This is a genomic window from Azospirillum endophyticum (genome assembly GCF_016595245.1).
Taxonomy (GTDB): Bacteria; Pseudomonadota; Alphaproteobacteria; order Azospirillales; family Azospirillaceae; genus Azospirillum; species Azospirillum endophyticum.
The window spans coordinates 1-57,458 of the sequence record NZ_JAENHM010000057.1 but is presented as its reverse complement, the minus strand read 5'-3'; the positions used below and the strand labels follow the sequence as shown (position 1 = coordinate 57,458).

Annotated in this window: 46 protein-coding genes and 1 tRNA gene (1 of these 47 running past the window's edge); 25 read left to right on the top strand and 22 right to left on the bottom strand. The window is 70.0% G+C overall.

The annotated features are described in order from the left end of the window. Positions 1-1,439: the 5' portion of a hypothetical protein gene (locus JHL17_RS18180; protein WP_200195158.1), read on the bottom strand. It extends 334 nt beyond the left edge of the window; only the first 1,439 of its 1,773 coding nucleotides appear in the window; the start codon lies at positions 1,437-1,439; its stop codon lies beyond the left edge, outside the window. Between the two features lie 167 nt (positions 1,440-1,606). Beyond that, positions 1,607-2,482 (bottom strand): SDR family oxidoreductase, encoded by an 876-nt coding sequence (locus JHL17_RS18175; protein ID WP_200195156.1) that lies wholly within the window; start codon positions 2,480-2,482, stop codon positions 1,607-1,609. Between the two features lie 98 nt (positions 2,483-2,580). Here JHL17_RS18175 and JHL17_RS18170 point away from each other — a divergent pair, with 98 nt between their 5' ends. Continuing rightward, the gene (locus JHL17_RS18170; RefSeq protein WP_247893633.1) at positions 2,581-3,414 is read left to right on the top strand and encodes a tetratricopeptide repeat protein; all 834 of its coding nucleotides are present in this window, start codon (positions 2,581-2,583) and stop codon (positions 3,412-3,414) included. Between the two features lie 195 nt (positions 3,415-3,609). After that, entirely contained in the window at positions 3,610-4,479 is an 870-nt protein-coding gene (locus JHL17_RS18165; protein ID WP_200195152.1) for an alpha/beta fold hydrolase, read from the top strand. 65 nt (positions 4,480-4,544) lie between these two features. On the opposite strand, the gene trxA is transcribed toward JHL17_RS18165, so the two are convergent. From trxA to JHL17_RS18130, 7 genes are all read right to left on the bottom strand, one after another. Further along, positions 4,545-4,868, bottom strand: a complete 324-nt coding sequence (gene trxA, locus JHL17_RS18160; RefSeq protein ID WP_149234618.1) for a thioredoxin TrxA — start codon at positions 4,866-4,868, stop codon at positions 4,545-4,547. Between the two features lie 149 nt (positions 4,869-5,017). Beyond that, on the bottom strand, positions 5,018-8,539 hold the full coding sequence (addA, locus tag JHL17_RS18155) for a double-strand break repair helicase AddA (RefSeq protein ID WP_200195150.1): 3,522 nt from the start codon (positions 8,537-8,539) through the stop codon (positions 5,018-5,020). A 157-nt stretch (positions 8,540-8,696) separates the two neighbouring features. Continuing rightward, positions 8,697-11,675, bottom strand: a complete 2,979-nt coding sequence (addB, locus tag JHL17_RS18150) for a double-strand break repair protein AddB (RefSeq protein ID WP_200195148.1) — start codon at positions 11,673-11,675, stop codon at positions 8,697-8,699. A 188-nt stretch (positions 11,676-11,863) separates the two neighbouring features. Then, positions 11,864-12,604 carry a nucleotidyltransferase family protein gene (locus tag JHL17_RS18145; RefSeq protein ID WP_200195146.1) on the bottom strand — a complete coding sequence of 247 codons (741 nt, stop codon included), beginning with the start codon at positions 12,602-12,604 and terminating at the stop codon, positions 11,864-11,866. Between the two features lies 1 nt (position 12,605). Beyond that, positions 12,606-13,634: an aminoglycoside phosphotransferase family protein gene (locus tag JHL17_RS18140; protein WP_200195144.1), complete on the bottom strand. Its 1,029-nt coding sequence runs from the start codon at positions 13,632-13,634 to the stop codon at positions 12,606-12,608. After that, positions 13,634-14,116 carry a tRNA (adenosine(37)-N6)-threonylcarbamoyltransferase complex ATPase subunit type 1 TsaE gene (gene tsaE, locus JHL17_RS18135; RefSeq protein WP_200195142.1) on the bottom strand — a complete coding sequence of 161 codons (483 nt, stop codon included), beginning with the start codon at positions 14,114-14,116 and terminating at the stop codon, positions 13,634-13,636. Before tsaE ends, JHL17_RS18140 begins: the two co-directional genes overlap by 1 nt. Positions 14,117-14,210: 94 nt before the next feature. Further along, entirely contained in the window at positions 14,211-14,633 is a 423-nt protein-coding gene (locus JHL17_RS18130; protein ID WP_200195140.1) for a hypothetical protein, read from the bottom strand. Positions 14,634-14,932: 299 nt separating this feature from the next. Between JHL17_RS18130 and JHL17_RS18125 the strand changes: the two genes are divergently transcribed. Further along, entirely contained in the window at positions 14,933-15,970 is a 1,038-nt protein-coding gene (locus JHL17_RS18125) for an NAD(P)/FAD-dependent oxidoreductase (protein WP_200195138.1), read from the top strand. Between the two features lie 222 nt (positions 15,971-16,192). Here JHL17_RS18125 and JHL17_RS18120 read toward each other — a convergent pair whose 3' ends face one another. The 4 genes from JHL17_RS18120 to coaBC all read right to left on the bottom strand — a co-directional run bounded on the left by JHL17_RS18120 (position 16,193) and on the right by coaBC (position 24,265). Beyond that, positions 16,193-18,415 carry a sensor histidine kinase gene (locus tag JHL17_RS18120; RefSeq protein ID WP_247893632.1) on the bottom strand — a complete coding sequence of 741 codons (2,223 nt, stop codon included), beginning with the start codon at positions 18,413-18,415 and terminating at the stop codon, positions 16,193-16,195. A 257-nt stretch (positions 18,416-18,672) separates the two neighbouring features. Continuing rightward, positions 18,673-22,407: a hybrid sensor histidine kinase/response regulator gene (locus tag JHL17_RS18115; protein ID WP_200195134.1), complete on the bottom strand. Its 3,735-nt coding sequence runs from the start codon at positions 22,405-22,407 to the stop codon at positions 18,673-18,675. A gap of 136 nt (positions 22,408-22,543) precedes the next feature. After that, positions 22,544-22,999, bottom strand: a complete 456-nt coding sequence (gene dut, locus JHL17_RS18110; RefSeq protein WP_200195132.1) for a dUTP diphosphatase — start codon at positions 22,997-22,999, stop codon at positions 22,544-22,546. 42 nt (positions 23,000-23,041) lie between these two features. Continuing rightward, a complete protein-coding gene (gene coaBC, locus JHL17_RS18105) occupies positions 23,042-24,265 on the bottom strand; it encodes a bifunctional phosphopantothenoylcysteine decarboxylase/phosphopantothenate--cysteine ligase CoaBC (protein ID WP_200195130.1) in 1,224 nt (407 codons plus the stop codon). Between the two features lie 212 nt (positions 24,266-24,477). Between coaBC and JHL17_RS18100 the strand changes: the two genes are divergently transcribed. Both JHL17_RS18100 and JHL17_RS18095 read left to right on the top strand, forming a co-directional pair. After that, on the top strand, positions 24,478-25,899 hold the full coding sequence (locus JHL17_RS18100; RefSeq protein ID WP_200195128.1) for a sigma-54-dependent transcriptional regulator: 1,422 nt from the start codon (positions 24,478-24,480) through the stop codon (positions 25,897-25,899). Positions 25,900-26,343: 444 nt separating this feature from the next. Further along, the gene (locus tag JHL17_RS18095) at positions 26,344-26,553 is read left to right on the top strand and encodes a cold-shock protein (RefSeq protein WP_200195126.1); all 210 of its coding nucleotides are present in this window, start codon (positions 26,344-26,346) and stop codon (positions 26,551-26,553) included. Positions 26,554-26,597: 44 nt separating this feature from the next. On the opposite strand, the gene JHL17_RS18090 is transcribed toward JHL17_RS18095, so the two are convergent. Next, the gene (locus JHL17_RS18090; protein ID WP_200195124.1) at positions 26,598-27,470 is read right to left on the bottom strand and encodes a response regulator; all 873 of its coding nucleotides are present in this window, start codon (positions 27,468-27,470) and stop codon (positions 26,598-26,600) included. Between the two features lie 253 nt (positions 27,471-27,723). Here JHL17_RS18090 and trpB point away from each other — a divergent pair, with 253 nt between their 5' ends. The 9 genes from trpB (at position 27,724) to JHL17_RS18045 (ending at position 37,464) form a co-directional block, all read left to right on the top strand. Further along, complete coding sequence (trpB, locus tag JHL17_RS18085; protein ID WP_200195122.1) at positions 27,724-28,941, top strand: tryptophan synthase subunit beta; 1,218 nt, start codon at positions 27,724-27,726, stop codon at positions 28,939-28,941. A 20-nt stretch (positions 28,942-28,961) separates the two neighbouring features. Beyond that, a complete protein-coding gene (gene trpA / locus JHL17_RS18080; protein WP_200195120.1) occupies positions 28,962-29,810 on the top strand; it encodes a tryptophan synthase subunit alpha in 849 nt (282 codons plus the stop codon). 38 nt (positions 29,811-29,848) lie between these two features. Beyond that, positions 29,849-30,346 carry a hypothetical protein gene (locus tag JHL17_RS18075; RefSeq protein WP_200195118.1) on the top strand — a complete coding sequence of 166 codons (498 nt, stop codon included), beginning with the start codon at positions 29,849-29,851 and terminating at the stop codon, positions 30,344-30,346. Then, a complete protein-coding gene (locus JHL17_RS18070) occupies positions 30,343-30,813 on the top strand; it encodes a hypothetical protein (RefSeq protein WP_200195116.1) in 471 nt (156 codons plus the stop codon). Before JHL17_RS18075 ends, JHL17_RS18070 begins: the two co-directional genes overlap by 4 nt. Beyond that, positions 30,810-31,847, top strand: a complete 1,038-nt coding sequence (gene accD / locus JHL17_RS18065) for an acetyl-CoA carboxylase, carboxyltransferase subunit beta (protein WP_200195114.1) — start codon at positions 30,810-30,812, stop codon at positions 31,845-31,847. The genes JHL17_RS18070 and accD overlap by 4 nt, the downstream gene beginning before the upstream one ends. Before the next feature lie 34 nt (positions 31,848-31,881). After that, positions 31,882-33,252: a bifunctional folylpolyglutamate synthase/dihydrofolate synthase gene (locus JHL17_RS18060; RefSeq protein ID WP_200195112.1), complete on the top strand. Its 1,371-nt coding sequence runs from the start codon at positions 31,882-31,884 to the stop codon at positions 33,250-33,252. Between the two features lie 134 nt (positions 33,253-33,386). After that, on the top strand, positions 33,387-33,824 hold the full coding sequence (locus tag JHL17_RS18055; RefSeq protein WP_200195110.1) for an IS1096 element passenger TnpR family protein: 438 nt from the start codon (positions 33,387-33,389) through the stop codon (positions 33,822-33,824). A 51-nt stretch (positions 33,825-33,875) separates the two neighbouring features. After that, a complete protein-coding gene (locus JHL17_RS18050) occupies positions 33,876-36,284 on the top strand; it encodes a tetratricopeptide repeat protein (protein ID WP_200195108.1) in 2,409 nt (802 codons plus the stop codon). Positions 36,285-36,564: 280 nt separating this feature from the next. Next, positions 36,565-37,464, top strand: coding sequence for a hypothetical protein (locus JHL17_RS18045; protein WP_200195105.1), 900 nt, complete (start codon positions 36,565-36,567; stop codon positions 37,462-37,464). A gap of 251 nt (positions 37,465-37,715) precedes the next feature. Here JHL17_RS18045 and JHL17_RS18040 read toward each other — a convergent pair. After that, positions 37,716-37,791: transfer RNA gene (locus JHL17_RS18040), tRNA-Ala, on the bottom strand. A 283-nt stretch (positions 37,792-38,074) separates the two neighbouring features. Here JHL17_RS18040 and JHL17_RS18035 point away from each other — a divergent pair. Genes JHL17_RS18035 through modD form a run of 5 tightly spaced genes read left to right on the top strand, consistent with a single transcriptional unit; the run spans position 38,075 to position 41,500 of the window. Then, entirely contained in the window at positions 38,075-38,359 is a 285-nt protein-coding gene (locus tag JHL17_RS18035) for a YggT family protein (RefSeq protein ID WP_200195103.1), read from the top strand. 2 nt (positions 38,360-38,361) lie between these two features. Then, positions 38,362-38,721 (top strand): DUF167 domain-containing protein, encoded by a 360-nt coding sequence (locus JHL17_RS18030; protein ID WP_200195101.1) that lies wholly within the window; start codon positions 38,362-38,364, stop codon positions 38,719-38,721. A 1-nt stretch (position 38,722) separates the two neighbouring features. Then, the gene (gene folD / locus JHL17_RS18025; protein WP_200195099.1) at positions 38,723-39,652 is read left to right on the top strand and encodes a bifunctional methylenetetrahydrofolate dehydrogenase/methenyltetrahydrofolate cyclohydrolase FolD; all 930 of its coding nucleotides are present in this window, start codon (positions 38,723-38,725) and stop codon (positions 39,650-39,652) included. Beyond that, positions 39,649-40,644, top strand: coding sequence for a magnesium transporter CorA family protein (locus tag JHL17_RS18020; protein ID WP_200195097.1), 996 nt, complete (start codon positions 39,649-39,651; stop codon positions 40,642-40,644). Before folD ends, JHL17_RS18020 begins: the two co-directional genes overlap by 4 nt. Positions 40,645-40,669: 25 nt before the next feature. Beyond that, positions 40,670-41,500 (top strand): ModD protein, encoded by an 831-nt coding sequence (gene modD / locus JHL17_RS18015; RefSeq protein ID WP_200195095.1) that lies wholly within the window; start codon positions 40,670-40,672, stop codon positions 41,498-41,500. 332 nt (positions 41,501-41,832) lie between these two features. Here modD and JHL17_RS18010 read toward each other — a convergent pair whose 3' ends face one another. Beyond that, positions 41,833-44,529, bottom strand: coding sequence for a bifunctional acetate--CoA ligase family protein/GNAT family N-acetyltransferase (locus tag JHL17_RS18010; RefSeq protein ID WP_200195093.1), 2,697 nt, complete (start codon positions 44,527-44,529; stop codon positions 41,833-41,835). Positions 44,530-44,719: 190 nt separating this feature from the next. Continuing rightward, on the bottom strand, positions 44,720-45,190 hold the full coding sequence (locus JHL17_RS18005) for a DoxX family protein (protein ID WP_200195091.1): 471 nt from the start codon (positions 45,188-45,190) through the stop codon (positions 44,720-44,722). A gap of 183 nt (positions 45,191-45,373) precedes the next feature. On the opposite strand from JHL17_RS18005, the gene JHL17_RS18000 reads away from it, so the two are divergent. Then, entirely contained in the window at positions 45,374-46,324 is a 951-nt protein-coding gene (locus tag JHL17_RS18000) for an L-lactate dehydrogenase (protein ID WP_200195089.1), read from the top strand. 26 nt (positions 46,325-46,350) lie between these two features. Here the strand turns inward: JHL17_RS18000 and JHL17_RS17995 are convergent, their stop codons facing one another. Continuing rightward, positions 46,351-47,241 (bottom strand): LysR family transcriptional regulator, encoded by an 891-nt coding sequence (locus JHL17_RS17995; RefSeq protein WP_200195087.1) that lies wholly within the window; start codon positions 47,239-47,241, stop codon positions 46,351-46,353. 100 nt (positions 47,242-47,341) lie between these two features. Between JHL17_RS17995 and JHL17_RS17990 the strand changes: the two genes are divergently transcribed. Then, a complete protein-coding gene (locus JHL17_RS17990) occupies positions 47,342-48,427 on the top strand; it encodes an NAD(P)H-binding protein (protein WP_200195085.1) in 1,086 nt (361 codons plus the stop codon). Here the strand turns inward: JHL17_RS17990 and JHL17_RS17985 are convergent. Together JHL17_RS17985 and ppa are read right to left on the bottom strand one after the other, a co-directional pair. Beyond that, the gene (locus JHL17_RS17985) at positions 48,371-48,577 is read right to left on the bottom strand and encodes a DUF2283 domain-containing protein (RefSeq protein WP_200195083.1); all 207 of its coding nucleotides are present in this window, start codon (positions 48,575-48,577) and stop codon (positions 48,371-48,373) included. The genes JHL17_RS17990 and JHL17_RS17985 overlap by 57 nt on opposite strands. A 337-nt stretch (positions 48,578-48,914) precedes the next feature. Beyond that, positions 48,915-49,472: an inorganic diphosphatase gene (ppa, locus tag JHL17_RS17980; RefSeq protein ID WP_200195081.1), complete on the bottom strand. Its 558-nt coding sequence runs from the start codon at positions 49,470-49,472 to the stop codon at positions 48,915-48,917. 164 nt (positions 49,473-49,636) lie between these two features. Here ppa and JHL17_RS17975 point away from each other — a divergent pair, with 164 nt between their 5' ends. The 4 genes from JHL17_RS17975 (at position 49,637) to JHL17_RS17960 (ending at position 54,824) form a co-directional block, all read left to right on the top strand. Further along, entirely contained in the window at positions 49,637-51,436 is a 1,800-nt protein-coding gene (locus JHL17_RS17975; protein WP_200195079.1) for an extracellular solute-binding protein, read from the top strand. Between the two features lie 92 nt (positions 51,437-51,528). Further along, entirely contained in the window at positions 51,529-53,022 is a 1,494-nt protein-coding gene (locus JHL17_RS17970; protein ID WP_200195077.1) for an ABC transporter substrate-binding protein, read from the top strand. 27 nt (positions 53,023-53,049) lie between these two features. Continuing rightward, on the top strand, positions 53,050-54,000 hold the full coding sequence (locus tag JHL17_RS17965; protein WP_200195075.1) for an ABC transporter permease subunit: 951 nt from the start codon (positions 53,050-53,052) through the stop codon (positions 53,998-54,000). After that, entirely contained in the window at positions 53,997-54,824 is an 828-nt protein-coding gene (locus JHL17_RS17960; protein WP_200195073.1) for an ABC transporter permease subunit, read from the top strand. Before JHL17_RS17965 ends, JHL17_RS17960 begins: the two co-directional genes overlap by 4 nt. A gap of 151 nt (positions 54,825-54,975) precedes the next feature. Here the strand turns inward: JHL17_RS17960 and JHL17_RS17955 are convergent, their stop codons facing one another. Together JHL17_RS17955 and gpt are read right to left on the bottom strand one after the other, a co-directional pair. Beyond that, positions 54,976-56,661 (bottom strand): hypothetical protein, encoded by a 1,686-nt coding sequence (locus tag JHL17_RS17955; RefSeq protein WP_200195071.1) that lies wholly within the window; start codon positions 56,659-56,661, stop codon positions 54,976-54,978. A 165-nt stretch (positions 56,662-56,826) separates the two neighbouring features. Beyond that, positions 56,827-57,321 (bottom strand): xanthine phosphoribosyltransferase, encoded by a 495-nt coding sequence (gpt, locus tag JHL17_RS17950; protein ID WP_158282014.1) that lies wholly within the window; start codon positions 57,319-57,321, stop codon positions 56,827-56,829. Between the last annotated feature and the right edge of the window lie 137 nt (positions 57,322-57,458).

The following is a 57,458-nucleotide window of genomic DNA, read 5'->3' as shown; positions in this document are numbered from 1 at the left end:
TGGAGGAAGGCGAGGCGGCCGGTCTCCACCGCATAGAGGCGCAGCGACTTCAGCTCCGGGTTGGCGTAGCCGGCGGTGCCGAGATGGCGGCCCCAGCGCCAGACCAGTTCCAGCAGCCAGACGATGTCCTCATGGTCGGGCACCGGGGCGTGGCGGGCGTTCATCGCCGCCTGCAGCCGGGCGGCCAGCGCCGGCATCACCGTGCCGGTCAGCTCGCGGCTGACGGCGCTCAGCTCCGCCCGCAGGGCCGGGCCGGTCGACCGGCTGGCGAGGAAGCCGGTGCCCGCCAGCGCCGTCAGCCCGCGGTCGAACCGCTCCACCGCCTCGCCCAGCAGGGCGCGGGCCGGGGCAGGGGTCGACAGGACCCCGCCATCCCCCATCTCCCTGTTCTGGATGTCCATGTCGCCGAACATCCCGTCCACCGCCTCGCGGATGGTGGCGCAGGCGGCGTGGAAATGGCAGAGCAGGGCGCGCAGCAGGGGATGCGACTCGCGCACCGCCGGGCCGCCATGCTCGCGCACATGGCGCAGCACCACGTCGTAGCGCCGCTTGACGTTCAGGCCGTAGAGCGGGGCGAACCAGGCCAGCACCTGCGACTGGTCGCGGAAGGGCAGGCCGAGATCGCGCACCCGGCGGACGAAGCCGACCATCAGCGCCGACTGGCAGTCCACCTCGGCGGAGCGCGGGTCGGAGGCGTCCTGCATCCCCTCCCGCCGCATCTCCTCGATGTCGCGGCGCATGCGCAGGGTCAGCGGCACCAGCACATCGTTGTGCTCCAGCAGCGCGCGGACGAAGCCCAGCAGGTCGGCGTCGATCGGCGCCTTGCGGCCGAGATACTGGGTGCGCAGCCGGGCGTCGTGGTGCGCCTCGTCGTTCGCCAGCGCCAGGAAACGGTCGGTCAGCTTGCGGTCGCCGGCCATGGCATAGAGGAAGTCCAGGGCTTCCTTGCGCATCAGTTCGCGCATCACCATCGCGTCGGGGCCGGCAAGCACGGCGTCCAGCATCGCCTCGCGCGCCAGCTCGTCCAGCCGGCCCTGCACCTCCGCCGCCAGCCCGGGGAAGGCGTACCGGGCCAGCGCCGCCCAGATGCCGCCCATGTCGACCCGCTGGAGCAGTGCCGGCACCGACTCCGGCGCGCGGTAGAGGATCGGGTCGTCGACCAGGAAGGGTTCGAACAGGCTGGTGAACAGGCGCCGCGCCTTCATCGGCCGCAGCCGGTTGAAATGGTCGACCAGCGCGTCGCGGAGATGCCGTGCCCGCTCGCCGTTCGGACTGGACGCCCCCTCGACCGCATCCAGCACCGAGCGGATGGCGTGCATCGGGATGCGGGCGACGACCTCGTCCATCTGGCGGCGGAAGGTGGCGGAGCCCATGCCGTCCCCGCCGGCCGCAGCGGTGGCGGAGGGGAGGGAGGCCGTGGCCGTCGGCGTGCTGTTCATGCGCCCAACACCTCGCGGGATGATCGTCGCCCGACGCTCATGATCGCGGGAGATTATTAAATATCCTTTGCTATTTCCATGCGTGTATTCGGCCGATCATTAGGACTACCGGCATATGCCGGGCGAATGCTTTGTGATCTTAGGTTTACCTTTTTCGGACTCTTCGGCTACAGGCCCGCCGCCAACTGGGCGTCCAGCCCGGCGCGATAGTCGGGATAAGCCAGGGTGACGCCGAGTTGGCGTTTGATGCGGTCGTTCTTCACCCGGCGGCAATCGGCGTAGAAGCTGGCGGCCATCGGCGACATCTCGGCCTGGTCGAAGGGCACCAGCGGCGGCGGCTCCACCCCCAGCAGGCGGCAGGCATAGTCCACCACCTCGTGCGACGGGCTGGGCAGGTCGTCGGCCACATTGTAGACCGCCCCCAGCGTCGGCCGGGCCATCGACGCGCGCAGCGTGTTGGCGATGTCGTCGACATGGATGCGGCAGAAGACCTGACCCGGCTTGTCCACCCGCTTGGCGATGCCGTCGCGCACGGAATCGATGGCGCTGCGGCCGGGGCCGTAGATTCCGGCCAGCCGGAACAGGTGCATCGGCACGCCATACTGGCGGTACAGGTTCAGCCAGCCGCGTTCCGCCTCCACCCTTCGCTTCTGGCGCTCGCCGGTCGGCCTCAGCCACGCCGCTTCGCTCACCCACGCGCCCGCGGTGTCGCCATAGACGCCGGTGGTGGAGAGATAGCCGGCCCACTCCAGCGTGCGCAGGTCGGCCAGATCGCCGGCATGCTGGTCCAGCACCGGATCGCCCTTGCCGTCCGGCGGGATGCTGACCAGCAGATGGGTGGTGCCGGCCAGCGCCGCTTGCGCATCGGCCAGCGGCCTGCCGCGCTCGAACAGGAAGGCCTCGATGCCCTGGGCTTCCAGCTCCGCCTTCTTCTCCGCGCTGCGGCAGGTGGCGGCGATGCGCCATCCCTCGGCGCGCAGCCCGTCGGCGAAGACGCGGGCGCTGTAGCCGGGGCCGAAGACGAACAGGCGGGGATCGGTCATCAGGAGGCGGTTCCGGTTGAGGACGGGGAGCGGTGTAGCAGCGGGGACGGGCTTGCGGGCTTGCGCCCTGCCCGGCGATGGCGGAGTGTAAAGCCACCATGACCCGACGCAATCCCTACCTTTCCGCTGCCCTCGCACTGGGGCTTTTCGCCAGCTTGCCGGCCACGCCCGCGGCATCCGCCACCGGTCCGTCCTCCGGCCTCGACCGCAACCGCGAACTCCAGGCCTGTGCCGCCAAGGCGGAGGCCAATCCCGACGGGGCCAAGGCCGACGCGATGCGCTGGCAGGAGCAGGGCGGCGGCGACTTCGCCAAGCTCTGCTACGCGCTGGCGCAGTTCCATGCCGGGGAGTTCAAGGCGGCCGGCACCCAGATGGAGGCGCTGGTACCGACGCTGGGCAAGGACGATCCCAAGGCCGCCGCCTCGCTGCTCGGCCGGGCCGGCTGGGCGTGGCTGCGGGCCGGCGACCAGGGCCGGGCGGAGCGGCTCTACGGCGCCGCTCTCGACAAGACGCCGGGCGACACCGACCTGCTGATCGACCGCGCCTTCGCCCGCGCCGAGGGGGAGCGCTTCTGGGACGCCATCGCCGACCTGGACGCCGCGCTGTCGCGCGACCCGCGGCGGGCCGACGCCTATCTCTACCGCGCCACCGCCAACAAGGCGCTGTCCAACTACCGGCAGGCGCTGGCCGACATCGACCATGCCCTGGAACTGAAGCCCGGCGACCCGGAGGCGATCCTGCTGCGCGGCAACGTCAAGGCGCTGGGCGGCAACCTGCCGGCCGCGCGCGACGACTGGGCGCTGACCCGCCGCGTTTCCCCCGACAGCGACTGGGGCCGCGCCGCCGCCGACAATCTCGCCCGGACGGCGGAGGTCGCGGGGGCCAAGGGCAAGGAAGCGGGTAAGGATACGGCAAAGCCGAAATCTCCCTGATATCCGTCGGCGTCCGGGGTAAAAAACGCCTGACCTCAAGACTTTCCCGATGCAGGTACGGGCCGCCGACGTCCCTCCGCGGTCCGTTTTGCCGTCCGGCCTTACTGCCGTCTTCCCCGGATCGGTGGAGGAACCTCGCCGCCCGTGCCGCCGTTTTCCTGTTCAATGTCGGAAAGGCAAGGCGGGGAGAGCACGGTGTTCGAAGGATTCACGCTGGAGACCGTCGAACTGCCGGACGCGACTCTGCGGGTCCGGCATGGTGGGCAGGGCAGTCCGGTCCTGCTGCTCCACGGCCATCCGCGCACCCATGCGACCTGGCACCGGGTGGCGCCGCTGCTGGCGGCCTCCCACAGTGTGGTCTGTCCAGACCTGCGAGGGTTCGGCCAATCGTCGAAGCCGGCAGACCGGCCGGATCACGCCAATTCCTCCAAACGGGCCAAGGCGCTGGATTGCCTCGCCCTGATGCGGCACCTCGGCTTTGAGCGCTTCGCCGTCGTCGGCCACGACCGCGGATCCTATACCGCGTTCCGTCTGGCGATGGACCATCCCGTCGCCGTCACCCGCCTCGCGCTGCTCGACGGCGTACCGATCTGGGAGGCTCTGGAGCGGTGCGATGCCCGCTTTGCCCGCGCTTGGTGGCACTGGTTCTTCTACGCCCAGCCGGATAAGCCGGAGCGCGCCATCCTGGCCGATCCCGATGCCTGGTATGGCGGCTCGGCAGACGCAATGGGGGAGGAGGCCTACCGGGATTTCCACGCCGCCATCCATGATCCTGGCACCGTGCACGGCATGCTGGAGGATTACCGCGCCGGGCTGGGCATCGACCGAGACCATGACGCGACCGATCGAGCCGCCGGACGACGGCTGACCTGTCCGGTGTTGGCCTTGTGGTCATTGCGGGACGATCTGGAGGAGCTTTACGGCGATGTTCTGGCGGTCTGGCGACCTTGGGCACCGGATCTGCGTGGGCGCGGTCTGGATTGCGGCCACCATATGGCGGAGGAATTGCCGGAAGAGCTGGCGCGCGAGCTTCTGGAATTCCTCGGCACCCAGCCGGAAGAATGAAAAAGCCCCGCCGCGGTGACCGCGGGCGGGGCTTCTCCTTACCTGAACTCTGCCCAGGTGCCGGCTTACAGCGCCGAGTCGACCCACTGGAACAGCGCACCCTTGGGCAGGGCGCCGATCTTGGTGGCGGCGACGCTGCCGTCCTTGAACAGCATCAGGGTCGGGATGCCGCGCACGCCGTACTTTCCGGGGGTGCCCGGGTTCTCGTCGATGTTCAGCTTGGCGACGGTGACCTTGCCTTCATACTCGCCGGCCAGCTCGTCGAGCGCCGGGGCGATCATCTTGCAGGGGCCGCACCATTCCGCCCAGAAATCGACCAGGACCGGGCCGCTGGCCTTCAGGACGTCCTGCTCGAAACTGTCGTCGGTAACCTTGATGGTGGTGCTCATGTGACCTCTTGCCTTGAGTCGGAAGCGCCGCGGACCGGTTGTGAAAGCCCGGCGGGCATCGCCCCGTCAGTGGAATTGAGCAAAATGTAGGGCGGAGGCGCCCGGCCGGTCAAGTCACCCCATCTTTCGGGGGACCCGCCGGCCGCTCTTCACCCCGCCCGCGGGACCAGTCCGGCCGCCGCCGCGTCCATCACCGAGGGCGGCAGCTCCATGGTGTAGGGACCGTCGGTCCACAGCAGCACGCACCGCACCCGCCGCCCCGGATAGACCGCTCGCAACGCCTCGCGGTAGGCCGCCATCTGGCGCCGGTAAACCATTGGCACGTCTTCCAGATCCCGCGGCGGCGGCCGGTTGGTCTTGTAATCGACGATCCACACCGTATCCCCGGTCAGCGCCAGACGGTCGATGCGGCCGGCCAGGGCCCGGCTGCCGTCGCCGAGCGCCACCACGCCGACCAGCGGCACCTCCGCCCGCGAGCCGGGGCCGAACAGATGCGCGAACTCCGCATGGCTCAGCACCGCCAGCGTCTCCCGCGCGATGGCGTCCTGCTGGTCCGGCGTCAGCTTGTGCGCCGGCCGCGCCAGGAAGCGGCGGCAGGCGGCGTCCCGCGCCGCCTCGGCGAGATTGGGCAGGGTCTGCAGCAGCCGGTGGACCAGCAGGCCGCGGCGGAAGCGCTGGCCGTCGTCGTTGCCCAACGGCGAGCGCACCGCCGGCTCCTCGCCGTCCGGCCGCGACGGGGTCAGCGGCCGCGACGGCTCCGGCTCGCCCGGTGCCGGTTCGCCGATCCACGGCGGCGGCGGCTCGGCGGCGGTGCTCTCCTCCGTCTCGACATGGCGCGGCACCACGGCGGTCTGGGCGCCGACCAGCCGCCAGCCCTCTCCGGCCCAGCCGTCGGGGCAGAGGCCGGTGAAGTCGAAGGGGTGCTGCACGCCGTTGTCGCGCATCGCCTCCTCGACCAGCCGGTACCAGCAGTCGTCGGACGGCTCGCGCTTGCCCTGGTGGCCGCAGATGTAGAGCCGGTCCTCCGCCCGCGTCAGCGCGACATAGAGCAGCCGGCGGTATTCCTGGTCGCGCCGCCGGTTGGCCCGCGCCCGCGCCTCGGCGCACAGCCCGTCCTCCTGCGACCGCCGGGCGGCGAACAGCGGCACCGGGCAGTCGTCGTCCGGCCATAGGATCGGCGGGCTCTGGGTCGGGCTGCCCAGCGTGTCGGGCAGGAAGACGATCGGCGCCTGCAAGCCCTTGGAGCCGTGGACGGTCATGATCCGCACGGTGCCGCCGCCCTGCTCCAGCTCGCGCTTGATCTCGGCGTCGCTGGCCGCCAGCCAGGCCAGGAAATTCTGCAGGGACGGCGGCTCGGTCTTCTCGAAGGCGAGGCAGACGGCGAGGAACTCCTCCAGCGGATCCTGGGCGTCGGGGCCGAGCCGCTTCAGGATCGCCCGGCGCCCCGAGCGGCCGTCGGCCGGGCAGGGCCGGTTCAACAGCCCGGCGAACAGCTCGTAGGGGGCGGAGAAGTCGGTGCGCGCCAGCAGGTCGCCGAGATAGCGCCGGGCCGGGCGGAACTCCGCCTCCGTCTCGGCCAGCGCCACCAGCGAGCGCCACAGCGTGCCGCGCCGGCCATGGGCGACGCGGAACAGCGCCTCCTCGTCCAGCCCGACCAGCGGCCCCTTCAGCACGGTGGCGAGCGTCAGGTCGTCGTCGGGCAGCAACAGGAAGTCGGACAGCGCCACCAGATCCATGACGGCGAGCTGTTCGGTCAGCACCATGCGGTCGACGCCGGCCACCGGCACGCCGCGGTCCTTCAGCGCGCGGACCAGTTCGGTGACGAAGGCGGTGCGGCGGCGGACCAGCACCATGACGTCGCCGGGCTGCACCGGCCGGCCCTTGGCCTCCAGCCTCTCGCCGCCGTCGATCCAGCGATGCACCGTCGCCGCGATGACCGCGGCGAGGCGGGCCGACGGCGAATCGGCGGATTCGCGCGCCACCGGCGGCGCCCAGGCCGGCGTCTCGACGGCTTCGGCCGGCTTCACCGGCGGCCACAGCTCGACCAGACCGGCCTGCCCACGGCGGAAGGCGCGGTGGCGGATGACCGGGTTGGCGTCGGACGCCACGCCGTCGCGGGCGCGGTCCAGCGTGAAGACGGCGTCCACCGTCTCCAGCACCGCCGCTGTCGAGCGGAAGGAGATGTCGAGGTCGACCCCCGCCCACAGCCGCTCGGCCGACTCCGCCTTGTCCTGGAAATGCCGGCGCATGCGGGCGAACTCGGCGGGATCGGCGCGCTGGAAGCTGAAGATCGATTGCTTCTCGTCGCCCACCGCGAAGACGGTGCGGATCTTGCCGTCCGGGGCGGCGGCCTCCAGTTCGGCGAAGAACTCGCCGGCCAGCGCCGCGACGATGGCCCACTGGTCGGGGTTGGTGTCCTGCGCCTCGTCGATCAGGATATGGTCCAGGCCGCCGTCCAGCTTGTACAGCACCCAGGGCACCCGCGGCGCCTTGCCGTCGCCGCTCAGCAGCCGGTTGGCCGCCAGGATCAGGTCGTCGTAGTCCAGCAAGGCGCGCGCCGCCTTGCGGTCGCGATAGGCGTCCAGCATCGCCTGCGCCAGGGTCAGCAGGGCGGTGGTCGAGGCGGCGACGCCGGCGGCCTTCACCCGGTCCGAAATCTCCACCAGCCGCTCCGCCTCCTTCTGCAGGGAGAGCAGAGCCTGCGGGTAGGCGGTGGCCGGCTTCTTGGTCATCAGCGTCTTGCGCGGACTGCCCTCGGCGGTCAGGAACAGGCGCTTGTAGGCTTCGAAGGCACGGACCCGGCGGTCGGCGGCGTCGAGCCAATGCTGGATGGCGATGCCGCGTTCCTGGTCGCCGGCGCTGCCGCCCGACAGCGCCCGGCAGGCCTCGCGCAGGGCCGGCGGGTCGCACTGGTCGTCGTGGCAGGCGTGGGTGAGGATCGACTCCTCGGTCACGCCGGCCGGAACCTGCAGCGTGCCGTGGATGGCGTCGATCAGCCCGTCCAGCCCGTGGAAACGCTCGAACAGCTTTTCCACCTGCCCGCGCTGGCTCGCCAGTTCGGCCAGCAGCCCGGCGAAATCCTCCGGATTCAGGTCACCGGTCAGCCGGCCCATGGCGCGGCCGAGCGGGCTGTCCGGCTCGGTCCGGCCGGCATGCAGCACGGCGTCGCGCGCCTCGGTCAGCAGCCCGTCGGCGGTGCGGTCGTCCATCACGTCGAAATGCGGCGCCAGCTCGGCTTCCAGCGGGAAGCGGCGCAGCAGCGACTGGCAGAAGGCGTGGATGGTCTGGATCTTCATGCCGCCGGGGCAGTCCACCACCTGGGCGAACAAGCGCCGCGCGTTCAGCCGGGCTTCCATCGACGGCCGCTCGCCGCAGAGGTCGGCCAGCCGGTCCTCCAGCGCCTCGTCGGGCAGGGTGGCCCACAGGCCGAGCGTCCGGTTGATGCGGATCGCCATCTCCGCCGCGGCGGCCTTGGTGAAGGTCAGGCAGAGGATGCGCGCCGGCGGCGTGCCCGACAGCATCAGCCGCAGCACCCGGTCGGTCAGCACCTTGGTCTTGCCGGACCCGGCCGAGGCGCCGACCCAGACCGACGCCGTCGGATCGGACGCCCGCCGCTGCGCCACGTTGGGGTCGAGCGGCAAGGTACGGGGGGACAGGTCGGTCATGGTCATGGGCGATGCTTCCACAGATCCCCTCTCCCCCCCGGGGAGAGGGTTAGGGTGAGGGGGATGCACCGCAGGACCTTTGGGGCAGGCACGCAATGCGCCCCCCTCACCCCGACCCTCTCCCCGGGGGGGAGAGGGGGAATCACGCCGACACCACTCCCCATCACTCCCCCTCCCCGCCGCCCGACGACCATTCCTGGACGCGGGCCAAATGCGCATAGTCGGTGTAGCGCGGCGCCATCGCCGGGCGTGGACGCGAACGGTAGGGCGTCGCCGGGTCGTCGAACCGTGCGATCAGCGCCTCCAGCCCGGCCCGCGCCTGCTCGCCCAACGCCGCCGGGTCGCCCTTCACCGGCTTCTCCTCGCCGGCCGGGTCGCCGCCGGACAGGCGCCAGAAGGTCAGCTCGGCCACCTCGCCCTTGTCGATGCCGCTGAACCCGCCGGCCGCCGCAATCGCGGCCTCCAGCGGCAACTGCGGGGCGAAGCCGAGCTCGATCTCGCGCGGGCTCGGCGGGGTGCCGGTCTTGTAGTCGATCACCACCAGCCCGTCGGGGCCGCGGTCGATGCGGTCGGCCTTGGCGGTCAGGGCGAAGGGTCCGCCGGGGCCGGACAGCTCCAGCCGGCCCGGCACTTCCGTTCCCAGCGGGCGCAGGCGGGGGCGGCGCTCGCGCTCCAGGTCGACGAACCAGCCGGCCACCCGCTCGAAACGCGCCCACCAGAAGGCCCAGACGTCGGGATGGCTGCGCAGCAGCGGTCCGAAGCGCTCCCGCCCCAGCGCGATCAGCCGGTCGAGCGCGTCGTGGGGCAGCAGGGCGGGATGCTCGCGGACGAAGGCGTCGAGCGTGTCGTGGATGATCTGACCGCGGTCCGACGCCCCCGGATCGGCGGCGATGGGGTCGAGCGCCCGCAGCCGCAAGGCGTGCCGGGCGTAGATGGCGTAGGGATCGCGCATCCAGGTCTCGATCTCCGTCACCGACAGCTTGCGCGGCCGGGCGGACAGCGGCGGACGCGGCTCCGGCGCCGCCACCGGCTGTACCCGCTCGGGCTCGTCCAGCCCGCGTGCCCAGCCGAGCCAGCAGGCCCCGCGCGCTTCGATCACGCCGTCCAGATCCAGCGCCCTCAGCACGGTTTCCAGCCGCAGCAGCCAGCGCGACGGCACGGTCGGCGTGCCCTCCACCCGCGCGGCTCGGGTCAGCACCACCTCCGGCGCGCCGCAGGCATGGGCGAAGTCGTGGGCCGACATGCCGACCAGCCGTTCCGGGCTGGGCAGGCCGAAATCGCGCCGCATCGGCCGCGACATCCAGGGATCGGCGGCGGCCGCCGGCGGCCAGGTCCCCTCGTTCAGCCCGCCGAGGATGGTCAGGTCGAGATGCTGGAGGCGGGCCTCCATCGGACCCAGGATGAACAGGCGCGGATGCAGGCCGTAGCGGGGACGCACCGCCCGCGCGCTCATCAGCGCGTCGAGCAGCGCCGGGTAGTCCTTGGCCGGGATCGCCGGGAAACCCTCGGCCGCGTCGAGCAGGTCGTGGACGAAGCGCGCCGCCTCCTCGCCGTCGTCCTGCCGCCACAGCCGCTCCGCCCCGGTCAGCGCATCGTCGGCGGCGAGCGACTCGCAGAAGGCGACATGGGCGCGCACGAGATCGGCCAGCGGCGTCTCGCTGGTCAGCGCCTCCAGGAAGGGCGCGGCGCGCTGGCCGAGATCGACCAGCCAGCCGCGCAGGAATTCCTGCTGCTCCTCATGGTCGAAGCGGTCGGCCTGCTCCAGCGCCGCCAGCACGCCGTCGAACCCTTCCGCCGGGCGGGGGCCGCGCAGCACCACCCGCTCCAGCGCGCGGGCGGCGGCGCGGAAATCCGCCGAGCCGCGGCCGCCCGCCGCCATCGGATGCTTGGCCAGCGCCAGCAGGGCCAGCGGATGGACGCGGCTCGCCACCAGCTCCGCCGTCAGCCGCAGATAGGTGCCGACCGCGGTGTGGGCGAGCGGCTGGCCGCCCGAATCGTTGACCAGGATGCCCCAGCGCGCCAGCGCCATGGCGACCCGGCGGCCGAGGTTGCGGTCGGGAGTGATGAGGGCCGCGGTCTTGTTCGGCGTTTCCAGCGCATGGCGCATCAGCAGGGCGATGACCTGCGCCTCCTCTTCCGAGGTGGCGGCGTCGATGCGGGTCAGCCCGTCCAGCGCCGCCGCCTCCACCCCCGACAATTCGCGCCAGCCCTCGGTGGTCGCCGCCGGGCGCATCGCCTCGGCGATCAGACGGGCGCGGGCGCCGCGCGGCTCCGTCGCGTCGCTCCAGGGCCGGACCTCGGCGCGGGTGACGCCCAGCCGGTCGATCAGCTGCGACAGGCCATGCTGCGGATGGGACTCATCCCCGGCGATGGCGTCCCAGATCACGTCGTCGGCACCGGTGTCGAGGCCGGGCAGCACCACCGCCCCCAGCGGCAGCCGGGCGATGACCGACAGCAGTTCCGTCGTCGCGACGATGGAGCCGGTCGAGCCGGCGGCGATCACCATGCCCGGCGGCGGGGCCGCCTGCCACAGCGCCGCCTGCGTCTCCAGCGCCAGGTTGCGGCGCTTGGCCGGGTCGGTCTCGCCGCCCGACTCGAGGATGGCCGGCCAGACCTCGGTGATGATGCGCAGGAATTTCAGCGTGACCTGCCAGTGCTCGGCATAATCCTCCGGCACCAGCGACTCGAGCTTCTCGAATCCGGCGCGTTCGATCCACACCGCATCGATCAGCCGGCCCAAATCGGCGCCCAGCCGCACCGCCTGCGCCGTCGTCGCCGACAGCCCCTCGGCCCCCAGGATCAGCCGGGCCAGCGTCATCTGCCGGTTCAGCGGCGAGATCGCCTCCGGCAGGTCGAGCGGGAGGTCGGGCAGCTCCTCCTCGGTCAGGCTGAGGTCGCCGGCATCCAGCTCGCCCAGCGGCGCCATCCGCGGCAGCAGCGTCGGCTGCCCGCCCGACCGCCGCAGGAAGGCCGCCTGCAACGACCGGCAGGCGCGCCGTGTCGGCAGCAGGACGGTGACCCCGGCCAGCGCCATCGGGTCGCCGCCGACCCGTTCCATGATCCCCGCCGCCAGCATGTCGACGAAGGGCGCGCCTGCGGGGATGCTGTAGACTTTGGGGAGAGTGGAGCTGTCGGGAAACATGGAAGGTCCGTGTATCGCTTGCCCCCACCCCAACCCTCCCCCGCCCTCGGTCGGCGGAAGGCCGATCCGATCGCGGGGGAGGGGGAAAGTGCTTGGGCGGGAGAGTGGCGGTAGTTTCCTCCCCCGCCCAGCGGGGGAGGATTAAGGTGGGGGCGAAACGTCTCGTCCAGTATAGCTCGGCCCGGCCCTCAATGCGCCACCGCCCGCACGCCGCCGATGGACAGCAGATCCTCCGCCTCCCGAAGCCCGGCCGGCGTGCCGATGTGGAACCACAGCCCGTCATGGGCGAGGCCGAACAGCCGTCCCGCCGCCTGCGCGCGGTCCCAGATCAGGTTGGTGGAGAAGGCGCCGTCGGGCGTGCCGGCCGCGAACAGCTCCGGCTTGACGATCTGCACCCCGGCATAGACGAAGGGCGCCAGTTCGCGCTCGGCCCGGCGGGTCAGGCCGCCCAGCGGGTCCATGTGATAGTCGCCGGGCCCGTCATAGCCGACCGACTTGGTCGTCGCCATCAGCAGGAGCAGCGCGTCCATCTCCGCCGGGTTCCAGTGCGATGCCAGACGGCGCAGGGCCGGCACCGGCCCGTCCAGCCAGAAGATGTCGGCGTTCACGGTGTAGACCGGCGCGGTGCCGAGATGGGGCAGCGCCTTCTTCACCCCGCCGCCGGTCTCCAGCAGCGTGTCCTCCGGCGACAGGGTGATGGCCGGCGCCGTCCGCTCCTGCAGATGCTCGCCGATCATCGCGCCCAGATAATGGCTGTTGACCACCGCCCGGCCGACGCCGGCCTCGGCCAGCCGGTCGAGCGCATGGTCCAGCATCGGCTTACCCAGCACCGGGATCAGCGGCTTCGGCCGATCGTTGGTCAGCGGGCGCATGCGCAGGCCCTGGCCGGCGGCCAACACCATCGCAGTTTCTGGAATGGTCACGGTCATCTCAGGGCGTCTCCGGAACGACGAAGGCGGCACGGGCGGCGGGTGGCAGGTGGCGGTCGAACCAGCCGGCGACCGGCGCCAGTTCCGGCTTCGCCAGCTGCGCTTCCAGCAGGCGCCAGACCCGCGGCAGATGGACGAGGTAGGACCGCCGTCCCTGGCTCAGCGCCAGGCGGACGAAGATGGCGACGATCCGCGCGTGGCGGACCGCCCCCAGCACCGCCATGGCGCGGCGGAAGGCGGCGGCATCGGTCTCGGGGAAGGCGGCGAGATAGCGTGCGACCATCGCCCCGGCCAGATCGGGCGCCACGTCGCGCCGCGCGTCCTCCAGCAGCGACACCAGATCGTAGGCCCGCGGCCCCCAGCCGGCGCTCTGGAAGTCGATCAGTCCGGCGGCCTTCACCCCCGGCCGCGGCAGCCGCATCAGGTTGTCGACATGATAGTCGCGCAGCAGAAGCGACGGCGCCCCGGTGCAGACCGGCTCCAGCACCATCCGCCAAGCCGTATCGAAATCGGACCGATCCCCGTCGTTCAGGGACCGCCCCAGCGCCGCCGGCACATAGGCGTCGAGGAACAGCCGGGTCTGCTCCACGAACAGCGCCGGATCGTAGACCGGCAGGGCCAGCCGCCTTGCCGCCCCCTCCGGCCAGCCGCGGTGGATGGTGATCAGCGCGTCGGTCGCCATCCCGTAGAGCGGCCAGGAATCGGCACCGTCCGCCAGCAGGCGGGAGAATGTCTCGCTTCCGAAATCCTCCTGAAGCGCCAGTCCCCGCTCCACGTCCGACGCGAGGATGGTGGGAACCGACAGCCCGATCGCCGCCAGTTCGGCGCCGATGGCGATGAACGGCCCGAGGTCTTCGGCCGGGGCCGGCGTGTCGACCAGGATCAGCGTGCTTCCATCGGCTTTGCAGAGGCGCTCGTAACGCCGGGCGGACGCGTCGCCGGCCAGCGGCTCCCGCGCCGCGCCGGCCAATCCGTTGGCGTCCAGGAAGGCGGCGATCTCCACCTCCCGCGCAGACGGTATGGCCGCCATCACAGCGTCCAGTCGGCGGCGGCCACCCGAGCCGCCAGCGCGCCGTGGCCGGTCAGCGTGGCGCGGCGGGCATCCGCTCCGTCATGTTCCATCGTCACCTCCACCCGGTCGGGCGGCAGCAGCGGGCCCAGCCGGTCCGGCCATTCCACCAGCGCCACCGCTTCGGCCCGCGCATCGTCCCAGCCCAGCTCATATACCTCGTCGGGGCCGGACAGGCGGTAGAGGTCGAAATGCCAGACCGGCCCGATGGCGGTGTCGTAGGTCTGCACCAGGGTGAAGGTGGGGGAGGGCACCTCGGCGTCCTCATGGGTGACGCTGCGGATCAAGGACCGCGACAGCGCCGACTTGCCGGCGCCGAGGTCGCCGCGCAGGGCCACGAGGTCGCCCGGCCGCAGGACGATGGCCAGCCGGCGGCCCAGCGCCGCGGTGGCCGCCTCGTCAGGCAGCGGGAGGACGAGGGTATGGAGGGACGTGTCCGACATGGCGCGGATACTGTGCGAAGCCGCCGCCCGCCCGCAAGTCGTATAAGGTGGGGCCGTAAAGAAGGATGGGTCGGCGGCCGACCCAGCGGCCGATTTAACGGCCGACCCGGCGCTTGGAGGACAGCCGGTCGCCTGCCCCGGATCCGTCCGCGCCGCCGGCCACCACCAGCCGCGGCGCCTTGTTGAAGTTCATGGTGATCATCAGCGTCAGCGCGCCGTTGATCAGGTGCAGGATCTTGTCCGACGCCACCGGCAGGGGGATGCGCCGGCCCATGCAATAGCCGACCAGCGCCGCCGTCACCTCGGTGTCGCCCAGCGCCAGCTCGGTCACCACGCCGTCGTCGTCGGTGACGGACAGGCGGATCTCGATGCCTTCCGGCTCCGGTCCCTCGTTGCGGTGGTAGACGATGTTCGACACTGTGCCGACCGGCAACGGATCCTTCACCCGGCGCCGGCGGTCCAGCACCGCCCGCACGACCTCCTGGTCGGTGAAGACCAGACACCGAAGTTCCTTCATTCCGGGCCTCCACCTGGCAGGCAGTCGGGCTGGGGATGGCCGGGCCGAGGAGCATCCGGGCCGACCATCCGCCGCGTTCCCGTACTGTCCGCCCTGCAGCCGCCGCGTGCAATAAACAAATTTAGACGAATTTACGCGAAATTGTTAAAACGCATTCCTCGCGCCACTCCCCTGCGCGGCATGGCGGCGCCTTCCCCTTGCTGGGGGTTGACCCGGCCGGCAAATGCGGACAATGGAGGGGCGGTTCAGCTCCTCCATCACCCCGTCGTCCGGCACCCCGTCCCAAGGAATTGGCTTCCATGTCGCAGACCGCCTCCAGCAACGATGTCCTCACCACCGATGTCGTCATCGTCGGCGCCGGCCCCGTCGGGCTGTTCGCCGTGTTCGAATGCGGCATGTTGAAGATGCGCTGCCATGTGGTGGACGCGCTGGACATGGTCGGCGGCCAATGCACGGCGCTCTATCCGGAAAAGCCGATCTACGACATCCCGGCCCACCCCTCGATCGAGGCGGCCGACCTGATCGACCGGCTGGCGGAGCAGGCGGCTCCCTTCGCGCCCACCTACCATCTGGGCCAGCAGGTGGAAAAGCTGACCCGCCAGGACGGCGGGCGCTGGCTGGTGGAGACCAGCATCGGCACGAAGATCGACGCCCGGGCGGTGGTCATCGCCGCCGGCAGCGGCGCCTTCGGCCCCAACCGCCCGCCGCTCGACGGGCTGGAGGCCTATGAGGGCAAGTCGGTCTTCTACATGGTGCGCCGCCGCCAGGACTTCGCCGGCAGGAAGGTGGTGATCGCCGGGGGCGGCGACAGCGCCGTCGACTGGGCCATCTCCCTGGCCGACGTCGCCGAGCGCGTCTATGTCGTCCACCGCCGCCCGAAGTTCCGCGCCGCCCCCGAAAGCGTCGCCCGCATGGAGGCGCTGGTGCGCGAGGGGCGGATCGAGATGGTGGTGCCCTACCAGCTCTCCGGCCTGGACGGCGCGGACGGCCGGCTGACCGCGGTGCGCGTCGCCACGCTGGACGGCGAGGAAAAGGCGCTGCCGGCCGACGCGCTGCTCGCCTTCTTCGGCCTGTCGATGAATCTCGGCCCCATCGCCGATTGGGGCCTGGATCTGGAGCGCAGCCACATCGCCGTCGCCCAGCCCGGCTGTGCCACCAACGTGCCGGGCGTCTTCGCCATCGGCGACATCGCGACCTATCCCGGCAAGCTGAAGCTGATCCTCTGCGGCTTCGCCGAGGCGGCCCAGGCGGCCCACGCCATCCGCCCGCTGGTCTATCCGGGCGAGGCGCTGCATTTCGAATACTCCACCTCGAAGGGCGTGCCGGGCGGAGCGTGAATGACTGCCCTCTCCCGCCTTTCGCACAAACTTCGTTTGTGCTGACGGCGTCAGGCGGATCGAAGATCCGCTGAGAGCCCCGGGAGAGGGAGGGGACCCACGAAGTGGGGAGGGTGAGGGGTACACCAAGGATCAGGCATCTGGTTCCTTGCACCACCCCTCACCCTTCCCATGCTGCGCATGGGCCCCTTCCCTCTCCCGGGGCGGGAGAGGGAGTTAATCCTACCCCGCCTTCACCCCGTTCACCGGGGCCTGCACCGGCATGATGCAGCGGACATGGGCGCTGCGGTAGACGCCGGCGCCGGTGGTCTCGTCCAGTTCCAGCCGGCCGCCGTGCAGTTCCACCACGTTGCGGGCCAGCGAGACGCCCAACGCGGCGGCGCCCTGCGGGTCGGCCTCCGGCGCCGCCGCACCGCTGACCGACAGGGTGATGCTGCCGTTCAGCCTTTCGCCCGCAAGCCGGATGCGGCGGTCGGCGGGCGGGTGGCGGATGGCGCCCACCACCAGGGTGAACAGCGCCTGCTTCAGCCGCTTGCCGTCCCCCTCCATCTCGCCCAACGCCTCGGGCGCCACCACCTCCAGCCGCAGCCCCTCGCGCCGCGCCCAGTCGCGGGTCAGGCCGGCGACCGAGTCGAGCAGGTCGGGCAGGTTGATCGCGCCGCGGTCCAGCGTGGTGACGCCGGCCCCCAGGCTGGTCAGGTCGACCACGTCGTCGATCAGTTCCAGCAGGCGCTGGCCGGCCGCCAGCATGCTGCGCACATACTCCATCTGGCGGGTGTTCAGCTCGCCGAAATACTGGTTCGCCAGCACTTCGGCGAAGCCGATGATGCCGTTCAGCGGCGTGCGCAGATGGTGGGAGACGTTGGCGATGAACTCGCTCTTCAACTGGTCGGCGGCTTCCAGCGCGGCGTTGGAGGCGCGCAGCGCCGTCTCCAGCCGGGCGCCGTCGGTGACGTCGAGATAGCTGTTCAGCACCGCCCCGTCCGGCAGCGGCAGGGTGGAGAATTCCACCACCGACCCGTCGCTGCGCTCCACCCGGCCGGAGCGGACGCTGCGCTCCAGCGTGGCGCCGACCAGCTCTTCCTTCAGCGCCTCCCAGGTGGCGGCCTCTGCCGGCCGGTCCGGCGCCTTCTCCGCCGGCACGATCTCCAGCAGCGGGCGCATGCGTTCGATGACGTCGGCGATGTGGGGTTCGCCGTGCAGGTCGCGGTCCTCCAGATCCCAGATGCGGGCGAAGGCCGGGTTGGACAGCTTCAGCCGGCCGTCGCCGCCGAACACGGCGATGCCTTCGGCCAGATTGTCCAAAGTCTCCTGCTGCACCGCCATCAGCGTGTTGTAGGAGGATTCCAAAGCCAGCGTGTTGGTCACGTCCTCCAGGATGGTGATCAGCCCGCCCTGCGGATGCGGGGCTGCCAGATGGCGCAGCGTGGTGCCGTCCGGCAGGTGCAGCATCTCCTCCAGCGGTTCCACCAGGTGGGTGTAGCGGGTCAGCCTTTCCCGCTTGAAGGTCTGGTAGTCGGCATATTCCGGCAGCCGGCGGCGGGCGCGCAGCTCCTCCAGCAGCTCGGCGTTGGTCGGCTCGCTGCGCAGCCACGCCTCGTCCAGGTCCCAAAGGCGGGCATAGGCCTGGTTGAAGAAGGTCAGCCGGGTATCGGGGCCGAAGATGGCGATGGCGGTGCCCAGCCGTTCCAGCACCTCCGCATGCGCGGTCAGGTGGCGGTCCAGCTCGCCGCGCAACTCCTCCAGCGGGGTCAGGTCCAGGGCATAGCCGACCACCAGCGTGCCGCCGCCGTCGGTCAGCGGCAGCGGCGCCTCGGTGACCTCCAGCAGTCGGCGTTCGGTGCCGATCACCACGGGGGCGCGGTCGGACTGGGCGAAGCCGCCGCTGCGCGCCCGCTCGGCCAGCGCCGGGCCGGCGGCGGTCAGCTCCCGCCCCTCCGCCACCACCGTCCCGGGATCGCCGTCGACGGCGCGGGCATAGGCGCGGTTGCACCAGGACAGCCGTAACGATCGGTCGCGCATCCACACCGGAACCGGCAGCGCGTCCGCCATCGCCTGCAACTCGGCAAGGCGGGAACGGGCGGCTCCCGCCTCCTCCTCCTGGCGCAGCGTGGCGTCCCGTGCGGCGCCGCGGGCGATGGTGACATCCTCGATCCACACCACGTCGCAGTGCGTCCCGCCCGCCCGTCCGCGCCGGCCGGTCAGCACCAGACGCCGTCCGCCGGGTGCCGCCGCCTCGCAGCGGAAGGGGGTGCCGTCGCAGCGCAGGCGGGACAGTGCGGGCGCGAGATCGGGTGCGGTCAGGCCATTGGCCGTCGAGCCGGCGGGCGAGCCGGTGAGCGCGTCGGCGGAGGAAATGCCCAGCAGGGCCGCCGCCTCGTCCGATAGGGCGCTCTCGCCCTGGTCGGTCCAGGCGCACCAGGGGTGCGGCGCGGCGGCCAGCATGGCCCGCCAGCGATCCGCGGCGGCATGATCGGCTTGGCGCCGGGGTTCCTTGTTCCAAAAGAAGCCAGCGAGACCGACCACGCTTTTCACCCCCGGGACCGCCGGGGCTTGGCAAGGGCCCGGCTGAGTCTGTCGAAATGAATCAAGATGCGCAGAGTAGTTCAGCCATTTCCCACCGACAAGCGCACACCCATGCGGCTTGCTGCCTTTTCGAAATTCCTCTCCCGCCCAGGTAGATTTCGCTCCGACACGTCCGGTTACGCCATGCTCTCTTCCGGGCTGGGTACCGTCTCTTTCGTGTGGCGCAGGTCGTGGATCGCTTTTTCGACCTTCGGGAAGGCCGCTGCCATCGCATCGGCATGCCGCGCGGCATCCGATGCGCGCGCCTCCAGGACGGCGCGTTCGAGCGCGGTGCAGGCGGCGGCCAGCGCCCGCGCCCCCGCGGTGCGCGCCGCTCCGGCGACCGCATGGGCGGCGGCCCGCGCCTCTTCCATGTCGCCGGAGTCCAGCGCCTGCCGCACCCGCTCCAGCGTTGGCCGCGTCGTCTCGATGAAGAAGTCCATCATGTCGAGTGTCCCGGCATCCAGGCCGCCCTTCCCGGTGTCGCCGAAGGTCTCCCGCACATGGTCGAGGTCGAGGACCGGAAGCGTTTCTTCGATCGCAGGCTCGGCGGCGGCAGGCGCCGCCGGCAGGGGCATATCGGCCATGGGGACGTCAGGCGGGGCGTCCGCCCAGCGGGCCAGGACGCGGGAGAGCTGGGCCAGGGTCACCGGCTTGGCGAGGTAATCGTCCATGCCGGCGGCCAGGCAGCGCTCCATCTCGCCGGACAGAGCGTTGGCGGTCATGGCGACGATGGGGTTGCGCCGCCGTCCGTCCTCTTCCGCCCGGATGCGGCGGGCCAGCTCGTAGCCGTCCATCGCCGGCATGTGGCAGTCGGTGATGACCAGCCGGTGCCGGCCGCCGCGCCAGGCCGCCAGCGCCTGTTCGCCGTCGGCCGCCAGTTCCGCCCGGTAGCCCAGCCGGCGCAGCTGGCGCAGGATGACCTGCTGGTTGGTGGGATGGTCCTCCGCCACCAGGATGGGATCCGGGGCAGGGGGCTCCGGCTGCCCGTCCGCCTCCCCCGCCCCCTCCAGGCCGCCGGCCGGGGTCGGCGCCGGCAGGGGCGCGCCCCGAACGGCTTCTGCCGCATCCGGCGCGATGCGGCCGGTCAGGATGGCGGCGGCACGGACCAGCGCGGCGCGATGGACCGGCTGCATCAGCCCCGCCACCGGCCCCGTCGGCACTCCCGCCGGCGTGTGGGGCGAGGCGACCGCGGCGGCGCCCGCCCGTCCGTCGGCCAGCAGAAGCCGGGGCAGGGCGGGGTCGCAGGCGCCGGCCGCCGCTTCCAGTCCTCCGGCCAGCGCCGTGGCGGTCACCAGCAGTCCGACGCCGCCGTGCCCCAGCTTCGATGCGGCATCGGCCACCGTGGCGGCGGTCGCCACCGTCGCCCCGGCCTGCTCCAGATAGCGGGCCAGCACGGCGCTCTGCGCCTCGTCCCCGTCGGCGACCAGGACCGACAGGCCGGCCAGCGGCGCCGGGGAAGCGGACGCGGGCGCGGTTCCGGCCATGCGCGGCAACTCCACCGTGAACCAGAAGATCGACCCCCGGCCGGGTACGGAAGAGACGCCGATGCGCCCGCCCATCCGCTCGATCAGCCGGGTGCAGATCGCCAGGCCCAGCCCGGTGCCGCCGAAGCGGCGGGTGGTGGAACTGTCGGCCTGGCTGAAGGGCTGGAACAGCCGGGCCTGCCCTTCCGGTCCGATGCCGATGCCGCTGTCCTCGACCGATACGTGCAGGCCGACATGGTCGGAGAGGACCGCCCGATCGGCACGGACGCGCAGCACCACCCGGCCCCGGTCGGTGAACTTGATGGCGTTGCCGGCCAGGTTGAACAGGATCTGGCGCAGCCGCCCGGGATCGCCGCCCAGCCGCTCCGGCACCGACCGGTCGATGTCGCAGATCAGCGCCAGCCCCTTCTGGTGGGCCTGGGGGGCCAGCAGATCCGCCACCCCTTCCACCAGTTCGGCCGGGCACAGATCGATCTCTTCCAGCTCCAGCTTTCCGGCCTCGATCTTCGACAGATCCAGAATGTCGTCGATGATCCGCAGCAGCGCCGCCCCGCTGTCCCGCATGGTGGAGACCAGGGTCCGCTGCTCCTCGTCCAGCGCGGTCAGCGCCGTCAGCTCCAGCATGCCCAGCACGCCGTTCATCGGCGTGCGGATCTCGTGGCTCATCGTCGCCAGGAACTCCGCCTTCGACCGGGCGGCGACCTCCGCCTGCTCCTTGGCGGCGCGCAGCGCCTCCTCCGCCTGCTTGCGCGCGGTGATGTCGTAGCTCCAGGCCAGCACCGCCGGCTCGCCCTCGAAGCTGGTGCGCTGGAGCGTCTGCAGGGCCCAGACCCGGCTGCCGTCGGGGCGGTCGACGGCCACCTCGGCATCGCGCACCAGGACGCCGCCGTTCCCGGCATCCCATTGCTGGCCGGTTCCGCCCCGGCTGATGCTGGCACCGGGCAGGGCCAGCGCGTGGCGGCTGCCGACGAAGTCCTCCGGCGGACGGCCGGCCAGCTCGGCGGCACGGGCGTTGGCGAAGGCGACGGTGCCGTCGGCGCGGCCGATGGAGACGCCGACCGGGCTCTGTTCCAGGATGGTGCGCAGCCGGCGTTCGCTTTCGGCCAGCGCGCATTCGCGGGCGCGGATGGTGTCGACGAAATAGGCCAGCGCACGGGCCATCTCGCCGATCTCGTCCCGGCTGCCGGCCGGGGTGGCGGCGGGCAGGTCCAGATGGGGCATCGCCGCCGGATCCGCCGTCACCACCGCCTGCATCGCGCTGCGCAGCCGGCGCAGCCGCGCCACCACGTTGCGGTGGATGTAGGCGAAGATGGCGGCGGCCCCCAGGATCGACAGCACGGCCATGGCGACCACCGCCCGTTCGCCGTCGCGGATCACCCGCTCGAACTCGGCCGACCGCCGGGCGACGTCCTGCTCCACCGCCAGGAAATAGGCGGACACGATGCCGACCAGCTGGTCCGAAACCGCCTGGTTGCGCGCGGCCGACCGCTTGATCGCCCGCTGCAGCGACAGCTCCGCCTCGCGCAACGCGAACAGGGGGGAGCGGCCGAAGGCCTGCTCGACCAGTTCGCGCTGCAGCGGCTCCAGCCGGGCGGCCTGGTCGGCCGGCAAGAGGGCCAGCGCCTCGGCGGCATTGTCCAGCGCAATGCGGGCGTCGGCCTGGAAGCGGTCCAGCTGACCGTCGCGCTCGGCCCGCGCCGCCGCCAGCAGCGTGGTCGCCGCCCCGGCCAGCTCGCGGCGCCAGCGGTCCAGCGCCTCGCGGCCGCGTTCGGTCGCCTCGGCGTCCGGCAGGCCGGACCGCAGCTCCATGTGCCAGGGGGCATCGGCCTCCTGCGACTCGGCGGCACCCAGCCGTCCGGCCAGGGTGGCCAGCGCCTGGGCGCGGGCGTTGGTCTCGGCGATCAGGGACAGCTGCTGCCGGACCTGGGCGTTCAGGGTCAGCAGCGTGCCGACCAGCTCGTTCTTGCGGCGGTCCAGTTCGGCCAGATCGGCCCAGCCGGTTTCGGTCTCGGTCTTGCCGTTCCCCATTCCGTCGCCGGCAGCCGGGCCGGCGTGGCGCACGGCGCCGCCATGGGCGATCAGCCGCGCCATCAGCTCTTCCAGCCGGACGATCCGATCGCCCATCCGCGCCATCACCGCCTCGCGCGCGGTCTGGTCCTGGGCGGCGATCAGGGCAGGGGCGATGGCGGCGACGGCGCCGCTCTGCTGCACCAGCTGGGCGGCGGCGACCAGCCCCGGCACCTTGGCGGTGGCGATCTGCTCGTAGCCCTGGTGGAAGCGCGAGAACAGCGAGACGGCGACGCCGCCGGTCGCCGCGGCCAGCCCGCCGATGACCGTCAATCCCGCCAGGATGCGGAACGCCACGCTCCGCCGGGGACTCGACATGCCCACCCCCTCGTCCGCCGCAGCCGATGGCGCTGGGCCGATCATGCTGGATCGGGACTCCGCCGGCCGCGTCATACCCGCATCGGTGCGCCGATCATGACATAGAAAGTCGCACAGAGGGTGGGATCTCGGGGTGTCAGGCCACGCCGGTGGAGCCGAAACCGCCCGTCCCGCGCGCCGTGTCGTCCAGCGCCTCGACCTCGACCAGCGCCGCCTGGGGGGCCGGAGCGATCACCGCCTGGGCGATGCGGTCGCCGCGGGCGATGGCGAAGGGCTCGTCCCCCAGATTGATCAGGCAGACGCCGACCGGCCCGCGATAGTCGCAATCGACGGTGCCCGGCGTGTTCAGCACCGTGACGCCGTTCTTCACCGCCAGCCCGGAGCGCGGCCGGATCTGCATCTCCCATCCCGCCGGCAGCCCGACGGCGAAGCCGGTCGGCACCAGCAGCCGCCGGCCCGGCGCCAGCAGGACGGGCTCGTCCGCCGGCACCGCCGCACGCAGGTCGAACCCCGCGGCTCCCTCCGTGGCGTAGGACGGCAGCGGCAGGTCGTCGTTGCCGGGCAGGCGGAGGAAGGCGACGGTGGGGGGCATGCAGTGACTCCTGTGTGAGACGGCGGATGGGGGAGGTAGACGCTACTTCCCTGCGAAATGCTCCGCCACCGCCTCGGCCAGCCGGGCGGCGACGGCGTCCTTGGCCATGGTCGGCCAGGATTCGACGCCGTCGGCGCGGATCAGGTGGACGGTGTTGTCGCTGCCGCCGAAGGTGCCGGTGCCGGGAGAGACGTCGTTGGCGACGATCCAGTCGCAGCCCTTGCGGGCGCGCTTGGCGGTGGCATAGGCCAGCACGTCGCCGGTCTCCGCCGCGAAGCCGACCACCAGCGCCGGGCGGCCTTCGCCGGGCCGCGACAGGGTGGCGAGGATGTCCGGGTTCTCGGTCAGGGCGAGGGACGGCGGGCGGCCGCCGTCCTTCTTCAGCTTGCGGTCCGACGCGCCGTCGACCCGCCAGTCCGCCACCGCCGCCGCGCACACCGCGATGTCGGCGGGCAGCGCCGCCGCGCAGGCCGCCAGCATCTCGCGTGCCGTCTCGATGGCGACGACCGTGCAGCCGGGCGGGTCGGGCAGGCGGGTCGGGCCGCTGACCAGCGTCACGTCGGCGCCCAGCGTCGCCAGCGCCGCGGCGATGGCGTGCCCCTGCTTGCCCGACGAGCGGTTGGCGATGTAGCGCACCGGGTCGATCGGCTCGTGCGTCGGGCCGCTGGTGACGATGGCGCGCCGCCCGGCGAGGGGACGGTGCGCCTCCTCCGCGAAGAAGCCGGCGATGGCGTCGACGATCTCCATCGGCTCGGCCATGCGGCCGGGGCCGTACTCGTTGCAGGCCATCACCCCGTCGTTGGGGCCGACCCGCCGCATGCCGCGGCTTTCCAGCAGGGCCATGTTGGCCTGCGTCGCTTCGTTCCGCCACATGCGCACATTCATCGCCGGGGCGACCAGCACCGGCTTGTCGGTGGCCAGCAGCACGGTGGCGGCCAGATCGTCGGCCATGCCGGCGGCCATGCGCGCCAGCAAATTGGCGGTGGCCGGCGCCACCACCAGCAGGTCGGCCTCGCGCGACAGGCGGATGTGGCCCATCTCCGACTCGTCGGTCAGCGACCACAGGTCGCGGTAGACGGTATCCTCGGTCAGCGCCTGTACCGACAACGGCGTGACGAAGCGGGCGCCGGCCTCGGTCAGCACCGCGCGGACCGTCGCCCCGCGCTCGCGCAGGCGGCGGATCAGGTCCAGGCTCTTGTAGGCGGCGATGCCGCCGGCGATGACCAGCAGCACGCGCTTGCCGGCCAGAATGGCGTGATCGGCCATGCGAACCCCCTCTTCCCGACCCCGGTGTCGTCTTCGCTGCTGATAGTTCATCGCGCCGTCCCCGGCAAGCGGCGGGGCGGCGCCGGTTGCGCTCCGGAAGCGATTTCGACGCGCCGGCCGGCGCGGGCATGCGCGTAGGAGTAGGATTTTCAGAATTATCTGTTAGACAATAAGAGCCGTCCCGCCACCATCTCTCGCGTGTTGCCGATAGCATGCCGTCCGGTTCCATCCCCGTCCTGCTGATCGAAGACACGCCCTCGCTGGCCCGTGTCTATGCGGAATACCTGAAAAAGGAAGCGCACGCCGTCATCTCGGTGGAGACCGGGGCCGACGCGCTGGCGCAGCTGAACGGCGGCGCGCCGATGGTGGTGCTGCTGGACTTGCAGCTGCCGGACATGAACGGGATGGAGGTGCTGAAACGCATCGACGCCCAGGCGCTGCCCTGCGCCGTCATCGTCATCACCGCCCACGGCTCGGTGAAGGCGGCGGTGGAGGCGATGCGCTACGGCGCCTATGATTTCCTGGTGAAGCCCTTCTCGGCCGACCGGCTGGTGGTGACCGTCCGCAACGCGATGGAGCGGCTGCGGCTGGCCCAGCTGGTCGATACCTTCGAGAAGGACCTGAACCGCGCCCGCTACCACGGCTTCATCGGCTCGTCGCTGGCGATGCAGGCGGTCTACCGCATCGTCGACAGCGCCGCCTCGTCGCGCGCCACCGTCTTCATCACCGGCGAATCCGGTACCGGTAAGGAGGTCTGCGCCGAGGCGATCCACCGCCAGAGCCAGCGGGCCTCGAAGCCCTTCATCGCGATCAACTGCGGCGCCATCCCGAAGGATCTCATGGAAAGCGAGATCTTCGGCCACATGAAGGGCAGCTTCACCGGGGCGGTGGCCGACCGCGAGGGCGCGGCGGCGCGCGCCGACGGCGGCACCCTGTTCCTGGACGAGATCTGCGAGCTGGCGCCCGACCTCCAGACCAAGCTGCTCCGCTTCATCCAGACCGGCACCTTCACCCCCGTCGGCGGGTCGAAGCTGGAGAAGGTCGACCTGCGCATCGTCTGCGCCACCAACCGCGACCCCCTGCGCGAGGTGGAGGAGGGGCGGTTCCGCGAGGATCTCTATTACCGTCTGCACGTCATCCCCATCCACCTGCCGCCGCTGCGCGAGCGCGAGGACGACGTGCTGGAGATCGCCCGCCATTACATGGCGGAATTCGCCAAGGAGGAGAAGAAGGGCTTCACCCGCTTCTCCCCCGAAACCGAACAGGCGCTGCGCCATTACCACTGGCCGGGCAACGTCCGCCAGCTGCAGAACGTCGTGCGCATCGTCACCGTCCTGCATGACGGCGACACGGTGACGCCGGAAATGCTGCCGCCGCCGCTCGGCACGCCGCAGCCGGTGCCGGTCGCCGCCGCGGCCGGCGCCGCGCCGGCCGGCGCCCTCCCGGTCCCGCGCCCGCATGTCCCGCTCACGCCGGACTCGATCAAGCCGCTGTGGGAGGTCGAGAAGGACGCCATCGAGGACGCCATCACCGCCTGCGACGGCAACATCCCGCGCGCCGCCGCCCTGCTGCAGATCAGCGCCTCGACGATCTACCGCAAACGCCTCGCCTGGCAGGCCGAGGGAAAGCTTTAGATCGGATCGCGTAAAATCGGAATCGATTTGGAGCGTGAATCCGATCGCCAAACATAGAGCTACAGCTTCGTGCATTTCATATTAAACGCACGAAGCTGTAGCCTCGTCCGGCGATCGGGTTCGCGCTTCGGATCCTTTCCGTTCGACGCGCTCTAACCCTTTATTTCGGCAAGGAGCCTGCCCCGGCTCCCGGAACACGGCAAGAAACGGGCTAATACTCTTCGATAAAACGCCGTCGCCTTGGTCGTAATTCCACTCCCGGCTTGGCCGTCGTTGGTCCTATGCCGTGAGATGGAATTGCCCGCAACCACAGCATGCGGCTAGCCTCGCCCCACATTGTCTTGGTTCCGCTTGCCCGGCAGGCTTTATGGCGCAGCCGATGTCGGCGATCCCGGACCCATCTTGTTGCAAAGACCAGTCTTGCAGTGACTAAGGGGGAGGCTCATGACCAACGGCACCGTGAAATGGTTCAATACCACCAAGGGTTACGGCTTCATCGCGCCGGAAGCCGGTTCGAAGGACATCTTCGTGCACATCACCGCGGTCCAGCGCTCCGGCCTGCATGCGCTGTCGGAAGGCCAGCGCGTCCAGTTCGAGGTGGAGCGCGGCGACAACGGCAAGGATTCGGCGGTGAACATCAGCGTCGTCGAGTGACGGATCCGCGCTGACTTGATGAACCGGCCCCTCGGGCCGGACGCTCATACCGGATACCCGGCGGCGCGGTAGGCCGCGACGACCTCCCCGGCCAGCCGGGGAATCTCGCCGCGCAGCCCCTCCACCGCGTCCGCCGCCCCGTCTCCCTCCGCTTCCGTTCGGTCCCCATCCGCCGCGGAGGTCCGGCACGCCATCTCCAGCGCGCGGGCGGCGCCGCACAGGGCGAGGGCACCGAAGGTCCCGGCGGTGCTTTTCAGCGTGTGCGCCTCGCGCGCCAGGACGGCGCGGTCGGTCTCCTCCGCGATGCGCGCCACCCGTTCCCGCGTCTCCTCGACGAATTGCCGCAGCACGTCGGCCAGCAGCTCGGCATCCAGATCCTGGGCCAGCTGGGCCAGCACCTCCAGGTCCAGAACCTCCCCCGCCGCCGCCGGGGCCGCCTGGGAGCAGGGGCCGAAGCCGGCCGACGCTTCGGGCGATGGCGACGGCGCGCGCAGCCACGTCTCCACCGTCTCCAGCAGCAGCAGCCGGTCGACCGGCTTGGCGACATGGTCGTTCATGCCGGCGTGCCGGCAGCGGACGCGGTCGGCGTCGTCGGTATCGGCGGTCATGGCGATCACCGGCACCCGGCCGGCCGGACCCGGCAGGTCGCGCAGCAGGCGGGTGGCGGTCAGCCCGTCCATCTCCGGCATCGACAGGTCCATCAGGATCAGGTCATAGCCGCCGGCCTGCGCCGCCATCACCGCCTCCAGCCCGTTGGCGGCGGTGTCGGCACGGTATCCGGCCTGGGCCAGGATGGCGGTGACCAGCATCTGGTTCAGCGGGCTGTCCTCCACCACCAGAATCCGGCAGGGCGCCTGTTGGCGGTCCGTGGGCCGGGGGGCCGTGGGGAGAAGCGACGGCGGCGTCCGCTGCGTCATCGGAAGGAGGCTCCGCAATGAAGGAGGCGCCAGTGTAAGGGCTCGGTCTTGTCCCTGCAAAGCCCCGCTCCATCTTTGCGGAATGGATGCGGACGGGCCGATTTCGTGGAGTTCGGCGGCCCGGCGCTTCAAATCGGCGCGTCCCGCCGGTATGGTGACGCGCTTGGCCGGTGCCGGCACCGGAAAATGCCGCCCGCAGGACCGAGCCTTCACGATCCCAGCTTCCCTTCGACTTCAGGCAGTGCCGCAGACGATGACCAAACTGAACACCTACCGCTCCGGTCCCGACGAGCGCGGGCATTTCGGCATTTTCGGCGGCCGCTTCGTCGCCGAGACGCTGATGCCCCTGATCCTGGAGGTCGAGAAGGCCTATCGCGACGCGCGCGCCGATCCCGCCTTCGAAGGCGAGATGCGCCAGCAGCTCAAGCAGTATGTCGGCCGCCCCAACCCGCTCTACTATGCCGAACGCCTGACCGAACGGCTGGGCGGGGCCAAGGTCTACTTCAAGCGCGAGGAGCTGAACCACACCGGCGCGCACAAGATCAACAACTGCATCGGCCAGATCCTGCTGGCCCGGCGCATGGGCAAGACCCGCATCATCGCCGAGACGGGCGCCGGCCAGCATGGCGTGGCGACCGCGACGGTCTGCGCGCTCTACGACATGCCCTGCGTCATCTACATGGGCGAGACCGACATCGCCCGCCAGCAGCCCAACGTCTTCCGCATGAAGCTGCTGGGCGCCGAGGTCCGCGCCGTCACCTCGGGCAGCGGCACGCTGAAGGACGCGATGAACGAGGCGCTGCGCGACTGGGTCACCAACGTCGCCGACACCTTCTACATCATCGGCACCGCCGCCGGCCCGCACCCGTATCCCGCCATGGTGCGCGACTTCCAGTCGGTGATCGGCGACGAGGTGCGCACCCAGATGCAGGAGCTGGAAGGCCGCCTGCCCGATAGCCTGGTCGCCTGCGTCGGCGGCGGGTCGAACGCCATCGGCCTGTTCCACCCCTTCCTCGACGAGCCTACGGTGCAGATGGTCGGCGTCGAGGCCGCCGGGCGCGGCATCGAGAAGGGGCCGCTCGACCATGCCGCCTCGATCAACGGCGGCCGTCCCGGCGTGCTGCACGGCAACCGCACCTACCTGCTGCAGGACGAGGACGGCCAGATCCTGGAAGGCCACTCGATCTCCGCCGGACTCGACTATCCCGGCATCGGGCCGGAGCACAGCTGGCTGCATGACGTGGGCCGCGTCGAATACGCCTACGCCACCGACCAGGAAGCGCTGGACGCCTTCCAGCTCTGCGCCCGCACCGAGGGCATCATCCCGGCGCTGGAATCCGCCCACGGCCTCGCCGAGGTGATCAAGCGCGCACCGAACCTGCCCAAGGAGCACCTGATGGTGCTGTGCCTGTCGGGCCGCGGCGACAAGGACATCTTCTCCGTCGCCAAGCATCTGGGAGTGGAACTGTGAGCGCCGTGGAGAGTGCCGACATGAAGCCTGCCGACGTCCTGGCCGACGGCCGCATCGCCCGCCGTTTTGCCGCGCTGAAGGCGGAGGGGCGTGCCGGCCTGGTCACCTTCATCACCGCCGGCGACCCCGATCCCGCCGTGTCGCAAGGACTGCTGAACGGCCTGCCGGCCGCCGGCGCCGACCTGATCGAGCTGGGCATGCCCTTCACCGATCCGATGGCCGACGGCCCGGCGATCCAGGCCTCCTCGCTGCGGGCGCTGAAGGCTGGGATGACGGTGCGCAGGACGCTGGAGATGGTCCGCGGCTTCCGCAAGCTGGATGCCGACACGCCGATCATCCTGATGGGCTATTTCAACCCGATCCACGCCTATGGGGTGGAGCCCTTTCTGGCCGCCGCGCGCGAGGCCGGGGTGGACGGGCTGATCGTCGTCGACCTGCCGCCGGAAGAGGACGAGGAGCTGTGCATCCCGGCGCTGAAGGCCGGCGTCAGCTTCATCCGCCTGACGACGCCGACCACCGACGAGGCGCGCATGCCCATGGTGATGCGCAACACCTCGGGCTTCGTCTATTACGTGTCGATCGCCGGCATCACCGGCACCGCCAGCGCCTCGAACACCGCCATCGACGCGGCGGTCGCCCGGCTGAAGCGCCACACCGACCTGCCGGTCGCCGTCGGCTTCGGCATCAAGACGCCGGACCAAGCCGCCGAGGTCGCCCGCGTCGCCGACGCCGCGGTGGTCGGCTCCGCCATCGTCACCCGTCTGGCCGATGGTCTCGACGCGTCCGGTACGGTCAAGCCGGGCACGGTCGAGGACGTCCTGGGCTTCGTCGGCGAGCTGGCCAAGGGCGTGCGCGCGGCGCAGGGGTGACTATATTGGAGACGTGATCGGGATCGGGAGACATCGCCATGGCGTATCTGGACATTGACGACGAGCCGACGCCGCTTCCCACCCCCGAGGAGGCGGCGGCCGAAGTTGCGGACTGGAAGCGCCGTGTCGATGAGCTGTATGACGAGGTAATCAGCTGGCTGCCCAAAGGGAGCGGTTATGAAATCGACCGCTCCCGGTTGCTCTCCCGACATGAGTCCATGCTGAAAATTCTAAATCTTCCCGGTTACGAAATTCCTCTTCTACAGATTCGGCGGAATGGCAAGCAGGTTTTACTGTTTCAGCCGGATGGAAGATGGGTCTTGTTCACCCGCGGACGCGTGAACATCATTGTTGGGAAAGCTCGGTTTGGCGATCGGATTCTAGCAAAAGCAGCGGACGCGGATGAAAGTGATCCAGACTGGAAATACCGGACAAACGGAAACTGGAAGATTGATATAGATCCTTGGAATAAGGAAAAATTCCTGGAGCTTTTGAAGGAAGGGGAGGTTCTTTCTTCTCTTGGAGATGAACAGTGAAGCACTTTAAGGACGTGGTCACTGCATTTGAGGTTGCAAATACATATATCCCACATTGGTCTCTGACGCTTGATGATTCCGATAGCTCCGAGAGAGTTCAAGAACGAGATCGATTGATTGCAGTGAATGCAAATGCCTATTTGGCATTATTGATCGGACAGCTTGAGGTTGAGATCAATCGCCTTTGCCAAGAATTGATCCGTGAGCGTCGAGCTTCCTCATCTTGGGAGCAGCGACGGGCGTGGGATATTCTCGACGCCGCTGACGACCGCATTCGCAACATCCCATTCCTGAACCGCGTGGCGCTGCTGACCGACAAGGGCGGGACGGTTTACAAGCGCGCCAAACAGCTTTACGAAACCCGCAACAAGATCGCTCACGGCGATCTCCTGACGGAATCGCTTGATGTGGCCGAGATCGCGAAGGACATCGAGCGCATCGCCGTGTCGTTGAAAGGCGTTCCATGAACTGGCTTACCAACTACGTCCGCCCCAAGATCCGCGCGCTCTACGCCCGCAAGGAAGTGCCCGACAACCTCTGGCACAAATGCCCGAGCTGCGAGTCGATGCTGTTCCACCGCGAGCTGGAAGAGAACCTGCACGTCTGCCAGCATTGCGGCTTCCACATGCGGCTCGGTCCGGTCAAGAGGCTGGAGACGATGTTCGACGACAGCGCCTATGAGGGCGTCGAGCTGCCGAAGTCGGTCGCCGATCCGCTGAAGTTCCGCGACCAGAAGCGCTACACCGACCGCCTGAAGGAAGCCCAGACCAAGACCGGCCGCACCGACGCCATCGTCGTCGGCGAGGGCCGCATCGGCGGCCATGCCGCCGTGGTCGCCGCCTTCGACTTCGGCTTCATGGGCGGGTCGATGGGCATCGCCGTCGGCGAGGGGTTGCTGACCGCCGCCCGGCTGGCGGTGGCGAAGAACGCGCCGCTGATCGTCGTGCCCGCCTCGGGCGGGGCGCGCATGCAGGAAGGCATCCTGTCGCTGATGCAGATGCCGCGCACCACCATCGCGGTCGAGATGGTCAAGGAAGCCGGCCTGCCCTACATCGTCGTGCTGACCGACCCGACCACCGGCGGCGTCACCGCCAGCTTCGCCATGCTGGGCGACATCCACATCGCCGAGAAGGGCGCGCAGATCGGCTTCGCCGGCGCCCGCGTGATCGAGAGCACGATCCGCGAGACCCTGCCGGAAGGCTTCCAGCGCTCCGAATACCTGCTGGAGCACGGCATGGTCGACATGGTCGTCCACCGCCGCGACCTGCGCCCGACGCTGGTCCGCACCATCGGCCTGCTGATGACCCCGCGCATCGATGCGCTGGAGCCGGAGGATCTCGACCTGACCGCCGCCCAGGCGGCCGACGGCGAGCCGGCCCAGCTGCCCCAGCCGGCGGGACAGCCGGTTGCGCAGCCGGCCGCCCAGCCGACGGCGGCCCAGCCGGTCGCGACGCCGCCCGCCGCCCAGCCGGCCGCGCCGGTCCAGGCCGGCGACGACTGACCGGCGGTTCCTCGACATTCCAGCAGAGACGATCATGACCGACGCCTCCCTTCCGTTGGCCCAGACGTTGGCCACTCCGCCCACCGGGCCGGCCGCCAGCCGGTCCGACCCGGTGCTGGACCGGTTGAAGGGGCTTCACCCCAAGGTCATCGACCTGTCGCTGGACCGGGTGCGCCGGTTGCTGGCGGCTCTGGACCATCCGGAGCGGAAGCTGCCGCCGGTGGTCCATGTCGCCGGCACCAACGGCAAGGGATCGACGGTCGCCTTCCTGCGCGCGATGCTGGAGGCGGCCGGCCATCGCGTCCATGTCTACACCTCGCCGCATCTCGTGCGCTTCCACGAGCGCATCCGGCTGGGCGCGAGTCAGGGTGGCCGGCTGATCGACGACGAGCATCTGGCCGCCCTGCTGGCGGAATGCGAAGTCGCCAACGCCGGCAACCCGATCACCTTCTTCGAGGTGACGACGGTCGCCGCCTTCCTCGCCTTCTCCCGCGTGCCGGCCGACGTGGTCCTGCTGGAAACCGGGTTGGGCGGACGGCTCGACGCCACCAACGTGGTGGACCGGCCGGCGGTGACGGCGATCACCCGCATCTCCTACGACCACCGCCAGTTCCTGGGCGACTCGCTGCTGGAGATCGCCAGCGAGAAGGCCGGCATCTTCAAGCCCGGCGTCCCGGTGGTCCTCGCCCCCCAACCGGAGGCCGACGCGCTGAAGGCGCTGAAACTGCGCGCCACCGCCATCGCCGCCCCGATCCAGGACTGGTCGGTGGAGGAGCGGCCGAACGGCTTCCGCTTCGAGAGCGCCAAGCGCCATCTCGACCTGCCGCTGCCCGGACTGGCCGGCGCCCACCAGATCACCAACGCCGGCGTCGCCATCGCCTGTCTCGACCATCTGCCGCTGGCGGTGGACGACGAGGCGGTGCGCCGCGGCCTCGCTGCCGTCGAATGGCCGGCGCGGCTGCAGCGCCTGACCCGGGGTCCGCTGGCCGAGAGCCTGCCGCCGGGGTGGGAGCTGTGGCTGGACGGCGGCCACAACGACTCGGCGGGCGAGGTTCTGGCCCGCCAGGCGGTCGACTGGTCGCGCGGGCAATCGGACGGCAACCCGGCCCTGCCGCTGCTGCTGATCTATGGCATGCTGTCCAGCAAGGACCCGTTCGAGTTCCTCGGCCCGCTGGCCCCCTTCACCCATTCCCTGCGCGCGGTGGCGATCCCCGGCGAAGAGGCCAGCTTCACCGCCGAGGAATCCTGCGAGACCGCCAAGCTCTGCGGCATCCGCGACCATGGCGCCGCCGATGGGGTGGACGCCGCCCTGGCCGATCTGGTGGCCGGCCGGCGGACGCCGGCGCGCGTGCTGATCTGCGGCTCGCTCTATCTGGCCGGTACGGTGCTGGCGGAGAACGGCTGAGGAGGCGGCCGCTTCCTGCGCGTGGCGTGGATGCGGCAGACCGGAGGCGACAGGCAGGCGGACCGCCTCCAGACGGATGGCCCCAGAGAGATGGCCTGAGACAGATGGCCCCAGACAGATGGGAGGATCACGGCATGGTCGAAGCACCCACCCACATCATCCGGGCCGCCCTTGAGCCCGATCTCTACCGGGACATCGAGATCCCGAGCGACCGCTCCCTCTACGATCTTGCCGCGGCCATCGTCCGCGCCTACGCCTTCGACCTGGACCACGCCTTCGGGTTCTTCCCCAAGCTCGCCGGCCACATCTACGACGCCGAGCCCCGGTACGAACTCTTCGCCGACATGGGCGAGGGCGATGGCTCCCTCAGCGTCCGGAACACGACGGTGGCCCAAGCCTTTCCGAGAGTCAGGAAGGCGATGACCTTCCTGTTCGACTATGGCGACGAGTGGCGGTTCCGGGTCGAGGTCCTGGCCATGGGCAAGCGGGAACCGCGCAAGCGCTATCCCAGGGTGGTCGCGTCGGTCGGCAAGGCCCCGCCCCAATATCCGGATTTCGGCGAGGAGGACTGAACCCTTCGCTCCGCCGCGGCCCCGCCTCCCTCACCCATGCCGAGGTTCGCCATGCAGTTCCACGACGACCCGCTGCTTCGCCGCTGGGCTCTCGACGTCGCCGTCGACACCAACCTGGTGTCGCCGTCCATCCGGCAGCGGGTTCTCGACACGGTCCTGCCGGAGGCCGCCCTCGCCGGCCTCGTCGACGGCCTCGACCGGGACGAACTGACCGCGTTCCTCCGGCACCTGCCGGAGGAACGCTGGGCTGCGCATGCCGATCTCCTGGCCGAGCGTTGGCCGGGATGGAGCGGATCGCTGGCCGGGTCGGCGGCCCCGCTGATCGCCCGGTTCCGGCCGGAAGCCGCCCTCGCCCTGTTCCGGACCTTTCTCGCCGGTCTCGCCGAAGCGGTCGAGCCGGATGTTCCGAAGCTGCTCGGCGTCGTCAAAGGCCTCCGCGATCTTGCCGGCGGCCATGCCCGTGATCTGCTGACGACGGCTGCCGGCATCGTCGGGAGGAACCGCGGCTCGGGCTTCACCGTCTGGCACCACGCCATGCTGGCCGAGGCCGCCCTGAAGACCCGGCATCCCGACCGCATCGCGATGACGACCGAATGGCTCGGGCGGACCGCTGCCGGCGATCAGCCGCTTCACGAGGCCCTGGTCCAAATCGGCACATGGCTGTTCGGCGATGCCAGCCGCATCGGTTTCGTCAGGGATTTCGCCCTCGGCCACACCCGCCAGACCGTCGCCCCCTTGGCCGGCGAGCTTTTCCACCCCGACGGCCCCCTGGTCCAGATCGACAACGCCCTGCGGGGGCTTCCGCTGAATGACGCCAGAACGGCCGTCCGGCTGTTGGAGCAGCATCTGCGACCCGCCGAAGCCGCCGAATCGCCGGGGCATTGGGATGACTTCATCGCCCTGATGCAGGCGGGCATTCCGCAGCCGGAAGGTTGGAAGGAAAAACGGATCTGGGCCGAGGTCTTCGGGCTCGGCGGGATTCTGACGGCGCTGTGGCAACCGCGGCTGGACCTCTCCCAGGCCGATCCGGAAACGATCTGGAGGATCGTCACCGCCGACATCGACCTGCCGCCGGGCCTGGAAACGGCGCTGCCGGCACTGCAGGATGCTCCCCGCGAGACGGTGGTGGCGAAGCTGTCGGCGATCGCCCGCGGCGGCGAGGACACCTATGCCGGTCGGCATGCCGCCGTCCTGATGGGGCTGCTGGGCTACGACGAGTTCCTGCCGGAGTTGATCGCCGGCCTGGACTGGGAGTTCGAGCCCAGCCAGGAAGCCGCGGAAGCCGCCCTGGAGCGCTATGGCGACCGGGCCATTGCGGCTTTGGACGCCGATTTCGACCGGCTGGGCGGCTACCAGTGTCTCGCGGCGGTCGGCCTGGCATCCCGGCTCGGCACCGGAGCGGGAACCGACCTGATCGCGAAGCATTTCACCGAGCTGGTCGACGAGGATGCGGATTGGGTCGCGATGGCGGCCTCCGTCCTGGATGCCGAACCCCTGAACCGCCTGCTGGGCGACTGGCTCGGCGAGGAGGTCCCGGAAATCGACCGGGCCTTCGTGGTGCTGGCGAAGCTGCATGGACGGGCCGGCGATCCGGAACACCAAGACCTCGTCGCCAGGGTCGAGCGCCGCGAAGCCGAGGCGGCCAAGCGGCAGGCCGCGGCATTGCGAGGCGAAGAGACCGGCGACGATGCCCTGCCGCTGTTCCCATCGCTGTCCCTGCCCCTGGCCTGCCGGGCCTGCGGCCATACCGCATCCTACGACATCCGGCGGATTTGGATCACGAGCGACCCGGCCGACCCCAAGCCCTTTCTGGCCCAGGACGTCCCCTGCTCGTCCTGCGGGGCCGTATCGAACTTCGACTTCACCCCGGACGCCCTGGCCATCATCGGCGCGGAGGCCGAAGGGCTCCGCCCGGGAGGCTGGGAACTCTTCCGTTTCCGGGAGCGCTGGTCGGTCCTGAAGGTCTGGTACGCCGAAAGCGAGGCCGGTGTCCGGCGGTCGATCGCCGACATCGTCGAGGACTACGAGAACCATTTCGCGGCCCATCCGGACGATGCGGCAACCCATCGCTCGGCCGGCAATCTGTTCATCGACGCCAGCCGGTATACGGCGGCCGAGCAGCATTTCCGCCGCTGCCTGGAGATCGACCCGACCTATCTCGAGGCCTACTACGGCCTCGCCCAGGTTGCGGAATACCGGGGGAGTGCCGAAGAGGCCATCGGCCTGCTGGTAGAGGGGGCGAAGCACGGCGGCAGCCTGGCCTGCCGCCGGCCGGCGGGGTGGTCGACGCCGGGCGAGTTCATCGCCGATTACGTCGCCCTCTACCATGAGATCGGCGGCGATGCCGCCGGCCGGCCGAAGCTTCTGCCGGCGATGTTCAAGACCAAGCTGGGCCGGAACGACCCATGTCCGCTCGGCACCGGAAAGAAGGTCAAGAAGTGCTGCGGCGGCGGGACCTGAGGGTGGCGGGGGCCATGGTCCGTATGGCCGGCCCGAGTTCCTTCAAGCCCCTCCACTTCGGTTGCCATCAAGGTTTGATTTTGCAGGCAACCGATGGGCTGGACAATGTCCGGTGCCTTCATCGAGGTCGGTCGAGCGGTACCATCACGATGGCCACCTTGACCGAACCGTACACCCACCGGCATCGTCACGGGTGTCCACGGCACCGTCATGCCCATATTATTGATACCTGCCACGTCCGCATGCACAAAGGCGTGGGCCAACCGGTCGCGGGAGCCTCATGGGAAGCGTCGCCGACAAGATCGCCCGCAAGGTGGCGACCCAGATCCGCTCGAACGTCATCGACCTGTCCGCGTTTCGGGCGGGCCGGGAGCTGGCCGCCGAGGCCGGTCTCGACGGCAGCCGCTTCGAGGACCTCGTCGAGCAGGGCTACGACCCCGCCTTCGCCTTCTATGCCCAGGGGCTGACGCTGGTGTCGATGTTCGCCGAGGCGATCTCCGCCATGCCCGAGGCGAAGGGGTACGCCAAGGCCATGGCGAAGGCCGAGGACGAGTATATCCCGGAAGGCCCGCCGATCAGCCCGTTGACGGCGAGCTATTTCAACATGTGGGCCTTCTTCGACCTCCAGTTCGGGGCCAGCCGGGAGACCATGGGAACCTGCATCCTGCGGGTGGCGGAAACCACCGGCATGCCGGGCTGGATCGCCGGCATCGTCCGGCCGATGCAGGACTCCCGCATGGGTTTCTACGTCCACATGGGCATGGACGGCCCGCTGGTGCTGCTGAAGGACATCGTGACCGGCCGAGTCCTGCGGTGCCACTCGGCGACGGGGTATCTCGGGGAAGCCGGCCAGCTCTGGTACACCCGCCTGCTGCCCCCGCCGGTCCCGGACATCGGCCATCATGTGGTGGTCACCACGCCCTATGTGGTGCTGGACGGGACGGAGCAGCGGTTCCTGGACTATATCGGCCGCGAGGTCGTCCGGATGACCGCGGCCGGCGGACGGAAAGCCGCGGATGCCGAAACCCTGCTGAAGTTCGGCCCGACCGCCAACCACTGGAACGAGTACATCTTCCTCGCCTACGTCAACCACCAGCCCGACGCCATCTTCCTGGCCGGCGTCCCCGACATCCGTGAAAGCCTGCCGCAGGCGCAACGCGGCAGGCCGCCGCACCGGTAGGAGGGGGACATCATGGCCGAAGCCGTCACCACATCGTCCGGGCCGCCCTTCGGCCCGGGCGTTTCCGAAGGGCGCGGCGGCGGTGACGTTTCTGTTCGACCATGGCGACGCGTGGCGGTTCCGGGTCGAGGTCCTGGCCCTTGGCCGAACCCGATCCGATAGACACAACGAAAAAGCGGGCCAGATGCCGTTCCCGGCAACGCCCGCTGTCATTCCATCGACTTGTCTCACCCTTCCAGGGAAGGGGAAAATGGTGGAGCCGAGGAGGATCGAACTCCCGACCTACGCATTGCGAACGCGTCGCTCTCCCAGCTGAGCTACGGCCCCACACTCACACCGTTGCGTCTTCGTCGCCCCGGCGTGGCGCGGATATTGTCCATGCCGGGGGGTGCTGTCAAGCGCTCGATTCAGAAAAAATGAAGAGCGCGCGCAACGGCGTAGGACGGCCGATACGCCGCAGGCCGGCCGGACGATCGGCGGGCCGCCGTACTGGACAGGTCTCCATGCTTATGCTTAGGGTGCCCGGAAAAGGCTGGCGCCCGCTTCGCGGTGCGCTGCGCGCGCCCGCCGCAGAAAACCGCCGCAAAAACCGCCATGGAGCTGGCCCGGCATGATCGCGCTGTATTTGCTCATCAACACCATCCTCGACCTGTTCTTCTGGGTCCTGATCCTGTCGGCGATCCTCAGCTGGCTGGTCGCCTTCAACGTGGTGAACACGCGCAACCGCGCGATCTACCTGATCGGCGATTTCCTGTACCGCATCACCGAACCGGTGCTGCGCCCGATCCGCCGCGTCCTGCCCAACCTGGGCGGGCTGGACCTGTCGCCGATCGTCGTGCTGCTGGCGATCTCCTTCATCCAGAACCTGATGGCCCAGTACTGGCCGCGCTTCTGACCATGGCGGTCCCCTCTCCCTTCGAGGCGGTGGCCGACGGAGTGCGGGTCACGCTGAGGGTGACGCCCAAGGCGTCGCGCAACGCGGTGACCGGCATGGCCGACACCGCCGTGTCCGGGGCGGGGGGAGGCGGCAAGCGGGTCCTGAAGCTGGCGGTCACGGCGGTGCCGGAAAACGGCAAGGCCAACGAGGCCGTCATAAAACTGTTGTCGAAGGCATGGAAACTGCCCAAGACCAGCCTGACGGTGGTGGCCGGCGCCACCGACCGGAACAAGATACTGCATGTGGCGGGCGACCCGGCGGCACTGCTGCCGCGGCTGTCCGCCCTGATCGACGATGTGGGCAGCGAGGGTGGAGAGTAGCATGGCGGACGCGACGATCATCGACGGCAAGGCCTTCGCGGCCGGCCTGCGTGCGCGGGTGGCGGACGGTGTGGCGGCGCTGAAGGCCAGCCATGGCGTCACTCCCGGTCTGGCCGTCGTGCTGGTGGGCGAGGATGCGGCCAGCCAGGTCTATGTCCGCTCCAAGGAGCGGGCGCTGGTCGAACTCGGCATGAACAGCTTCGACCATCACGAGCCGGCCGACATGGCCGAATCCGACCTGCTGGCCCTGATCGACCGGCTGAACGCCGACCCGGCGGTGCACGGCATCCTGGTCCAGCTGCCGCTGCCCCGGCACATCGACACTCAGAAGGTGCTGGCCCGCATCGTCCCGGAAAAGGACGCCGACGGCTTCCACGTCGTCAATGCCGGCCTGCTCGCCACCGGCCAGCCGGGCGCCATCGTGCCCTGCACGCCGCTGGGCAGCCTGCTGCTGATCCGCGACACGCTGGGCCGCGACCTGAAGGGCAAGCGGGCGCTGGTGCTCGGCCGCTCCAACATCGTCGGCAAGCCGATGGCCCAGCTTCTGCTGCAGGCCGACTGCACGGTGACGATGGCCCATTCCCGCACCGCCGACCTGCCCGCCGAATGCCGCCGCGCCGACATCCTGGTGGCGGCGGTCGGCCGGCCGGAGATGGTGCGCGGCGACTGGATCAAGCCGGGCGCCACGGTGATCGACGTTGGTATAAACCGCGTTCCCGCGGTCGGCATCAACCGCGTCGCCGCTGCGGAGCCGGGCAAGACCCGGCTGGTCGGCGACGTCGCCTTCGACGAGGCGGTGAAGGTCGCCGGCGCCATCACGCCGGTCCCGGGCGGCGTCGGCCCGATGACCATCGCCTGCCTGATGCTGAACACGCTGGCCGCCGCCTGCCGCGCCGCCGGCGCGCCGGTGCCGGAAGAGGCCGCCCTTTGATCACCGTCCACGCCCGTGCCGAGGATGGACGGGTGGTGCGCCAGCCGCTGGAACTCGGCGAGGAATTGCCGGGCGGGGCGGTCTGGATCGATCTTCTGCGCCCGACCGAAGCCGAGCGCGGCCATGTCGGCGCGCTGACCGGCTGCGACCTGCCGACGCGCGAGGAGATGAAGGAGATCGAGGCCTCCAGCCAGCTCTACGTCGAGGGGGAGGGGATCTACATGACCTCCTCGATCATCTCGCGCGCCACCTCGCCCCATCCGGAGCAGGGCGAACTGACCTTCGTCCTGACCCCGCGCCACCTGATCACCCTGCGCTACACCGAACCGCTGCCGGTCATCACCTTCGCCGCCCGCAGCGTCCGCCAGCCGGAGCTGCTGGCGACCGGGGAAAGCGCGCTGTTCGGCCTGCTCGATGCGGTGATCGACCGGGTGGCCGACGTGTTGGAACTGGTCGGCGGCCGCATCGACGAGCTGTCGGCCCGCATCTTCGACGATTCGCTGGACGGCGGCGGCTTCGGCAAGGCGGCCAAGAAGCCGGACGAACTGCAGGACGTCCTGCGCGGCATCGGCCGGGCCGGCGACCTGACCCACAAGGTGCGCGACAGCCTGGCCGGCCTCGACCGGCTGGTGGTGTTCATGACCTCGGTCAGCGGCGGCCGGCTGAACAAGGACCAGAAGACCGCGCTGAAGACGATGACGCGCGACTTGCGCTCGCTGACCGAGCATGCAGGCTTCCTGGCGCACGAGGCGAACTTCCTGCTCGACGCCACGCTGGGCCTGATCAACATCGAACAGAACGCCATCATCAAGATCTTCTCGGTCGTCTCGGTGGCGCTGATGCCGCCGACGCTGATCGCGTCGGCCTACGGCATGAACTTCAAGCACATGCCGGAACTCGACTGGGACTTCGGCTATCCGATGGCCATCCTGCTGATGGTGCTGTCGGCGGTGGTCCCGCTCTGGTACTTCCGCCGGCGCGGCTGGCTGTAGGCCCAACTCCAAGAGGGACACCCCGATGACGATCCTCCTGCCCGATGCCGCCCTCGACGCGCTTCTGGCGCAGGATGTTCCCTACGGCGACCTGACCACCGACGCGCTCGGCATCGCCGCCCGCCCGGCGCGGATGAGCTTCGCCGCCCGCGGTGCCATGGTGCTGGCGGGGACGGAGGAGGCGGCGCGGCTGGTGGAGAAGGCGGGCGGCCATATCCTGCGCGTCCAGCCCAGCGGTACCGCCATCGATGCCGCCGTGACCTTCCTGGAGGCCGACGGCCCGGCCGGATCGCTGCACCGTGCCTGGAAGGTGGCGCAGACCCTGGTCGAATACGCCTCCGGCATCGCCACCCGCGCTCGCCGCATCGTCGAGGCCGCCCCCGGCGTCACCGTCGCCTGCACCCGCAAGAACTTCCCCGGTGCCAAGGATCTCAGCGTCAAGGCGGTGCAGGCGGGCGGGGCGGTGATGCACCGGCTGGGTCTGTCGGAAACGCTGCTGGTCTTCCCCGAACACCGTGCCTTCCTGACCGAAGGGCATGATGCTTGGATCTCAGCCCTCCGCCGCAAGGCCCCGGAAAAGAAGATCGTGGTGGAGGTCGGTTCGGTGGAGGAGGCGGTGGCCTTCGCACAGGCCGGTGCCGACGTCATCCAGCTGGAGAAGCTGCCGCCCGCCGCCGCCCGCGCGGTGATTGACGCGACGCGCGGGCTGACCCCGCCGCCGGTGGTGGCCCCGGCCGGCGGCGTGACCGAGGCGAACGCCGCCGCCTATGCCGCGGCCGGCTGCCGCCTGCTGATCACCTCGGCCCCCTTCTTCGGTCCGCCCGCCGACGTGAAGGTGGTGCTGGAACCGGCGTAGCGGCGACCTCCGCAACGGCGAGCCGCAGTCCCCGGAATTTCCGATTTTGCGAGTGAAAGCGCTTCCGCAATACCTATGCGTGCGCCACAGTGGCGGCGCGGATGGGATGGCGGACTGGCCGCCATCCCCGCTGCGCACAAGGAGAACAGAGGATGAAGGAAATCCTCCAACTCCTGATCCTGGCGTTGGAGATCGTCAAGCATTTGCTTGATCTCTTCAGCTAGCATCGGGCTGGCGGGCAGGGGGGCGGAATCCCCCTGCCCGCCAAGCCTGATATTGCCCCATCCGTGCCTGTAGTCAACTGCCGCCATCAACCGCCGGTATAGGAACCTTTACGCCGCCAGCCCGCCGCCCAGCTCGATCCGCACCTCCACCACGCCGGGTTCGTCCAGGTTCTCCTTGCGGACGAATCCCAGGGCGCGGCACATGTTCAGCATGTTGGTGTTCTCGCGCAGGACCTCGCCATAGACTTCCCGGATGCCGCGCGAACGGGCGTAATCGAGGATCTTGTTCATCAGGATATAGCCCAGCCCTTGGCCCTTCATGTCGGACCGCACCATCACCGCATATTCGGCGCGGCGGTTGTCGGGATCGGCGGTGATGCGCACCACGCCGTACATGATGGTGTCGCCGGTCTGCGGGTCGGGGCCGACGGCGATCAGCCCCATCTCGCGGTCGTAGTCGATCTGGGTCAGCCGCGCCGCCGCCTGATGCGACAGCCGCTTCAGCGGCGCAAAGAAGCGCAGGCGCAGGTCTTCCGCCGTCTGGTTCTCCACCAGATGGTGCACCAGCGGCTCGTCCTCCGGCAGGATCGGGCGGACGAAGAACTGGCGTCCGTCCTTGATGGTGATGCGGTCCTCCAGCGCCTTGGGATAGGGGCGGATCGCCAGCCGGGCCGCTCCCGGCAGCGCCGGCACGCCCACCTTGATGCGGGCGTCCAGCGCCATCACGCCGTCGGCATCGGCCAGCAGCGGGTTGATGTCCAGCTCCGCGATCTCGGGGAAGTCGACCACCAGCTGGCTGACCTTGTTCAGGGTCAGCGCCACCGTGTCCAGATCGACCGCCGCGCGCGAGCGGTAGCCCTGGAGCTGCCGGTGGATGCGGGTGCGGCTCATCTGCTCGGCCGCCAGCTTCATGTTCAGCGGCGGCAGGGCCAGCGCGTAATCCTCCACCACCTCGACGCCGATGCCGCCCTCGCCGAACAGCAGGACCGGGCCGAACATCTCGTTCTCGGTCATGCCGACGATCAGCTCGTAGGCGTCGGGACGGACGGCCATTTCCTGCACGGTGAAGCCCTCGATCCGTGCCTCGGGCGCCAGCTCGGCGACGCGGGCCAGCATCGCCTCGGCCTCCTCCCTCACCTGATCCGGGCTGGTCAGGCCGAGCACGACGCCGCCGACGTCGGACTTGTGGGTGATGTCGTGCGACAGGATCTTCAGCGCGATCGGTCCGCCGATGACGCGGGCGGCGGTCGCCGCCTCCGCCGGCGTCTGGGCGACGCGGGTGTCGACCACCGGGATGCCGTAGGCGGCCAGCACGCGCTTGGCCTCATACTCGCTCAGCCACTCGCGCTTCTCGGCCATGGCGCGGGAGACCACCTTCTTCACGGTGATCTCGTCGGGCTGGAAATCCTCCGCCACCGACGGCGGGGTCTCCATCAGAAGCTGCTGGCTGCGGCGGTAGCGCACCAGATGCATGAAGGCGCGCACCGCGTCCGACGGGCCGCTGTAGGTCGGGATGCGGCCGTCGGCGAACAGCTTGCGCGCCCCCACCGCCGACTGGTCGCCGATCCAGCTGGTCAGCACCGGATGGCGGCGCGCCTTGTTGGCCTGCACCGTCTCCGCCACCGCCTGGGCGATGGCTTCGCTGTCGGTCAGGGCGGAGGGGCAGTGCAGGACCAGCACCGCGTCGTTGCCGGTGTCCTGCATCAGCGCGTTCAGCGCCTCGGCATAGCGCTTGGGCGTCGCGTCGGCGCCGATGCGCAGCGGGTTGCGGAAGGGCGCCCCGCCTGGCTGGGGGCCGAGCGGCCCTGCCAGCGCCTCCTGCGTCTCCGGCGCCAAAGCGGCGAGCCGGCCGCCGGCCTGGATCAGCTTGTCGGTGGCCATCACCCCCATGCCGCCGCCGTTGGTCAGGATCGCCAGCCGGTCGCCGGTGATCGGCACCCCGGTGCCCAGCGTGCCGGCGGCATCGAACAGTTCGGCCAGATCGTTCACCCGCAGCACGCCGGCGCGGCGGAACACCGCGTCGTAGACGGCGTCCGACACCGCCAGCGCCCCGGTGTGGGAAGCTGCGGCCTCCTGCGCTTCGTCCGACCGGCCGGCCTTGATGACGATCACCGGCTTCTGGCGCGAGGCGGACCGGGCGGCCGACATGAATTTGCGGGCATGCGTGATGCTCTCGATATAGAGCAGGATGGCGCGCACCGTGACGTCGCTGGCCAGATAGTCCAGCAGGTCGCCGAAATCGACGTCGCCGCGCTCGCCAAGCGACACCAGATGCGAGAAGCCGATGCCGCGCGAGGTCGCCCAGTCGGCGACGGAGGTCAGCACCATCGAGCTCTGCGCCACCAGCGCCACGTCGCCCTTGCGCGGCGCCACCGGCGCGAAGCTGGCGTTCATGCCGCGGGCCGGCACCATGGCGCCCAGGCTGTTCGGTCCCAGCACCCGCATCAGATAGGGCTTCGCCGTCTCCAGCATCGTCTGGATCTGGTCGGCCGACATGCCCTTGGTCATGACGATGGCGGCCTTGGTGCCGCGCTTGCCCAGCGCGTCGATGGTCGCCGCCACCGTATCGGGCGCCGTGCAGATGACGCCCAGATCCGGCGTGATCGGCAGGCTGTCCACCGTCTTGTAGGTCAGCACCCCTTCCACCGCGCGTTCGGTCGGGTTGACCGGCATCACCGGACCGTCGAAGCCGGCCTGGAACAGGTTGCGCGCCACCACGGCGCCCACCGTGCCCGGTTTGCGGCTGGCGCCGATCAGGGCGATCGAGGCGGGCTTGAACAGCTTGTCGAGGTTGCGAACGGTCATGACCGGATCCGGTGCTGGGATAGGCGCCGGTCCCAGTCTGCCACGGGACACCGACGGTTTTGATGACGAACAGCGCAAGCCCGGACTTTCATCCCCGCCATTTGCTGCGACGCAACATTAAGGGCTGGTATGACCATTGGGCAAGAGGCGTTTCGTCGCGCCGGTTCCGGTCGGGCGGTGCCCGTTCCGCTCAGCGGGACGACCGGCGCCACGCGTCGGCCGACACCGCCAGCGACAGCAGCCCCCACAGCACCAGATACTCCACCCCGCCCTTGGCCCAGTACCAGTTGACCCCCTTGGTGGCGAAGGTGGCATAGGCGGCCACCACCATGCAGCCGGCCGACAGCAGAGCGGTCCAGCGGGTGAAGAAGCCGCCGACGAGCGTCACCAGGGCCAGGGATTCGCAGAGGATGGCGAGGCCAAGGAACAGCGGCGCCGGCTCCAAGCCGGCCTTGGCGAAGAAGCCCAGGGAGGCATCGATGCCGCTCAGCTTCTGATAGATGTGCGGGGTGTAGAACAGGCCCAGGAGAATGCGCACCATGTTCATCGGCAGCGCCGGTGAGAAGCGGTCGGGCAGGATCGCCGGGCCGATCAGTGCAGCGAGCGGCGAGGTGTCGTGACCGGCATGAGAAACGCTGTTGTTTGCCAATCCAGTGGACATGATGATCAATCCTTACAATTTTAGAGGATCTTGCCCGTTTGGCTGGAAAGTCCCGGATGAGAATGCTGGCTGACAGGCAGGGGGCGGAGGAAGTCCGCGACACACACCCGGCCATTATTTGAGTTCTTTTGTTTCCATCAATGATCCAGCACAATTCGCCCGGACCGTGTTTGGGAGGATGTCATGAAGGTCGGAATCGTCGGGGCGGGGTTCGTCGGCAGCACCGCCGCCTTCGCCATGGTGACCACCGGCGCCGCGAGCGAGGTCGTGCTGGTCGACAGGGACGAGGCGCTGGCCCAGGCCCAGGCGCAGGACATCGCCCATGCCGTGCCTTTCACCCATGCCGTCACCGTCCGTGCCGGCTCCTACGCCGCGCTGGAGGGGGCCGGGGTGGTCGTGCTGTCGGCCGGCGTCGCCCAGAAGCCGGGCGAAACCCGGCTGGAACTGCTGGAACGCAATGCCAAGGTGTTCGGCGCCATCATCCCCGAAGTGCTGAAGGCCGCCCCCGACGCGGTTCTGCTGGTCGCCAGCAACCCGGTGGACGTGATGACGCAGATCGCCACCCGCATCAGCGGTCTGCCGCGCAACCGGATCATCGGCTCCGGCACCGTGCTCGACACCGCGCGTTTCCGCGCCCTGCTGGCCGAAAAGCTGGCGGTGACGCCGCGTTCCGTTCATGCCCATGTCGTCGGCGAGCATGGCGACTCGGAGGTCCTGCTGTGGTCGAGCGCCACCGTCGCCGGCCTGCCGGTCGAGCAGGCGGCCGGGCAGCTGCGCCGCAACCTGACGCCGGAGGACCGCGCCGCCATCGACGAGGGGGTGCGCCGGGCCGCCTACCGCATCATCAACGGCAAGGGCCATACCGCCTTCGGCATCGGCGGCGGGCTGGCCCGGCTGGTGTCGGCGATCGGCGCCGACGAACGGCTGGTGGCGACCTGCGCCATGCTGACCGACGAGGTCTGCGGCGTGCCGCAGGTGGTGTTGTCACTACCGCGCGTCATCGGCGCCGGCGGCGTGCACGAAACCATCCTGCCCAACCTGTCGGCGGAGGAGGAAACCGCCCTGCGCCGCAGCGCCGAGATCCTGAAGGAGGCCGCCGACGGCGTCGAGCGACGCATGGGTTGGAGCGGCTGACGCCGCGTGGGCTAGACCGGTTGACGCTACCCCAGATGATCCACCAGCCCTGCGGCCAGCCCGTCGAAGACGGCGCGGCAGCGGGGGGTGGAGCGCAGATCCTCGTGCATGGCGACCCACATGCCCATCGGCATGTCGAAGGCGTCGGCCAGCACCCGCCGGAGGTCCGGGTTCCGCCGCGCCAGCGGCACCTGGCAGATGCCGATGCCGAACCCGGCCTCGATGGCCGCCAACTGGGCCAGATGGCTGTCGGAGCGCAGGGCGAAGCGGGGCAGGGCGATGGCCGGCGCCCGCCGCAGCATGGCGCGGATGTCCGGCGTCTCGCGGTCGAAGCCGATCAGGCTGTGGCGGGCCAGATCGTCCGGGTGTTGCGGAACACCGTGGCGGTCGAGGTAGTCGCGGTGGGCGTGCATGCCGACCGTGATGACGCCGATCCGCCGCACCAGCAGCGCCTGCTGTTCCGGCTCCACCATGCGGACGGCGACGTCGGCGTCGCGCTGCAACAGATCGTCGATGGTGTTGGACAGCACCAGCTCGATCTCCAGCGCCGGATGGCGGGCGCGCAGGCCGGCCAGGATCGCCGGCAGGATGCGGGCGCCCACCACCTCGCTGGCGGTGACCCGCACGGTGCCGCGCACCTCCGACCCCAGACCCGAGGCGGTGCGCCACAGGCCGGACGCCGCGGCGTCCAGCGCCTCCGCCTGCGGCTTCAAGGCCAGCGCCGCGTCGGTCGGGTCCAGCCCGCGCGGCGAGCGCACGAACAGGCTGCCGCCGACCGCTGCCTCCAGCGCCGCGACATGGCGGGCCAGCGTCGGTTGCGTCAACCCCAGGGCGCGCGCCGCCGCCGACAGCGATCCTTCGCGGATCACCGCCAGGAAACTGCGGTAGAGGTCCCAGCTCGGCGGAAGTGAGGTCATCGATTTCAGTATAGCCACCCGCCGGAGTTCGACAATTCCGTTCAGCCGGGGTCCGCCCCATCCTTACGCCATCACCGGGCGGACAGCGATGGAGGCAGCGATGGAGGCGGCGATAGTGGGGCAGGCGACCGGCACGGGCAGGACCGCCCTGGTCCTGGGGGCGACCGGCGGGGTCGGCGGCGAGATGGCGCGGGCGCTGGCGGCGCGCGGCTGGTCGGTGCGTGGCCTGCGGCGCAAGCCGGCGGCGGAACCGCAGCCCAACGGGCGGCCGGACGGCATCGACTGGATCGTCGGCGACGCGATGAACGCCGCCGATGTGGCTGCGGCGGCCGAGGACGCTGCCCTGATCGTCCATGCGGTCAACCCGCCCGCCTACCGGCATTGGGACCGGTTGGTTCTACCCATGCTCGACAACAGCATCGCCGCGGCCCGCGCCAACCGCGCCCGCATCCTGCTGCCGGGCACCGTCTACAATTACGGTCCCGACGTCTTCCCGCTGATCCCGGAGACGGCGGCGCAGAACCCGACGACCCGCAAGGGCGCCATCCGGGTGGAGATGGAGCGCCGCCTGCATCTTGCGGCGGGGCAGGGGGCGAAGCTGTTGATCCTACGTAGTGGTGACTTCTTTGGCCCGCGAGCCGGCAGCAGTTGGTTCAGCCAGGGCTTGCTGTCGCCCGGCAAGCCGCCGACCCGGATCAACCAGCCGGGGCGGCCGGGAATCGGCCATCAATGGGCCTATCTGCCCGACGTGGCGGAGACGGCGATGCGGTTGCTCGACCGCGAGGCGGAGCTGGGCGACGACGCAGTCTTCCACATGGGCGGCCATTGGGATGCCGACGGCGGCGGGATGGTCGCGGCCATCGCCCGCGCGCTGGGGGACCCCGGCCTGCCGGTGCGGCGGATGCCCTGGTGGGCGGTGCGGCTGGGCGGTCTGGCGGTGTCGCTGCTCCGCGAGATCAGCGAGATGCGCTATCTGTGGCAAAGGCCGGTGCGGCTCGACAACCGCCGCCTGCTGGCCTTCCTCGGCGAGGAACCGCACACGCCGCTGGATCTGGCCGTACGCCGGACGCTGGAAGGGCTGGGCCATCTCCCCGCGCAGCCGGCGGACGGCCCCGAACCCGATCGGACGTTATTCGGCAGCCATCGGCATCAGGATCAGGCGTCCGATCAGGTCGGTTTTGGCTGAGGCATGCTGGATGTCGTAGCCGACCGGCTCGCCGTCGGCGCCATAATCGACCATCACGTCGGGTTCGATCTCGTCCGTCCGTTTCGAGGGGAGCGGACGAACCTCGATATACAGGCTGTCGGTGCCGGGATCGTAGCTGGTTTTCATCATCGACGGCCGGATTGGCCGCTGTGCTGGGTTGATCGTCGGATATGGAGAGCCCTTCTTCCGAAACGTAAAGCTATCGCATGAGGCTCCCTCTCCCGCCCCGGGAGAGGGAAGGGGCCCGCCGCGAAGCGGTGGGAAGGGTGAGGGGTAATCCAAGGAACCATGCGGTTCCGGATTCTCGCCCTACCCCTCACCCTCCCCACTTCGTGGGTCCCCTCCCTCTCCCGGGGCGGGAGAGGGCGATTCTCGCCGAATGCAATTGCGTTCCCGCAAGGGGAGAAGGGCTACCGGAACGAGCCGATGCCTTTTCAGACATCGGCTCGCCCAAACAGAACAACCCTCAGACCACCGGACCCGGGGTGCCCTTGTTGGCTTCCAGGGCGCGGGCCAGGCCTTCCTCGATCTTCTTGGCGGCCTCTTCGGCGTTGCCCCAGCCGCGGACCTTCACCCACTTGTTCTTCTCGAGATCCTTGTAATGCTCGAAGAAGTGGGCGATCTGCTCGGTCACGATGGCCGGCAGGTCGGTGTAGTTCTTCACGTCGGTGTAGAACGGGTGCAGCTTGTCGACCGGAACGGCCAGCAGCTTCTCGTCCTCGCCGGCCTCGTCCTCCATGTACAGGACGCCGATGGGGCGCGAGCGCAGGACCGCGCCCGGGACGACGCCGTGCTGGCCGACGACGCAGACGTCCACCGGATCGCCGTCACCCGACAGGGTGTGCGGGATGAAGCCGTAGTTGCAGGGATAGAACATCGCGGTGTGCAGGAAACGGTCGACGAACACCGCGCCGGAGTCCTTGTCGACCTCATACTTCACCGGCTGGCCGCCGATCGGGATCTCGATGACGACGTTGACGTCCCAGGGCAGGTTCTTGCCCGCGGCGAGCTTGCTCAGATCCATGTATCGCGTTCCTTCGACTGGCGTATTCAGGGCACATTCTTGTTTTGGCGCCGATGCCCGGTCCGGCGCCACGCGGGGCCGGAGTTTAGGCGGAACGCCGGGCGAGTCCAAGGAACTTGCGCGGGCTCTTGCGCAGGTGCGGCAAAGCGGCAACCCTGCCGGTCATGACCCGCCCGATCCTGCTTCTCCTCACCCTTCTGGCCCTGCTGGCGCCCCAACCGGGACGGGCCGAATCGCCGCATCACGGCATCGCCATGCATGGCGACCTTGCCCTGCCGCCGGACTTCGCCGCCTTTCCCTACGTCAATCCGGCGGCGCCCAAGGGCGGGACCATCCGGCAGGCGGTGACCGGCAGTTTCGACAGCCTGCATCCGCACATCGTCAAGGGCGTGCCGGCGCTGGGGCTCGGCTACGTCTTCGAGACGCTGCTGACGCGGTCGTGGGACGAGCCCTTCTCGCTCTACGGCCTGCTGGCCGACCGGGTGGAAGTCGCCGACGACCGCTCGTCCGTCACCTTCCACATCGACCCCAAGGCGCGCTGGCAGGACGGGACGCCGGTGACCGCCGCCGACGTGCTGTTCTCGCTGGAGGCGCAGCGGACGCACGGCACGCCCAACCGCCGCCTGTTCTACGCCAAGGTCGCGGCGGCCGGGGCGCCCGACCCGCAGACCGTCCGCTTCGCCTTCTCTCCGGACGCCGCCGGAACCATCGACCGCGAGATGCCGCTGCTGATGGGGCTGATGCCGATCCATTCCAAGGCCTACTGGTCCGGCCGCGACTTCAGCCGCACGACGCTGGAGCCGATCCTGGGCAGCGGCCCCTACCGCGTCGCCGCGGTCGATCCCGGCCGCCGCATCGTCTACGAGCGGGTGCGCGACTATTGGGGCCGCGACCTGCCCTCCCGCGTCGGCCAGTTCAACGCCGACCGGCTGGAGTTCGACTATTACCGCGACGATTCGGTGGCGCTGGAAGCCTTCAAGGCCGGGCAGGGAGACGTTCGTTACGAAAGCGATCCGGCCAAATGGGCCACCGGCTACGACGGCCCCGCCTTGCGCGACGGCCGCATCGTCCGGGAGGAGGTGCCGAACCACCGCCCCGAACCGGCCCGCGGCCTGATCTTCAACACCCGGCGGCCGCTGTTCGCCGATGTCCGGGTGCGCCGGGCGCTGGGGATGGCGCCGGACTTCGACTGGATCGGCCGCAACCTGTTCCACGGCCTGCTGACCCGCACCGCCAGCTATTACCCCAACTCCGAGCTTGCCGCCCGCGGCCTGCCGGAGGGGGAGGAGTTGCAGGCGCTCGAGCCCTTCCGCGACCGCCTGCCGCCCGACCTGTTCACCAAGCCCTTCACCCTGCCAGACGCCGGCAATGGCAACGGCCCGACCAGCCTGCGCGCCAACCGTCGCGAGGCGCTGAGACTGCTGGAGCAGGCCGGCTGGCGGGTGCGCGACGGCCGGCTGGCGGATGCGGCGGGAAATCGTTTCGCCTTCGAAATCCTGCTGTCCGATCCGTCGGAGGAGCGGGTGGCGCTGGAGTTCGCCCGTTCGCTGGAACCGCTGGGGATCGAGGCCCGCGTCCGCACGGTGGACAGCGCCCAGTTCCAGGCCCGGTTGGAGCATTTCGATTTCGATATGACCTTGCGCTGGTGGGCGTCCACCCTGTCGCCGGGCAACGAGCAGCTCTATTATTACGGATCCGATGCGGCGGCGCAGGAGGGGAGCCGCAACCTCGCCGGCATCCGCGACCCGGTGGTCGATGCGCTCGCCCGCTCCATCGCCGCCACGACCACGCGGGGCGCCCTGGTCGGCCGGGTGCGGGCGCTCGATCGGGTTCTGCTGTGGGGACAGTACATGGTCCCGCTGTACCACAGCCCGGCCGACCGCATCGCCCGCTGGGCGACCCTGCACCGTCCCGCCGTCACCCCGCTCTACGGCCCGATGCTGGAAAGCTGGTGGGTGGAATAGGCGCAGGGCTTCGCTTGCGCTCTTCTCCGCCGCACCGCATCATCGCGGCAAAGAGACCGTCGGTAACGACGAGACGGGGGAGTTTGCCAACCATGCCGACCGCCAAGCCGCGCTTCACCCTGGCTGCCGCCGTAGCCGTGGCGCTCGTCGCCACATCCCTGACGGCAACGGCCCAGCCGCGCACCGACCTCGTCGTCGGCATGGCGCTGGAGCCGCCGCATCTCGATCCCACCGCCGGTGCGGCCGGCGCCATCAAGGAAGTCACCTACGCCAACCTGTTCGAACCGCTGCTGCGCGTCGATGCCGACGGCAGGCTGATCCCCGGCCTGGCGGAGCGCTGGACGGTGTCGGAGGACGGGCTGACCTACCGCTTCAGCCTGCGCCCGAATGCCAAGTTCCATGACGGCACGGCCGCCGATTCCGCCGACGTGAAGTTCACGCTCGACCGCGCCCGCGCCGCCGATTCGGTGAATGCCCAGAAGGCCTATTTCGCCCCGATCGCCAAGGTGGAGACGCCCGACCCGCACACGGCGGTCGTCACCCTGTCGCGTCCCGACGGCCTGTTCCTGTTCCACATGGCGAGCGGCGACGCCGCCATCGTCGCCCCGGAATCGGCGGCGACCAACAAGCAGAAGCCGGTCGGCACCGGTCCCTTCCGCTTCGACCGCTGGGTCGCCGGCGACCGCGTCGTGCTGGTCCGCAACCCCGACTATGACGGCGTCCAGCCGAAGCTCGACCGCGTCACCTTCCGCTTCGTCAGCGACCCCGCTGCCCAGGTGGCGGCGCTGAAGGCCGGCGACATCGACGCCTTCACCCTGTTCAGCACCTACGAGGCGCTGCCGGAATTCCGCAGCGACCCGAACTTCACGGTGACGGTCGGTTCGACGGAAGGCGAGACGATCCTGTCGACCAACAACGCCCGCAAGCCCTTCGACGACGTCCGCGTCCGCCGCGCCATGGCCCACGCCATCGACCGCCAGACGCTGATCGAGGGCGTGCTCTACGGCAACGGCGTCGCCATCGGCAGCCATTTTCCGCCGCACCGCGAGGGCTATGTCGACCTGACCGGGATGTATCCCTACGACCCGGCCAAGGCGAAGGCTCTGCTGGCCGAAGCGGGATATCCCAACGGCTTCGACACCACGCTGCGCCTGCCGCCGCCGCCCTACGCCCGGCGCGGCGGCGAACTGGTCGCCGCCATGCTGGCCGAGGTCGGCATCCGCGCGAAGATCGAGCCGGTGGAATGGGCGGCCTGGCTGGAGAAGACGTTCAAGGGCAAGGATTACGACCTGACCATGATCGCCCATACCGAGCCGCTGGACATCGACATCTACGCCCGCCCCGACTACTACTTCAATTACAAGAGCGAGCGCTTCAACGGCCTGAACGACGAGCTGAACCGCATCCAGGATCCGGCCAGGCGCAACGCCCTCTACGGCGAGGAGCAGAAGGTGCTGGCGGAGGACGCGGTCAACGGCTTCCTCTTCATGCTGCCCTCGGTGACGGTGCAGAAGGCGAAGCTCACCGGCATGTGGGTGAACCGCCCGGTCCAGGCCAACGACGTCACCGGCGTCTCCTGGAAGTAAGGCCAAGTAGGTAAGGATAGCCCCCGCGTGCTTGCGTTCCTGCTGCGACGGCTGGCCAGCCTGATCGTCACCGTCTGGCTGGCCAGCATCGCGGTCTTCGCGGTGCTGCAGCTGGTTCCCGGCGATCCGGCGCTGCTGATGCTGGGCGTCAACGCCCAGCCCGACACGCTGGCCGCGCTGCGCGGCCAGATGGGGCTCGACCAGCCCGTCCTGACCCGCTACCTGCACTGGGCCGGCGATCTTGCCCGCGGCGATCTCGGCGTCAGCCTGACCTATGCCCGTCCCGTGGCCGAGCTGGTGGCGGAGCGGCTGGCGGTGACCCTGCCGCTGGCCCTGCTGTCGCTGATCCTCAGCACCGTCGCCGCCCTGCCGCTCGGCCTGCTGGCGGCGGCGCGGCGGGGGCGGGGCGGCGACTGGGCGGTGTTGGGCTTCGCGCAGCTGGGCGTGTCGATGCCCAGCTTCTGGATCGCCATCCTGCTGATCCTGCTGTTCTCGCTGACCCTGCACTGGTTCCCGGCCGGCGGTTTCCCCGGCTGGGGCGGCGGCGTCGGTCCGGCGCTGCACGCGCTGTTGCTGCCGGCGCTGGCGCTGGCGGTGCCGGAGGCCGCCATCCTCGCCCGCGTCACCCGCACCGCCGTGCTCGACACGCTGGGCGAGGACCATGTCCGCACCGCCCGCGCCAAGGGGGTGGGGCGCATGGCGGTGCTGCTGCGCCACGCCCTGCCCAACGCCCTGATCCCGGTGGCGACGGTGCTGGGCCTGCAGATCTCCTTCCTCGTCGCCGGGGCGGTTGTGGTGGAGAATGTCTTCACCCTGCCGGGGCTGGGCCGGCTGCTCTATCAGGCCATCGGCCAGCGCGACCTGATCGTGGTGCAGGGGGTGGTCGTGCTGCTGGCGCTGTTCGTCGTGGTGGTGAACGCCCTGGTCGACATCGCCTGCGCCTTGGCCGACCCGCGGCCGAAAGGCGGAGAGTCGTGAGGCGGAAACTGCCCCTCTCCCTCCGTTTCGGCGCTGCGCTGACCTTGCTGCTGGTCGCCATGGCGCTGCTGTCGCTGCTGTGGACGCCCTATCCGGCGGAACAGGTGCGGGTGGTCGCCCGGTTGAGGCCGCCCGATGCCGACCATTGGCTCGGCACCGACCATTTCGGGCGCGACGTGCTGTCGATGATCATGGTCGGCGCCCGCAACTCGCTGGCGGTCGGCGCGGCGGCGGTCGGGCTGGGCCTGCTGGCCGGCGTGCCGCTCGGTCTGCTGGCCGCCGCGCTGGGGCGCTGGGGGGACGAGGCGGTGGCGCGGCTGGGCGATCTGGTCTTCGCCTTCCCGGCCGTGCTGACGGCGATCCTGCTGACCGCGGCGCTGGGGGCGGGGGCGATCAACGTCGTTGTCGCGCTGGCGCTGTTCAACGCCGCGGTGCTGGCCCGCGTCACCCGCGGCGCGGCGCTGGCGGTGTGGCGGCGGCCCTTCGTCGGGGCGGCGCTGGCGCTGGGGCGGGGGCCTTTGTCGGCGACGCTGGTCCATGTGCTGCCCAACATCGCCGGCATCGTCGTGGTCCAGGCGACGATCCTGTTCGCCGTCGCCATCGTCAACGAGGCGGCGCTGAGCTATCTCGGCCTCGGCATCCAGCCGCCTAGCCCGAGCTGGGGCAAGATGCTGGGCGACGCCCAGACCCACCTGTTCAATTCCCCCTTGCAGGCGGTCTTCCCCGGCGTCGCCATTGCGCTCAGCGTCATGGGGCTGACGATGCTGGGCGACGGCCTGCGCGACTGGCTCGATCCGCGGCACCGGTCTTCGGGGGTGCTGTGAAGGCGGACGGTGAGGTTAGACCCCCACCTAACCTCCCCCGCTGGGCGGGGGAGGGACTGCCGCCACTCTCCCGCATCAGCACCAGTCCCCTCCCCCGCCCAGCGGGGGAGGATTAAGGTGGGGGGGTAACTTTGCTCAAATTCCCGCCTCCTCACCCCACCTGCCGCGTCCGCTCCGACAGCTCGATCAGGTCCATCAGCTCGTTGCTCTTCCAATAGCGCGACTTGCCGACTTCCGTGCGGGCGGTGGCGACGAGGTCGTCGATGATCGCCTGCTCCTCGGCACCCAGCGTACCGCCGCGCTCCAGCCGGTGCGACAGCAGGCGGGTCATGTTGTGGCTGAAGGTAGGGATCCAGGCGCTGACGCGCTGGCCGAACACCCCGGCGATGGCGTCGATGCGCAGGAGATGCTCCATCCGCTCGTCCAGCGGGTCGGTCTCCTCGAACTTCATCGCCCTCTCGACGTTGGCGCGCAGCTCCTCCAGCAGGGTCTCGCGCCACTTCACCAGATCGTAGGTCTCGAAGCCGAAGTCGCGCGACATCGCCTGCCAGCGCCACAGCAGCCGGTCGAGCCAAATGACGTCGGCATGGTCGATGACCGGCTGGCGCCGGGCGGCGGCGGCCTGGGCCGAGCGCTCCATCGCCACCGCGGTGACCCGCGCGCCGATGATCTTCGCCGCCTGGGTCCAGGCGTTGCGGAAAGCCGGCTCGCTGCGCCGGTCCTCCATCAGCCCGGCGGAGGTCGCGGCATGGACCAGCTGGTCCAGCCGTTGCACCAGCGCTTCCAGCCGCGCCTTCTCCTTGGCGCTGGGCCGGATGGCGGAGCCGGGGACCCGGTCGTTCAGCTTGAGCACGGCGGTCAACGCCGCGGTCAGGGCGCGGGTGACGCCGATGAAATGCCCGGTCAGCGCCGAGGTCATGGCGTCGCCGCGGCTGGGATCGACGCCGCTCTGCCGGATATAGAGCGCGGCCACCGGATAGTTGCGCTTCACCGACAGGACCGACAGCGGCAGCAGGCTGGCCAGATCGTCGCCGCAGCGGTCGCGCAGCTGGTCCGTCGCGTCCAGCAGCAGGTCGGCCAGCCGGTTCGCCTCCACCTCGCCGCTGCAGGAGGCCGGGAACTCCTCCAGCCGCTCGGCGACCGGCTTCAGCGGCCCTTCGGCATTGGCCAGCACCAGATGCATCAGCCGCAGCGTGCCGAGGTCGATGTGCGGCGTCTTTTCCAGGAAGCCCGACATCAGGCGGGTGCGGCGCGGCCGATTGCGCGACATGCCGGCCAGCAGCTCCTCCACCGCCTTCTTGTTCGCCAGCACGGCGTCCAGATGCTTCACCGAGGCGACGCGCATCCGCTCCCTCATCACCATGGCGACGGGGGAGCGCAGGATGCGGTCGATCACGTCGCCGCGCGCCATCTCGTCCAGCGTCTCCTGCGCCTCCACCGCCAGCAGCGGGAAGGCGTCGCGGCTCAGCGCCTCCCACAGGGCGCCGACGTCGACCCGTTGCAACATGCCGGGGAGGACGACGCCGCCGTGGAACAGCACGTCGTCGTCGATCAGGAAGGCTTCGAACAGGTTGGTGAACAGGCGCCGGGCGCGGTTGGTGCGCTGGCGGTTCAGATACTCGATGACATACTGGCGGACGAGCTGGACCCGGTCGGTCGGCTCGCTGTCCATGCCTTCGATCTCGCTCAGCAGGCTGTAGACGAGGCTGGCCGGCAGCCGCGTCACCAGGGCGTCGATCTTCTGCCGCAGCTCGTCCTGGTGCGGCTCTTCACGCTGGTGGTCGAAGGCCCGCTGCGGGTCGAAGGGGCGCAGGTCGCCGGTCATTTCGTCGGTCATGCGCGGGCCGCCACGCGATGTTGAAAGGCGCTGGCGGGCGCTGGCGCGCCGCCACGCGTCATTTGGGACGCAAACGGTAAATTATTGTGTAATGAACCGGGATGCGGCGCCTGATAGGGCGCGGCCCCCGCCGGATGCGGGCGGCCGCGCCGCGACCGGGAATGCTCAGCCGTTGCGCAGCTTGGCGATCGGCTGCGAGAACTGCAGCTCGATGTCCCAGGGGAAATGGATCCAGGTGTCCTGGCTGACTTCGGTGATGAAGGTGTCGACCAGCGGCCGGCCCGCCGGCTTGGCGTAGACGGTGGCGAAATGTGCCTTGGGCAGCATCTTGCGCACGACTTCCGCCGTCTTTCCGGTGTCGACCAGGTCGTCGATGATCAGCCAGCCCTCGCCGTCGCCGGCATTGGCGCCCTCGACGCCCTTCAGCACCGTCGCGTTGCGCTGCTGCTGGTGGTCGTAGCTGGAGACGCAGACGGTGTCGATCATGCGGATTTCCAGCTCGCGCGCGATGATCGCCGCCGGAACCATGCCGCCGCGCGTGATCGCGATGATGCCCTTCCACGGGCCGCGGTCGATCAGGCGCCAGGCCAGCGCCTTGGCATTGCGGTGGAGCTCTTCCCAGGACACCGGGAAATGCTTGTTGAAGGGGGCTTCGGCCACGGGACTGACTCCAAAAACGGCAAGGGGACTGTATACCCCAGCCGCCGCCGCCCGGCAATCGGGGGCGATTCGGGGGCAGGGCTCCGAAGCCGGGTTAACAGCGGTTTACGAACGTCGAAGTTTCTGATTCGGTGGAG

Excerpts from the sequence above, each read along its gene's own strand:
- JHL17_RS18175 (WP_200195156.1), bottom strand. The coding sequence starts at position 2,482 with ATGACCGATCCCCGCCTGTTCGTCTTCGGCCCCGGCTACAGCGCCCGC.
- JHL17_RS18170 (WP_247893633.1), top strand. The coding sequence starts at position 2,581 with ATGACCCGACGCAATCCCTACCTTTCCGCTGCCCTCGCACTGGGGCTT.
- trxA (WP_149234618.1), bottom strand. The coding sequence starts at position 4,868 with ATGAGCACCACCATCAAGGTTACCGACGACAGTTTCGAGCAGGACGTC.
- addA (WP_200195150.1), bottom strand. The coding sequence starts at position 8,539 with ATGACCATGACCGACCTGTCCCCCCGTACCTTGCCGCTCGACCCCAAC.
- addB (WP_200195148.1), bottom strand. The coding sequence starts at position 11,675 with ATGTTTCCCGACAGCTCCACTCTCCCCAAAGTCTACAGCATCCCCGCA.
- JHL17_RS18145 (WP_200195146.1), bottom strand. The coding sequence starts at position 12,604 with ATGACCGTGACCATTCCAGAAACTGCGATGGTGTTGGCCGCCGGCCAG.
- JHL17_RS18140 (WP_200195144.1), bottom strand. The coding sequence starts at position 13,634 with ATGGCGGCCATACCGTCTGCGCGGGAGGTGGAGATCGCCGCCTTCCTG.
- tsaE (WP_200195142.1), bottom strand. The coding sequence starts at position 14,116 with ATGTCGGACACGTCCCTCCATACCCTCGTCCTCCCGCTGCCTGACGAG.
- JHL17_RS18130 (WP_200195140.1), bottom strand. The coding sequence starts at position 14,633 with ATGAAGGAACTTCGGTGTCTGGTCTTCACCGACCAGGAGGTCGTGCGG.
- JHL17_RS18125 (WP_200195138.1), top strand. The coding sequence starts at position 14,933 with ATGTCGCAGACCGCCTCCAGCAACGATGTCCTCACCACCGATGTCGTC.
- JHL17_RS18120 (WP_247893632.1), bottom strand. The coding sequence starts at position 18,415 with ATGCTGGCCGCCGCGCCGCACCCCTGGTGCGCCTGGACCGACCAGGGC.
- JHL17_RS18115 (WP_200195134.1), bottom strand. The coding sequence starts at position 22,407 with ATGTCGAGTCCCCGGCGGAGCGTGGCGTTCCGCATCCTGGCGGGATTG.
- dut (WP_200195132.1), bottom strand. The coding sequence starts at position 22,999 with ATGCCCCCCACCGTCGCCTTCCTCCGCCTGCCCGGCAACGACGACCTG.
- coaBC (WP_200195130.1), bottom strand. The coding sequence starts at position 24,265 with ATGGCCGATCACGCCATTCTGGCCGGCAAGCGCGTGCTGCTGGTCATC.
- JHL17_RS18100 (WP_200195128.1), top strand. The coding sequence starts at position 24,478 with ATGCCGTCCGGTTCCATCCCCGTCCTGCTGATCGAAGACACGCCCTCG.
- JHL17_RS18095 (WP_200195126.1), top strand. The coding sequence starts at position 26,344 with ATGACCAACGGCACCGTGAAATGGTTCAATACCACCAAGGGTTACGGC.
- JHL17_RS18090 (WP_200195124.1), bottom strand. The coding sequence starts at position 27,470 with ATGACGCAGCGGACGCCGCCGTCGCTTCTCCCCACGGCCCCCCGGCCC.
- trpB (WP_200195122.1), top strand. The coding sequence starts at position 27,724 with ATGACCAAACTGAACACCTACCGCTCCGGTCCCGACGAGCGCGGGCAT.
- trpA (WP_200195120.1), top strand. The coding sequence starts at position 28,962 with ATGAAGCCTGCCGACGTCCTGGCCGACGGCCGCATCGCCCGCCGTTTT.
- JHL17_RS18075 (WP_200195118.1), top strand. The coding sequence starts at position 29,849 with ATGGCGTATCTGGACATTGACGACGAGCCGACGCCGCTTCCCACCCCC.
- accD (WP_200195114.1), top strand. The coding sequence starts at position 30,810 with ATGAACTGGCTTACCAACTACGTCCGCCCCAAGATCCGCGCGCTCTAC.
- JHL17_RS18060 (WP_200195112.1), top strand. The coding sequence starts at position 31,882 with ATGACCGACGCCTCCCTTCCGTTGGCCCAGACGTTGGCCACTCCGCCC.
- JHL17_RS18055 (WP_200195110.1), top strand. The coding sequence starts at position 33,387 with ATGGTCGAAGCACCCACCCACATCATCCGGGCCGCCCTTGAGCCCGAT.
- JHL17_RS18050 (WP_200195108.1), top strand. The coding sequence starts at position 33,876 with ATGCAGTTCCACGACGACCCGCTGCTTCGCCGCTGGGCTCTCGACGTC.
- JHL17_RS18045 (WP_200195105.1), top strand. The coding sequence starts at position 36,565 with ATGGGAAGCGTCGCCGACAAGATCGCCCGCAAGGTGGCGACCCAGATC.
- JHL17_RS18035 (WP_200195103.1), top strand. The coding sequence starts at position 38,075 with ATGATCGCGCTGTATTTGCTCATCAACACCATCCTCGACCTGTTCTTC.
- JHL17_RS18030 (WP_200195101.1), top strand. The coding sequence starts at position 38,362 with ATGGCGGTCCCCTCTCCCTTCGAGGCGGTGGCCGACGGAGTGCGGGTC.
- folD (WP_200195099.1), top strand. The coding sequence starts at position 38,723 with ATGGCGGACGCGACGATCATCGACGGCAAGGCCTTCGCGGCCGGCCTG.
- modD (WP_200195095.1), top strand. The coding sequence starts at position 40,670 with ATGACGATCCTCCTGCCCGATGCCGCCCTCGACGCGCTTCTGGCGCAG.
- JHL17_RS18010 (WP_200195093.1), bottom strand. The coding sequence starts at position 44,529 with ATGACCGTTCGCAACCTCGACAAGCTGTTCAAGCCCGCCTCGATCGCC.
- JHL17_RS18005 (WP_200195091.1), bottom strand. The coding sequence starts at position 45,190 with ATGTCCACTGGATTGGCAAACAACAGCGTTTCTCATGCCGGTCACGAC.
- JHL17_RS18000 (WP_200195089.1), top strand. The coding sequence starts at position 45,374 with ATGAAGGTCGGAATCGTCGGGGCGGGGTTCGTCGGCAGCACCGCCGCC.
- JHL17_RS17995 (WP_200195087.1), bottom strand. The coding sequence starts at position 47,241 with ATGACCTCACTTCCGCCGAGCTGGGACCTCTACCGCAGTTTCCTGGCG.
- JHL17_RS17990 (WP_200195085.1), top strand. The coding sequence starts at position 47,342 with ATGGAGGCGGCGATAGTGGGGCAGGCGACCGGCACGGGCAGGACCGCC.
- JHL17_RS17985 (WP_200195083.1), bottom strand. The coding sequence starts at position 48,577 with ATGATGAAAACCAGCTACGATCCCGGCACCGACAGCCTGTATATCGAG.
- ppa (WP_200195081.1), bottom strand. The coding sequence starts at position 49,472 with ATGGATCTGAGCAAGCTCGCCGCGGGCAAGAACCTGCCCTGGGACGTC.
- JHL17_RS17975 (WP_200195079.1), top strand. The coding sequence starts at position 49,637 with ATGACCCGCCCGATCCTGCTTCTCCTCACCCTTCTGGCCCTGCTGGCG.
- JHL17_RS17970 (WP_200195077.1), top strand. The coding sequence starts at position 51,529 with ATGCCGACCGCCAAGCCGCGCTTCACCCTGGCTGCCGCCGTAGCCGTG.
- JHL17_RS17955 (WP_200195071.1), bottom strand. The coding sequence starts at position 56,661 with ATGACCGACGAAATGACCGGCGACCTGCGCCCCTTCGACCCGCAGCGG.